This window comes from uncultured Azohydromonas sp. (genome assembly GCF_937926365.1).
Classification (GTDB): domain Bacteria; phylum Pseudomonadota; class Gammaproteobacteria; order Burkholderiales; family Burkholderiaceae_C; genus Azohydromonas.
In genome coordinates this window covers 56,203-112,204 of sequence record NZ_CALAOH010000255.1, presented here as the reverse complement: position 1 = coordinate 112,204, position 56,002 = coordinate 56,203, and the positions used below count along the sequence as shown (strand labels likewise).

Below are 56,002 nucleotides of genomic sequence, written 5' to 3'. Positions count from 1 at the left end.
GCGTGTTCGAGAACGTGCTGCGGCAGACCCGCAGCGATGCCGAGTCCATCTCGCAGTACCACCCGCTCGTGGCGTTTGTCCGACGCCGGCTCGATGCAGAAGAGAGACATCGCAGTGCCGTGGTTGCCGCGATGCGGATGCATGCGCTGGCCACTGGCAGCGCTGCGACAGGTCCCCATGTCTTTGCGGTATGTCGCTGGACCGTCACCGGAGAGCAGGAGTCCGAGCGTCTCGCCTTCGAGGTCCGGAGACTCGGCAGTGACGAGGTGATGCCGGCCGAGGATGCCGAACGCCTCGTGACAACGGCTGCCATGCAGGGTCATCCCTGGCCCGGAGCGGCGGGAGCGCTTGACGGCAATGCCGTGGGTGACTGCTTTGACGCGGTCATGGACGCCCTCGACCGTCGTTACGAGGCGTTTGCTGCCAATGCTGCCCGCGAGAACCGTGACCGGATCGCCTTCCAGCTCGATCAGGTGGACCGTCTGGAACAGCGGGAGACGAGGCGTCTGCAGGAGCTCATCGCACGGCTGAGGCTCCACAACCGGACGCGGACCATCAAGGCCAACGAGGGCCGGATCGCGAAGGTCCGGGATCGCGCGAACGAGCGCCGTGCGCGTCTGCTGGGCCGGCGGGAGCTGAGACACGAATCGTCGCTGGTGTGTGCCGGGGTCGTGCTGCTGGAGTGACCAGAAAGCGGAGAGGAGGACGCAATGAAGAAGTTGGGGAGCCAGCTCAGGGACGCGATGGAGGCCGCCGGCCTGGGCAGCTCGCGCCAGGCCGGGAGCGCCAAGCCATCGGCGGGGACCGGCGCTACCGGTCCGGTCAGGCAGACTGACCGGGACTGGGTGCCGCAGGCATGGCTGCGCGACGGCAGGAAGCCCATGCGCGCTGCGGCGCCGTCCCCGGGACACGCCACCACCATACCGACAGCCCGCAAACAGAACCAACCGACAAGGCCGCTGGCGGGGCAGCAGGTGTCCACGACCCTGTCCCGGACATCCGCCACTCCGGCAGTCAGGGCACCGGAAACGCCACGATCGCGGCTGGTCGAGGTGGGACCGTTCCATCCCCACACGCTGTTCGCGGATGGTGCGGACGAGTGTGAGGAGCTGCCCGCGTTGGCCAGCAGTGGCATCGAGCGCCAGCTCACCACGTCGCCGCGGAACGCGACAGACCTGATACTCGGACTCGATTTCGGGACGTCCGCCACGAAGGTCGTCATCCGGGACGCGTATGCTGCCACCAGCGTGTTTCCAGTCAGGCTCCGGGGCCACAGGGCCGGCATCGACGGATACCTGCTGCCATCCAGCGTCTTCAAGAACGGCAATGTCTACTCGCTGGAACGCGGCGCGGTCTGCATCGCGGATCTGAAGCTGGCACTGCTGGCATGCCCGGCTCCAAGTCCGGTTACCGAGTTCAACCACTGCTGCGCGTTCCTTGCGCTGGTCATCCGCCGGGCCCGCGGATGGCTGTTCACGGAGCATGCGGACGTCTACGGTCATCACGAGCTCAACTGGCGGCTCAACCTCGGTCTCGCTGCCCGGTCCTACGAGGACAGCAGCCGGGTGGACCTGTTCCGGAGGCTTGCATGGGCCGCCGCGAACCTTGCGGCCGACGCCAGTGCGCAGGAGATCACCGGGGAGGCAGTGGATGCCTGGCGCGTCCGATCCCTGACAGCGGCTGCCCACACCAGGGCGGAGCAGGACTGCCCCGTAGAGTTCGCCTTTGAGGACGTGGACACGGTACCCGAGGTCAGTGCACAGCTGCAGGGCTTCATGGCCTCGGCGCGTTGGGACTGGCAGACCCGCCCAGTCATGATGCTGGTCGACATCGGCGCGGGTACGGTGGACTCCGCCCTGTTCCATGTCAGGATTCCGCAGGGTGGATCCGGCGTGCTTACCTTCTATTCGAGCCGGGTGGAGCCCAACGGTGCGATGAATCTCCACAGGGAACGCGTCAGCTGGCTGCAGGGCCTGCTTTCCGGCGGGGAAACCACCCGGGCTGCCAGGGAGCATCTTTCGTCCATTGCACTTCCGACAGGCCGGCTCCGAGCCATTCCGGACTCGGTTGCCGACTACCTTCCGGGCTACAAGCTCGACGTGATCGGCAGCAGTGTGGACGATGAGTTCCGGACAAACCGGTACCGCAGGCAAGTCGCGGGAAGCATCCATGACGCCAAGGTAGGCAAGGGCGTTACCGTGCACCAGTTGCAGAAGGTGCCTCTGCTGCTGTGCGGTGGGGGCTCAAGGATGCATTTCTATGCTGGCATCGCAGAAACCATCAACAGGACGCCGAACTGGCACGTGAGCGTGGAAGCGATGCACCTGCCCGTGCCAAGGGACCTCACCGATTCGGGATGGCATGCAGAGGACTTTGACCGGCTCTCCGTCGCGTACGGTCTCAGTCTCGCTGGCGGTGAGGGCACGACCCTGGGCCGCATAGTCCGGGCCATGGAGGTGCCTTCAGTCGCAACGGCTTCCGCAGCATCCAGGAACGAGTCTGGTTTCGTCTCCAAGGACCAGATGTGACTTGGTTTCCGTCTTCAGAATTCAGTCACTCCTGGTCCGGCGGAGCACAAGACGCCTGAGGCGTAGTCCTGTCTGGCGCTGTCCCGCACGCGGTTCTGAAGCAGTGTCTGGGTGGCAAGAAAAGATAAACAAAAGTTACCTAGTCAACTTATTGCAGCAAGGAGAAAACAATGATGATCCACGAGGGAACCTGTTCAGCATGCCGCAAAGAGCTCGTTTACGAGGCTGGAGAGGCTCCTCCAACGCTGCGCTGCACCACTTGCAAGTTCAACTTCAGGTTCTGCAGAACTTGCCATACCGGCAACTGTCCGGAATGCAGCCGCCCGCTCCCCGACATAAAAAAGACGTTTCCCACCAATCTCTTCATCGCGATTCGGAGGGTGATATTGACGAGGTCAGGCGCCTGTTCCGGGAAGGCCATGGCGACTGGAACGAGGTCTACAACGATGCCGGAGAGACGCCACTTGCATGCGCAGCTATCGACGGAAACGAGGAGCTCTGCCGTTTTCTGATCGAGGATTGCGGACTGTGGACCCATGCAAGGAACAAGGGCGGACGGACTGCGCTGATCGAGATGGTGAGAACCCGCAGCGGCAGGTGGCCCCACAGGCTCGCGGAGCTATTCGCAGACACGGTCAACGAACAGGACGGCAGCGGCAGGACTGCACTGATGTTTGCATCCGGAGGAGCGGGACTCTTCGGCTCACGAAGGGGCAATGTGCGCTTAGTCAGGCAACTGCTGGACATGGGCGCGGATCCGACCTTGCAGGACAGGCGAGGGCGGACCGCGCTTGGCATTGCCATGGAGGACAACCGCAAAAGCGAAAACTCGTCCAACCAGGATGTCGTCGAGCTGCTTGAGGCTGAAACTCTCAAGTTTGTTGCGCTCCAGAACTTCAAGAATTCTTTCAGGCACACTTTTTCAGCAGAAGGCGTGCTGTTGACTGAAAAACGAGGCAGTTGATGGCTCATCAGAACACCAGCGATCCGAGCATCGAAGATCTGGTCCACCTCATCATCAAGGCAAACAGCAGTGATGCCGAGGCACTGCGTCAGCTGCGACTCCATGCATTGGTACCGCGCCGCTTTGCCTCGCTGGAGATCTGCCACAGGGCCGTGCTTGGAGCGTTTGCGAAGGGGACGGTCTGTTCGTTGCAGGACTTGATAGGTCAGGTTGTCCAACAGCCTGAGCAGACATCGATGCTGGCAAGTCCGCCGATCGCGTGTCCATCTCCGCCGAACTATTCGCCACCTGCCCAGGACCGGCCCCGCTACATCAGGCCACGCTGTTCAGTGTGCGATTCCTTTGCAATTCCCGGGGACAATGTCTGTTTCACGCACAGCAATTGACGGCTGCAGCCATATGCGATTTAGATTGATATCAATTTCCCAGAGCAGAATTGCCGCATGACCCATTTCAGCAGGCCTTTTGCTTTCGCGCAGCACAGAGGGCGAAAAGTGAATAGAACGCCCGACCGGGGGGATGGTTTCCGTTGCAAATCTCGGCCACCAGCATCGGCCCAAGCAGCAATGGAATAAGTTCAGGTAAACGCTGGGCACATGTAGGTTTTTCGCTTTGTCCATCCTCCTGAAAGGATGTGGTTCGGAAGTGACACCGGCTCCTGGCTTTCTCGGCACTGAGCAGAGCAGTCGGTCATTGGAGCGCCCGCGAGTCCCGGTCTGGCCAGTTCGCCGTAACGGCCCGGGCGCCAGAAGCAGGTCTCCAAGCCGGACAGCATTGGAAGAATCTGCGCGGGAGGCTCACGCCATGAGCCTCCTGGACGCTACCCTGGCTTCGTCCCTGGACGGCACGTCTGCTCTGTCTACCGCACTATCAGCTTCATAATTCTCGTCGTGATCCGCAACGCCGCATCTGTCTCTCCCGGCACCAGGAATTACCAGGCCGCTCTCCCTTGGCCGGTGACTGGGCGGCTTGTTAGCTGTGCCACAACCCGAGATGGCCACCAGAAAAGCCGCCATTGGGTTACTCGGTCCGCTCGCGTGGCGAGCTTGCGCGGTGACGTTTACCTTGTCTCGTTTCCGGCAGACGGCGCATTCGTCTTGCGCTGGCTCACGACCCTCCCGCCAAGCACTTGGCAGGGCGTGCCGCCCCGGCATGCCCTGTTTCGTCGCGCCGAGCCGCGTGGCGTTAAACAGACACGGTCTGATCCCGGACCGGCTTCGGCGCAGGGTCGTGAGCTGCGAGAATGGACCCTTTGCCGGTCGTACCGGCAAGGCACCGTCCGCCACGGTGCGCGACAGAACTAGAGGGATCATCCGATGGCAGTACAACTGGCAATCCGCCGAAAGATCGCACGGCTGAAGTCCGGTCAACCGCCCCGCTTCATGGACCTGTTCTCAGGATGCGGCGGCATATCCCTGGGATTCGCCACGGCCGGATTCGAGTCCGTTGCCTCAGTCGAGTTCGACGACAAGGCCGCCGAGTCCCATGGCGCCAACTTCGAGTCGATCAGCCACGGGAAGAACCGTCAGGCCCACTTCAAGGCTCGCGACATCACGAAGGAGTCTCCGGGCTCCATCTTCCAGGACCTCGGCATCGCGGGGGCGGTCGACGAGCAGGTGGATGTTCTCGTCGGCGGACCGCCGTGCCAAGCGTTCGCGCGGGTCGGGCGCGCCAAGCTGCGCCACGAGGCCCATCGCCGCGAGGAGACGACTGCCGAGACCGCCTTTCTGGTGGACGGGCGCGTGAACCTTTGGAAGTCCTACCTCGACTATGTCCGCGAGACGAAGCCTCTGGCACTCCTGATGGAGAACGTGCCGGACATCCTCAATCACGGAGGAGAGAACGTGGCCGAGCTCGTGGCCAAGGAACTCCGGGAAGAGGGCTACGACGTTCGCTACACCCTGCTCAACGCCTCGTGGTTCGGGGTTCCGCAGACACGGGAACGCATGTTCCTCATCGGCGTCCACAGGGACCTCGACACAGAGATCAGGTTTCCGGCACCGACCCACTTCACGGTGCTCCCGTCCGGCTACGAGGGCACGCGCGCGACGGCCCGCAAGCTCGTTCCGGAGCAGGGGTCGCTTCAGCTGGACATCGAGCACGGACATCACTGGATCGACGATCCGTCCCCGACGGCCGGTCTTCCCTCCACGACCACGGCCCGCGAGGCCCTGGCCGACCTCCCGCCCATCCATGCCCTTGACCTGCTCGCCAGCGGCGGGATCAGGCGAGGACGCAAGGACCCTGCGGAACCGGTCAGCTACACCGCGGCTGTCCCGACCACCGACTGGTCCCGGCTGATGCGGCAGTGGCCCGGCTTCGGCACCACCGACCACAGCACGGGACACGTCATCCGCTACCTGCCGCGCGACTACAAAATCTTCAACCTCATGGAAGAGGGCTGGCAGTACCCGGAAGTATGGCAATTCGTCGAGACGAAGCGCCAGCAGCTCCTTGACGGGCTGTGGCGCTCGGGCCGCAAGAAAACGGCGGACAGCGCCCGTATCGAGCAGATTACCAAGGACTGGACACTGCCCTACGACCCGAAGAAGTTCCCGAACAAGTGGTGGATGCTGTACGAGAACAAGCCGGTGCGCACGCTGATGGCGCACCTGGGCAAGGACTCCTACAGCCACATCCATTTCGACAGGAAGCAGGCAAGGCCCATTTCGGTCAGGGAGGCCGCACGGCTGCAGTCCTTCCCCGACGGATTCGTCTTCCGCGGGAGCATGAATGCCGCGTTCAAGCAGATCGGCAATGCCGTGCCGCCGCTTGTCTCCTACGCGATCGCCATGGAAATACGCTCGATGATCGGCTGCCAGCCGATGGGCGACATGCGCCAGGAGCTGCTGGGACTGGACCTGCAGCCGGCTGCCACCACAGGAGAGGACAAGAAGAAATGCGTTTCCTGATTCTGCGGCTTCTCACCCACAGCGAACTCGGGATGTTCCACGAGTATCGCCGCCAGGGGAAGGAGGGCTCCAAGCAGCGTGCCGTGAATTTCGACTGGGACGTGGTGGACCGGGTGTTCCCGGCAGCCAAGGACACCGACCGGATCGAGATGGATGTCCTGTACGACAAGGACAACGGTCCGGCGATGGCCCGGCAGTGGCTCAAGCGCCAGGAGAAGAACTGGCGGCTGGAGGGCAACTGTCCCAAGGACACCTGCTACGCCTTCGTCGATCCCGGGTGCCTGTTCGCCATGGAGGTCGATGCGGGAACCAGCCCCGCCACCGGGGCATGGGCCGTCTTTCCGGCAGACCACGAGGTGACGAGGGCGATCCTTGCCGATGGGGAGAGCAGCATGCTCGCCAAGTCGGCCATGATCGCGCTGCATGACGAGGAGGGCGAGCGCACCTGGAAGGCCCTCGCCGAGGCCCGGCCGGAGCTGTTCACCGCACCTGCGGCAGGCAGCGCCACCGTGCCCCCCGCGGCCGCCAAGGCCGGACCCAACGGCGTGGAGCTCCCCCCGCATCCCTCGCGCCTGGTGAAGATGCTGGCCGCGGTGGGCCACACGATGCCGTCGGCCGTTGCCGACCTGGTGGACAACGCCATCAACGCCGAGGCCACGGAGATCGCCATCACGTTCGGACGGCCGGACGGCGGCCACGGCCGGTGGCTGGGCATCGCCGACAACGGCCACGGCATGGACCAGGCCAAGCTGGCCGAGGCCATGCGCATCGGCGGCCTGTCCGACTACTCGGGCAACAGTCTCGGGAAGTACGGCTTCGGCCTGAAGGGCGCGTCCTGGTCCCAGGCCAAGGTCTTCACCGTCGTCACCCGGCGCGAGGGAGGACCGGTCCACCACCTGACCTGGGACGTCGACGACATGGACGGCTGGGTCGCGAAGTCGGACCCGCTGGAGCCGTGGGAACGGGATGTCACGGCCCCTGGAAGTCACGGGACGGTGGTGCTGTGGAGGAACATGCGCCCGCCCCAGGCCATGCCGACGTCACGGGGCGTCGATCCGCACACCGCGGAGGTCATGCTCCTGGAGCGCCACCTCGCGCTGGTGTTCCACCGCTTCATCGAGGGCAAGGCCGCGGGCCGCAAGCCGGTGAGGATCACCATCAACGGCAACCCGGTCCAGGCGAACAATCCCTTCGGCCATCCGCTGGCCGTTCCCTACGACGCCAAACCCGTGCGGATACCGACCGAGAAGGAGGACGGTCGCGTCATGGTGCAGGCGTACCTGCTGCCCAGCGAGGACGAGATCGGCGAGTACCACAAGGCGGAAGGGCCCGAGGCGGTCCGCCGCGCGCTGGACCTGATCGGCCTGCACGGCAAGCGCAACGAGACCCAGGGCGTCTTCATCTACCGCCACGACCGGCTCATCAAGTGGGGAGGCTGGCACCAGATGTGGGAAACCAACGACGAGAAGACCAAGCTGGCCCGGGTCATCGTCGATTTCGACCAGGTGCTCGACGACGCCTTCAGCATCAACATCAGCAAGCAGATCGTGCAGCTGCCCCAGCAGCTCCAGGCGGAGATCAAGAAGCTCGCGGACATCGCGCGCAAGGACAGCCAGAGAAAGTACCGCAAGGAGGCACGGCCGGCACCGCCCGCACCGTCCCCGGCCCCTGCCCCCGGACCGTTGCCTGCAGCGCGTGGGGGGACGGCAGGAGCAGCCGCACCGGCCGGAAGCGGCAGTCCGTCCCCGGCGCCCGCCACCGCCGGAGGAAACGGGCACGCTCCGGCAGCGCCTGCGCCGAGGATCGCCGTCAAGGACGTGAAGACGGACAAGTTCGTGTGGAAGGTGTCCAGGGGACTTGCCGGCACGGTCGATGTCCAGGTCAGCGAGGTCGATCCGGGCCTGTCCGCGCTGGTCAAGCAGATCCGCTCCGATCCGCAGGCTGTCGCGCACCTGGCGACCTTCCTGGCCAGCCTGGACAAGGTGGAGGCGCAGAAGCAGCTGATGGCCCGGAAGGACGCCTGATGGAACTGCTGCGGGTGGTCAGCGCCGTGCCGGCGCACCGCGGCTGGACCGACCGCCTCGATGCCGGCGCCTGGCGCCACTGGGCCCGCCTGGAGGCGCTGCTGCTCGGCGACCTCGGCTGGGAGAAGCGGCAGGTGGAGTCGGTCGCCGCGGAGTCCCTCAGGGTGCTGCGCCACCTGCCCGACCCGCTGGCCGACGCCCCGTTCCAGGGCCGCGGGCTCGTGGTCGGGTATGTCCAGAGCGGCAAGACGGCGAACTACACCGCCGTTGCCGCACGGGCGGTCGATGCGGGCTACCGCATCGTCGTCATCCTCTCCGGCATCCACGACTCGCTGCGCAACCAGACGCAGTGCCGCCTGGAGCGGGAGCTGATCGGCGGGCAGACGACTGCGCCCGGGCGGGAGCAGTCTGCCCGGCAGTGGATCACGCTGACGACACCCGCGGAGGACTTCAGGGAGCAGGACATGGCCATCCTTGCGTCCCCGGCCCTGTTCCTCGCGGTGGTGAAGAAGAACGTACCGGTCCTGCAGAAGCTGGACCGGTGGCTGGCATCCGCCGAACGCCATCTCCGGGACATGCCGGTCCTGGTCATCGACGACGAGGCCGATCAGGCGTCCATCAACACGAGGGGCAACAGGCCGCCGGACCCGTCCGTCAGCGACGAGGAGGACAGTGACGAGGGCGATGCGCCCTCCCGCACCAACGCCCTCATCCGGTCGATACTTTCACGGGCGCGGAAGGCGGCCTATGTCGCCTACACGGCCACGCCGTTCGCCAACATCCTGATCAATCCGGACGCGGTGGACCGCCACGTCGGCACCGACCTCTTCCCCAGGGACTTCGTGATCCAGCTGCCCCGGCCCAACGGCTACACCGGGACGGAAGAACTGTTCGGCGTCGGCGCGCAGGGACGCGACGTGCTCCGCGCCGTGCCCGACAGCGACGTGAAGGCGCTGCGGACATCTCGCAGGCGCAGCAGGGCCGAGATCGTGCTGGGCCGGGACAGCGGCGATGTCCTGCCCGGTTCGCTGGCCGACGCGCTCGTCTCGTTCTGCCTAGCCGGTGGCGTGCGGCTCCTGCGGGGTTTCGCGGGCAAGGCTCACACGATGCTCGTGCACGTGAGCCAGCGCACCGCCGACCAGGAGCGCATCGCCGACGCCATCTGCACCCAGCTGGACGTGTGGCGCGAGGCGTGGCGCCAGGGCCAGCGGCTGGAGGCCGTGTTCCGCCCCGCGTGGGAGGACATGAAGCCGGGCGTCGAAGTGCCCGGCGACGACGAGGCCGTTCTGGAGGCGGCCATCACGGTGCTGCGCGAGATCGTGGTCCTGAGGCTCAACAGCGTCACCGGCGAGGACCTGGAATACGACACGAAGCCGGGTCGCCACATCGTGGCGGTCGGCGGCAACCGGCTGTCGCGGGGCCTCACCCTGGAAGGGCTGACGGTCTCGTACTTCCTGCGCACGGCATCCATGTGCGACACGCTGCTGCAGATGGCCCGGTGGTACGGATTCCGCCGCGGCTACGAGGACCTGATCCGCATCTGGACAACCGACGGCATTGCCCGCTGGTTCTCCGAGCTTGCCCTCGTGGAGCAGTCGCTGCGTGACTCCATCGTCGCCCTCGCCCGTGCAGGGCGCAGGCCGGACCAGATGGCCATCCGGCTGCGCGCGCACAGCGATCTGCTGCTCACGGCCCGCAACAAGGCCGCTACCGCGATGTCGCAGCAGGATTCCTGGTCGGGCGAGCACCCGCAGACGGTGCTGCTGCCCCTGTCCGATCCCGGCAGGCTGCAGGAGAACCTGCAGCTTGCCGACCGGTTCATTGCGGGGATGTCGCCGTCCGTCCGGCGGCATGGCGGCTGGCTGGCGCGGGACGTCGCTCCGGAGGACATCGCGGCATTCCTGCGCGAGTACCGCGTCCACGACGACATCGTCGTGTTCCGCAGCGGACCCCTGGCCGACTGGATCATGGGTCGTGCGGCCGCAGGCGAGCTCACGGACTGGTCCGTCTTCGTGGCGTCGCCGGAGGGCGGGCGACCGGCCGCGCTCGGCGGCGTGGACATCGGGCTGGTTCGCCGCAGGCGCGTCAGCAGCGAGAGCATCGGCATCCTGACCGACCCGGCTCACGAGGGCGTGGATCTGCCCGGCGGTCCCGATGCCTACAGGCGGGACAACGGCGCGCATGACGCCGAGGCCATGCGCGCGGCCAGACCGGCGACGCAGGGCCTCCTGATCATCTACCCGCTCGATCCCGAGTATCTCGGCATCGGGTATCCGGGTGCCGTCATCGCCCTGTCCCTGAGCCTGCCCAGGACCTCGGATGCGGGCACCACCTGGATCACGAACCGCATGGTGTCCAATGGCTGACGGACCGACCGCGCAGCAGTGGGCCCGGCTGCGGGCCATGCGCCCCTCGGGCGATCAGGTGCTGGCCACCGAGCCTGTCGAGGTCGGCGGCGTCGCGAGCCTCCTGCTTGCAGGCATGGACGAGGCGGGCCATCTTCACCTGCTGATTCCGGTCGCCGCCGGCCCTGCGGGTGCCAGGTCGCCCGACCTTAACGGACTGAAGGTGAGGCACCTGCGTCTGGAGACAGGCGACGTGCTCGATCTTTCGGCACCGCCCTCGCACGAGCCGGTCTTCACGCCCTTCTGCAGGGAGATCGTGGAAGCGGTCGCGGCACAGGGGCGCAACCCCTGGAAGGCGGTGGACGCGACCGTCCGCGCGTGGCAATCGGCCTGGAAACCGGTCCGCCAGGAGATGGACAAGACCACGCAGGTCGGCCTGTTCGGCGAGCTCCTCGTGCTCAGGGAGCTGATGATCCCGCAACTGGGACCTGCAGCCGTGGGCCAGTGGAGCGGGCCGGATTCCGAGCGGCACGACTTCGTGGGCGAGCGGCTGCGCATCGAGGTGAAGACCACCCGCAAGAGCCGGGCCGAGCACGAGATCTCGCGCCTGGACCAGCTGCGGGCACCTCCCGGCTGCCGGCTGCTGTTCGTCTCGATCCAGCTGGAGCAGAGCGTCGGCGGCGAGGAAACGCTGGCCACGCAGGTGGACGCCATCGTCGATCTGCTGCGCGGCGATGCCGCGGCACTGGACGACTTCATGACGAAGATGGCGAGCATGGACTGGTCCGAGGAGATGCGCAGCTCCGGCGCGCTGCTGCGTTTTTCGGTAAGGAGCGCAGACGTCTATGCCGTGGACGACGACTTTCCGAGGCTGCCAGACGACTTCCGCCCCCCGTCCGGTGTCGTGGCGGTGAAGTACATGATCGATCTGGCGAACCTGCCTTCGCTGGGCATGGACGAGGCGATCGACATCGTCAGAGAAGCCAACCAGTGCGGCGTGTGCTGAATGACGGGGTGCGGCAGCGCGGTCCCGGAGAGGCGCCGACATTGCCGCGTGCTGCTGTCTCGCCCATCCCCCCTGGGGACCGCGCCTCGCCGAAGTGGTCGGTGCGTGCGGGAGCATCGCGCCGGCAATTGGTCCGGACGAGTCCCCGCCGGCGCCGCTCCGCATGAAGACCATCCCGGTCATCGACCTCTTTGCCGGATGCGGCGGTCTTGGCGAAGGGTTCGCAAGCGTGAGCGGTAGCACCGGCACGCCCTCGTTCCGCGTTGCCCTGTCCCTGGAGAAGGATCCGGCCTCGACCCGCACGCTGCGGCTGCGCGTGGCAAGGCGGCTCCTGGGCGAGGCTGGACAGCTACCACGGCTTCCTTCGTGGCGAGCTGTCAAGGGAGGAGTTCGAGAGCCTGCCTCCGGTCGCCGAAGCGCTCGGGCAGGCAGATGCGGTCGTGCTGAACGGCATGCCCGGAGAAATACCGCCCGACCTGCTGGATGCCAGGATCCGTTGCGCGCTGGGCGATGCCACGGCCTGGGTCCTTGCCGGCAGTCCGCCCTGCATGCCCGTTGTGGAAACCGCACGATCTAGGCTTCGGGAAGCGGCGGGGCCGTCATCCGACCACAGGCACTTCCTGTACCGGGAATACCTGCGCATCATCGCTGCCCATGCGCCACCGGTCATCGTGATGGATGACGTGCCCGGATTTTGTCAGCAGATCATGGGGGCAACCGGGACCGTGTTCGAGCATGTCAGGCGAGACCTCGCTGCCATTCCCGGAGGCCTGTCGTACGAGTTGAGATCCTTGGTCAGGAACGTCGCTCTGCACGAAGCCGGACCGGATGACCACGTCATCGAATGCGAACGATACGGGATTCCGCAGGCGCGCCACCGGACCGTCGTGCTGGCGATCCGCTCGGACTTGGCACGCATGCGTCGAAACGGCCTGCTCGTCCCGTCCGACGCGAAGGCCACGGTCACGCACGTCCTGCGCGGAATGCCGAGAATCCGGGGCCGGCTGATCCATGACGAATCCGGAAGCGGGTGGCGAGAGGCTGTGCGTGCGGCGCCCGGTGCCGTAAGGGGATGGGGCGCGCTTGGCGAAGGGAGGGTGCTGTCGGAGATGGCCGAGGCCATCGGTTCCATTTCTAGGTTGGGTTGCCCCGGCAACGGGTTCACTCCCTGGACCACGACGTTCGAGGATGGTGCCGCCGATGTCGCCGGGTGGCTGGACGTGCCGGAGCTCGGGGGCGTGATCCAGCACGAGGCCCGCGCCGTGTTGCCGGCCGACGTGGCGCGCTACATGTTCGCGGCTGCCTATGCGTGGTGCTTCCGCGAGTCGCCTGCCCTCGAGGTCTTCCCGCGAAGCCTGTTCGGGGACCGGGGCACCGGTCTCGACAGCGGCGTCACGCTTGCGCCGGGATTCGGCAGATACCGTGTCCAGTGCGCGCACAGACCCTCGACGCCCGTGCTTGCCCATATCTCGAAGGAAGGCCACGGATTCATCCATCCCGATCCCGGACAGGCAAGAAGCCTGACGGTACGCGAGGCCGCGAGACTGCAGACCTTTCCCGACGACTACTTCTTCGAGGGAAACCGCACGGCGCAGTACACCCAGGTCGCGCGCTCGATTCCTCCATGGATCGCCAAGCAGGTGGCCGGGATAGTGCACGGCATACTGGGCGTGCCTTGATCCTGCATGCGAGATGGCACATGCAGGAGATAATCCGGCATGCCGCCGCATGCTCTCCGAAGGCCTGCAGCAGGTCCTGTCTTCAGCAGGGCACATCCCAAACGGAAAGCGCGCCGTCACTGACTAAAACACGGGCTTGCCGGAAATAGCTGCCAGCAAAGGATCCTCCACGCCAATCGTGTGCGGCATCAGGCTGAACTCGAAGAAGGAAGGGTCGAACGACAGGGACTCGACGCTTGCTCCGGTGGGGAGGTGGACCAGCGCATCGAGTATTTCAGCGAGCTTCGGCCCCACGTCTCTGGCAATCCTGAAGACGGCCGCGTCTTCTGTCACATGGAAAAGGCGATAGATGTCGTACGGTATTCCGCTGTGCACGGCATGCCGGATCTCTGCGACTGACATGTAGATCGGCCTCTCGAAAGGTCCTGACGTGCTCTTTGCATCGATATGACGCTCGGCATGGGTGCCATGCGAGAACCTGAAATCGAAGGGCGATATCGCGTTCGCTCTGGAAACCCACTCGTATTCTCCGGAACCCGGGAAACGGTAGAGCGACTCGAAATACCCGTTCAACAGCTCCTCGCCCCAGCGTCCCGTCCGTTCCGCCGAGGCCTTGGCAGCCATGAAGGCCTCCGGATCCATTCCTCTTCCGGAACGACGCGCGTTTATCTCTTCAGCGACCCTTGCATTCCCCTGGCCAACCTCTTCGAGCAGGCCGTCCTCCAGCCAGTCAAGGATCGGATGATCCTTCGGAAGCACGCATTCGAGAATCGCGTCCTCGATTTCCCGAAGCGACAGTGATCGCATCGAGTCGGCCACGTCGGGCATCAGCTTGTCGAATACCTTGTAAAGACACTGGTCCAGTTCATGGGACCTTGCGATCAGCACCACATTGACGGCGACTGGCAAGGGGCATCCAATGAATTCCATGACAGCCAGATCATTCGGGGCCAGCACGTCATACCGTTCGGGATCGTCAACCGGGGCGTCAACGCACTCTCCGTTCAGCCTTATGTTCTTGGCGTCCCGCTTGACCTTGCGCGCCAACGAATGAGGTTCGGCCCCGCCCGGCCCGACCAGGGTAAGGTCAACGTGCGCCGCATGCTTGGGCAGTGACTCCAGCAAGGCGCGCAGATCAGGAAAGAATTTCCCCTCCATGATCTTGACATCCAGGTTGAACCCCTTCTGATTGGTTCCCGGATGGTCAAGAAAATAAGTCTTGAAAAGAGAAAGATCAGAGGCCCTCAGCCTCTTCAACGAAAACATTCTCGGCATTCCCCCTCCTTGAGAAATTTTCTATTTGCCGACCGCCTTTTCGAAACCCCAGATGCAGTTTCGAAGATTCACGCAGAATCCTAGCCCATCAGTTCGCAAGCCATCCGCAAGTTGATGGGACAAGGCTGTTTCACAACGATGAAAAATGATATTGACGTATTGTTACACGACACTGGTGCTGTGGATACCGACATCTGAGCAGGCACTCTCTCTATTCATCGGCCTGCCTGCCAGCTGGCGGCGCATCGGAGACGCCGTCAAGCAAATGCAAGATGTTCGTGGAACGGTTCAACGGCTTCTTTCGCAAGCCGACTGCAGGCACGGGTCGGCCGGAGATGCGCTACTTCCCGGACGTCGGGCCGGACGCAGCCTCGAGCGAGATGCGCGCCTTGCCGGGATTCGAGGCCGACGACGGGGGACTGTACTGGCGGCGACGCGGCTGACGAGCCGCGGGCTGCTTGGGCCGCGTTCGCCCGGCTACCGGAACGTGTCTCACCGCCTGCGCCAAGCGCTCCAAGAACTGGGACGACCGCGTCTCGCACTCCCAGACGGTGATCACTGTCCATCCTGCCGCTTCAAGCGCGTCAGCCGTCCTCCGGTCTCGCCCGACGTTGGCCGCGAACTTCTTTTCCCAGAACTCACGGCGCGTGGCCGGCGTCGTCGCATACCGGCAACCGGGATGGCGATGCCAGAAGCAGCCATGCACGAACACGGCGAGACGTCGTCCGGGAAACACCAAGTCGGGCTTCCCAGGAAGCGTGCAGTCATGCAGGACATATCGGAGTCCCGCGGAATGCAGATAGCGCCGCACCACCATCTCCGGCTTGGTGTCCTTGCCGCGGATCGCGGCCATCATCCGGCTGCGTGTTACCGGATCGACTATGTCTGTCATGCCCGTCTCTTGTAGGCCCATGCCTGTCCAGCACAAGCAACCGCCCCTAGCGGCACCACTGTGGCGAACGACGTGCCCCCCCCCCGTTTACCGGGGCAGCAACGTCGGTTCGAACGGATGCTGGGTTGCCGGCTCGCAAAAGCGCCAGGAACTGCAGGGCTTGCGGCTGCTGGCTGTCTACGGCGTGTGGCAGGGTCAAGGCAAAGTGCACCACCTCATCGCCCGGCGGCTGCACCACCTCACGCCACTGCTGAGGCGTCTGGCGAATAGGAGCCGAGATTTCAAACGGCATGGAGCAGAACTGGCTGCCGCATGGCGTGACAAATTCACGCTGCCATCACAGGGGCTCTTACTGAAATGCCGGTGCTTCGTCACAAGGAGCTACTCCGGTGTGAATGGGCCACGTCGCAAGAGAGGTCGGCGCCAACTGCACGTAGCGAACCTCTATCCTTCGTTCTGAAACTGCACTTCTTTGAAAGACTAGGTAGATTCCTCAGATTGCGGGCGCCTCAATTCGCAACGAAAAGCCAAGCTCGACACTACCTATTTCAGCGGCCCATGCATTAAAGCGCGCACCACTCGTGTCAAGTTATCAAGATGCATCTTACCCAGTTCGGCCTTATGTGTTCTGCAGGAACACAGTGCCACAATGCGCCCTGGGAAACCACAAAGCCTTTCCGTTCAGCTCTCTCAGCACTTGATAAAATATCACCGTACCAGACGGCACCGAGACGGTTCCCAGATAAACAAAACAAGCCGCATAGCGGTAAATTATTTCCCCAAGAATCCTTTACCTTGATCGGATTTTATGAGATATATTCATCGGATCTCTGCATCACTGCTGGCGCCGACGCATACGAGGCAGGCTCCGATTTAGCGCTCAGGCGGTTTCTCCAGTTCCCATCTGACGACAGTGGTCACCACCTGATAAGTATTGTAAATAAATGACTTCAATAAAAGCACGACGTACACCGACCATGCAGTGATGAAAGTTAGCAAGACCGATGCGACGAGTGCCCGGACGTTGCTTTTCGAATAGAACCATTCCTCTGCAATCCTCTCTAGCAAGTAGGCCGCAAGTCCTCCGGGCTGACCAAAAAGTTGGATGCAAAGGCAAAAAAATAGAAACGCGATGTAGTGAACAAATGTCAGCACGAAGGCGTTTAAATTGTATTTCAAATAGCTTTCGCCAGTATTTTCATACTCCTGCTTTGCCATTTCAACAAAAATGTCGACCTTGGTGATAGTGACAAACACCGTGAAACCAGCGACCAGAAATCCAAGAATCGATGTTGCGAAGGCAAAATCTGCATCCACCACCTTTCGGAAGTGGGAGAATATTTTCCCAGGATCACTTCTAGTATGCCAACACCAGAAAGCCGCACACAACAATGCAACAAGCGTCAGCACACGGTTGAACCAGCTCCCAGGGAACTTAAACGAAAGAACGTACAGCGAGAGAAGTGTTTTCTCTCTCGTAAGATCCTTAGGCTCAATCTTCATTGTTTGTGACCATTTGACGAACTACCGCTAGGCGCGCTTCTTGGCGATCCGCTGCGGCAGGCTCGCCTGCAATCAAACCAGATTTCCGCGCACTCATAAATTCTTGGAAAAGCCTCCTTGCGGCAGCCACTGGTTTTGAAGGAAGATCTTGAACAAATCGCACAACGCGGAAATCGTCGTTACTCCCGCTCAATTGCTGTCCGTCCTTGTCCTTTCCCGAAAACTTTAGCTCTGCATTGCCGTCGGCGGCCGCCTCAGCATGGCTTGCAGCAGTCGCCTTGCTAAGGCCATCTGAATTTTTATAGGTAAGCGCAGATGTAGACGCGCCCAGCTTTTCTGAGTTACCCCGCATCGCCTTGAAGAAACCTTCATTATTAATCTCATTGTTTGGCTTAATGAGCCGAATTGTCATTGACTGCAGTGTTTTAAATCTCTTTATAAACTCTTCAATGGACTCTTGGCTCGCTAACGGCACGATCTCAAGCGTTGGCCGAGGGAAATCGGCCAGTAGCGCCACCTTCGTTACGCGCTCCCTTTTCTCGAAGGAAGAAGCTTGTGCATCCGCCTTACACTCCTCGTACACGGCATGGATGTAGGTTGAGTGTGTTCGACCAATGAACTGCTGCAACGTTGACCGCAATGTCTCAAGGCTCGGCGCTCCTTTGTACTCCGAACAGTAAATTAACTTATGTTGTTCAAGAAGTAGCACGAAGAAGGCAGACGGCGAGGATTTGATTTTCTGATTGTTTGCGACAAGCTCGCCCTGGTCGAATATCTGCTGACTGTGCAGCACAGTGTCCTTTACAAAACGTCCGCAGACCGCTAGGACGCCATTACGCATCTCAGGCGCAAGGTCTATCACTCGGACATCATGCAGGAAATATGAATTGTCACCCCATTTTCTACTGAGTGGACTCATGAATGCCGGCAAGATAACAGTATCTACAAAATCCAACAGCTCTAGCGAGCCTGCACGGCAGACAAAATTTGCGAACTCAACGGGCCTGTGTTCGGCCATCATCACCCTCCTAAAGCTTGTTTAGCCAATTGTGAGGCATGGCGATGCCGAGCCCTGACGCAAGGCCCGCCCGTTCAGCATGACGGCTGCCGTCTGAGGCTGTGTAAAAACGCGGCTACCAAAGCGCCTCGCAGAACGACGACCCGCTAGAACGCTCCAGGTGCGATTTTTTGGAGGTCGCCAAGGGTCGAAGGACCCCTGAAAACGGCCGCCGATCGACTTTTCACACAGCCTCGGCTCCAAGCAGTCGCTAGGTCCTGCGGGTCGTCCTCCCCGGTGCCCGAGTACCGCTTGCCGCAGGTTCATGGAGTCTTCCCTGTGACCGTATCTATGACAGGTAGAAGGCGAGATGCGCCACCTCAACGCCCAGTGCCTGCAGGACGTCATGCAGCTACTAAGGCGACTGGTGATCGCCAAGCAGGATTTCAGAGATATGGCGCAAGACGTGAACATTTCACGTCTTGCGGCGCACACTAGGGCTAACCCAACATTCAGCTACCATGGAAAAATAGACTGAGTCAACCCACATGTGAAAAGCTAGGCTGAAGGATCTGTCGGTCTTACGCGGAGCGGCAATTTTTCAGCGGGCTCCTAAGCCGCTGCAGGATATACTAGTGGGAGATAGCCATAGCATGGCGAAACACCTGACAGTGCGTCCGCCGTCCATTGACCGCGTTTGGTCGTCACTGACAATGCCGCCTTAGACAAATATGACTGACGTGCGTATTACAGCAGTGCCGCGGGATTGGACGCCGACTTCGCTAACTGGGTTGTGAACAGAAGTCGTTAACGGCTTACCAAGCCGTGCCTCTCGCTCCCTTCGGAGTTGCAGGAGGCACAGAGAGCGAGGGCTTTCCCAGGCGAGGCGTGTATCGCTCAGCTCTGAGTTGGCTAAATTTATAATTTTTGGAGAATGATATGGATGTCCAATTCTTAGGAGCTGCACTCAAGGCCATCGCGGATGAAAACTGGACGAAGAGGCGGCAGCCGGTCTTCCTAAGCGCCCTACCGGGACTGTTGACGGCGCGCGGACTAGACAACTACAAGGAAGCCCTAACAACAGGCCAAACCCTCAAACTGTTTATCAGAGACAGTGGGCCGACGTATGGCTGCAGGTTGGTTGAACATCCCACCATGAGAGCCAAGCTAGCGCTCGTTCCACTAGACGTTCCGTTTGAATTCGATACTGAACCCCGAAAAGCAACCGAACAGGCAGATATCACGGCATCCGACGTTGAAACGTTTTTCAAAGTTCTTGCGTTTGTAGCCAATGATGGCTCAAATTTCATGCTGCCGGCCTCAGTCATCGCAAAACTGATTGCTATCAAGTGAAATGAAAATCCTTGTCGTCTTGGCGACCGATAAGAGACTGGCGAGCGAACTGTTCCTGGGCCGAGCTGATCAGATTTTGAATGGCCAGTTCCTTCCAAAGGAACTCAGGGACAAAACAACTTTTGTTCCCACAGTTTTTAATCCTAAGAAAGAAGCGCTAGATCTTGCGAACTTCTTGCTGGAGCAGAGCGCTAGCATGGACGCTGTTGCGCTGTTACTTGACAAGCGGTTGGCGCATGCGGCCCAGAATCTACACTCGTCGATATTTATTGGACACGTTGATTTTACTACTCACATACCTAGCGTCCAAAACTTTCTATCGGGTCAGGCAGCGCGACTCCTGAGAAACCTTGGATTCCTTTTGCTTGAGCTTGAGGAGGCGGTCTCATTTCAGGCCGCGATTTTACCCATTCGAAACTTCGATGCCGACGAATTACAGGAACTGGCTCGATTATGCCACGAAAGCACTGGCGAAGGCGATTTCATTGCTCGATCCACTGGTTTAATTCGGCAGATCGTCAAAAGACGGGGACCGCGTCTCCGTTCAAAGTACCCAGATCGCTATTTCAAGGACGATGCAGGTCGCCATTTCTGTTATGGATTTGAAGAGCATTCGCGTTTCGAGACGGGAGGTGAACACGATATTACGTGCCACCTCAATGGACTCTTCCGTTTTGGGAAACGCCTTGAAGATCAGCGGCACTTCAATGTGACCGCGGGCGACAACGATGGCGAGCGGATTTCCGTGACCTTTCAGAACTGCCACAGCCGACAAGTGGATATCACGAAGAGAACACACGTCAACATGTTCAGCAACGACTTCCACAAATGAAAAGCGGGAACCGACATTGTCGTTCCCGCTATTTCCTTTGCGCTTCGCTCAATTCCCACCCGCTGCGGCAATATATGGGAGTGACCACTCGGTTTTGCCCGGGGTATTTCCCGTATACCATCCATCACTTGCGCCCGTCCAAGCGTCCAAAATCTCTTGGAGCGTTGTCGAGACGGCCCGGTACGAAGGCTTGCGCACAGTTTAACACACTGAAGGCTACCATGCAGCGGCTGGGCAGCAGAAGGCGTTGGTAGCTGTCAGGAAGCCCATGTTTTCCGCAGTGATGCCGCACTTCTCAAATGCCCTTGGCAATGGCTTAGCGGTACATGCCAGCCGGACTCGGTGCATAGGCAGCGATCTGTTGCAACATATGGCGCCAAGGGTACTGGCACAGAACCTCGGCGACCAAGCCGCGGTGCTGAGCGTCATCGTGGCGTTTTGAGTCTGCGCCAATGTCTCGACGCCGCAGCAGGCCGCCGCGCATGCGGACTACGCCGCGCTGCTCGCCAGGGTCACCGCCACGGTGTCCGACCATCCGCTGCGCTACCTGCAGAACTTCGGCGGCATTACCGACTCCTTCCTCTACGAGCGCCCGGGACCGGGCCGGGTGCGGTTGCACCCCGGCGTGGCGTACTGCCTGTGCCGCTTCTACCCCCTGGTGCAGCAGCTTGCCGGCGCACACCGGATCACGCATATCAGGGCCAACCGGCGCAACCATGCCATCCTGGGCGACGCTAGGCGACCTGGAGGACTTCCTGTTCGCCACGTCCCGGCAGTCGCTGCAGCGCATGGGCGAAGGCCTACGCAGGCTCAACGGCGAGCGCTGCTTCTACTGCGGGCTCCCCCTGGGAGCGAGCGCCGACGTGGACCACTACGTCCCCTTCTCGCTGTACCCGCGCGACTTGGCGCACCGAGCCGCACACCGCGGGCACCTGCGACACCTTCTCGCTGTACCCGCGCGACCTGGCGCACAGTTTCGTGCTGGCGCACCCCGCGTGCAACCAAGTTGGACTTGCTCGCCGGGCGTGCGCATCTGCATCGCTGGCTTGAGCGGCTGGTGAAGCAGGCGGACGCCTTGTCGCAGGTCGGGCTGGATGCTGGCATGGCAGTGAACGCGGCCACGAGCCGGCAGGTGGCAGCGTGGGGCTGCGCCAGTGGCGCGGCCGGCGGCAGACATGCGTGGCTGGCGCGCTCGACGTACGAAGCGATCGGCCAGTCGTATTTGAATCTCCTGATGGTGCCGGCAACCAGCGCGAGCGCTGCGGCGTTGATGATGACTTTCCGGCCGCCGCGGGCCGCCCTTGCAAGTTACCCCCTGCCGCTGTGGACAACCCTGTGGCGTACCCGCCCGCGGCGCAGCCAAGTCGTTGATCCAGCAGGCACCACGCCGCTCTGCCTAAAAAACAGGCAGCAATGCCCTCGCCTTCCCGAAAGGGAATGGGTCGGAAGCACCAGGCCCCATGGGCGGGGCTGCTGCACCGCCGCCATGCGGCCCCGGCTCAGGGCAGCGGCCGGGCGGTGGCCAAGGCCACCACCAGCGCCACGTGCTCCTCGCCTGCAACGCCCATGGCTGTCAGCCAGACAGCCGACACGATGGCCAGCGCCAGCGTCACTGCAGCAACCGCACCGTGCTTGCCCTTGCTCAATTGCAGCCTCCTTGCACGTCGTCGTCTCGGGTACCGGCGCAAGCCCAGCTGGTTGCGCTGGCACCGTTGTACTGCTCAACGCAGTGCGCAGTAGGCGCGTTGACGCCGCTTGCGCCGGTCCCGCTTCAGCATTGCTGGCGCGGCATGCACAAGGCTACCGGCCGCCCGTCCGTGAACCGCTCGCGCAGGGCGCGGATTTCGCGTCGCAGCTGCGCCAGCGTCAGCTGCCCGCGCGAAGCCAGCCGCTCCAGCTCTGCAAACGCTGTCGCGTACTCGGGAGGGGCGAGATCGAAGCGCACGTGGGCGGTGCAGAGGTTGTCCATCGTTGTAGCGGTCGATGAGGTTGGCCCGGAGCTGCGCCCGGCGGAATGGGCCTGTGCGGCACAAGGCGGTGTGCGCGCGCCGCGGTGCTGCTTGTGCGGGCGGCGGTGACAGCGAGCTCGAGAGCATCGTAGGCAGGCCGGCCGCGCCCTGTCGTGCTGATTTGCCCTGTCGGGATTGCCCCTGCTGGGGCCACTCCCAAGCCCATGGCAAGGAGGTTGCACACACGCACGTGTCAGGGCTCGGTCGGTGTCTGTCCCAGGCGCTGTATCCGTGGCCGCAGTGCAAGGCGACAGTGCACGACAAAAGGCGTTGGCATCCAGCTCCCGGTCCTGGCTCGGGCCCGGCTGCGCTGGCACGGGTCATCGGGAAAGCCCAGCCTCCACACCGGGAACCGCGGCCATAGGATGGCATTGGGCGGCCAGGGCGGGCTTTTGATCCTTCCTGCGCGGTGTAGTACCCGTTGCTGGCCGCCCTTTGTCCATGCCGCTGCTGCCTTGCGCTGCAACCCCGAGCAGGTCGAATCTGGTTGCACCCGCACTCAAAGCCACGGCCGGTGAGACGGACCAGTCAACCCTTGGAGCCGGCAAGCTGCGCGTGCTCCCGCGCGATACCCGCGGCCTGCTCCATCAGCAGCGGCACCAGCTGCTGCGCACGGCGCCGCGGCAGCCGCTGCGCCATGGCGTTGATGCTCAGCGCGGCCACGGGCCGCTCGTCCTGGCCGAAGACCGGCACGGCCAGCACGTGCGTGCCCGGGATCACGCCGGTTTCCGTGAAAGCGTAGCGGCGCTCGCGCACTTCGCGCACGCGCTCCAGCAGCGCCGCGGCTGTGAGCCGGTAGCGTGCCAGCCGCCCCTCGTTGCGCTGCAGCAGCTGAGCGATCTCGGCGTCGGGCAGGAACGCCAGGATGGTGAGGCCCCCGACGCCCACGCCCAGCGGCAGCCGCGCGCCCACGGCCACCGCCATGACCTGGATCGGGTAGCTGCCCGTGCGCCGGTCCACGCAGATGGAGTCGGGCCCGCTGCGCAGCGTGAGCACGGTCGAGTCGCCAGTGGCCTCGCACACCCGGCGCAGGAACGGCTCGGCCACGGCGCGGATCGGAAACGGCGAGGCGCGCGCCATGCCCAGCAGCGTGGCGTCGCGCCCGATGAGGTAGCGCGTGCCGCGCGGCGAGCGCTCGGCCAGCCCTTCCTCCACCAGCACCTGCAGCATCCGGTGCGCCGTGGGCCGCGTCAGGCCGCACTGGGCCGCGATGTCGGCCAGGCTCGCGCCCCTGTCCTGGGCCGCGGCCAGCGCACGCAGCACGGCCACCGCGCGGCGCAGGCTCTGCGCCCCCTGCGTGGCCTTAACCGCTTCCGCTGCATCGCTCGACATGTCCATATTGTGGAATGAATCGGCGGTTTCACGCCCGCGTCCGCGCCCGCAGTCCTAGCCTGGGGCGCAGGTCGATTCAGGAGCCAGACCGTGAGACTTCGACAGGGCTACGATGTGGTCGTGGTGGGCGGCGGCACCGCGGGCGCCATCGCGGGAATCGCCGCGGCGCGCACCGGCGCGCGCACGCTGCTGGTGGAGCAGTACGGCAGCCTGGGCGGCGTGCTGGCGCTGGGCATGTCGATGAAGGGCGTCCACGACGGCGCGGGCCGCGCGGCGCTCGGCGGCATCGGGCAGGAGCTCATCGAGCGCGCGCGCGCCATGGAAGGTGCCACCGCCGTGTCCGCGCATCCGCGCCACGGCTCCGTCATGGGCCAGGACCCGGAAGCGCTAAAGCTGTGCCTGATGGAGATGGTGCGCACCTCGGGGCTGCAGGTGCTGCTGCACAGCTTCCTGGTGGACGCGCTGGCGGACACAGGCCATGTCCAGGCCGTGCGGCTGGCCAACAAGGCGGGGCTGGAGATCGTGCCGGCGCGCTGCTTCGTGGACTGCACGGGCGACGCCGACCTGGCCGCCACGGCCGGCGCGCGTTTCGTCTTCGGACGCGAGGGCGACGCCAAGGTGCAGCCGGTGTCGGCGATCTTTCGCGTCGGCGGCGTGGAGCTGGAGCGCACCTGGGCCTACCTGGAGGCGCATCCGGAAGACTTCGAGACGCCCCCGGGCTACATCGGCGACGAGTACAGCGTGGCGGCCTTCCGCAGCAAGCCGGGCGTGGGCGTGGCAGGCTTTCGCGGCCTCATCCGCAAGGCGCGCGCCGCGGGCGACTACACCATCCCGCGCGAGGACATGGGCTTCAACCCGCTGCCCGGGCGCCGCGAGGTCACCATCAACATCACGCGGGTGCACGGCATCGACGCCACCGATCCCGACGAGCTCACGCGCGCGGAGATCGAGGGCCAGCGGCAGATCCTGGAGGGCGTGCGCTTCCTGCGCCAGTACGTGCCGGGCTTCGAGCACTGCTACGTTGTCTCCAGCCCGTTCCAGATCGGCGTGCGCGAGACCCGCCGCATCCAGGGCGCCTACGTGCTCACGCGCGAGGACGTGCTGGCCGGGCGCGACTTCCCGGACCAGGTGGCGCGAGGCGCCTACCCGCTGGACATCCACGACGTCGGCCAGGGTGGCGCGGCGGCCGCGGGCCAGGTCGCGGGAGGCGGAACGGACCTCTCGCGCCTGGAGCGCTCCTACGGCATCCCGGCACGCTGCCTGGTCGCGCAGGGCGTGGACAACCTGCTGGCCGCGGGCCGGGCGCTGTCGGCCACGCACGAGGCGGCCGGATCCGCGCGCGGGCAGCCAGTGTGCATGGCCACGGGCCATGCAGCGGGCGTCATGGCGGCGCTGGCGGCCCTCCACAGCGTCGCGCCGGCGCGGCTGGATGTCGCGGCACTGCAGGCCGAGCTGCGCCGCCAGGGCGCCGTGCTCGAGAGGAACTGAAAGGCAAGCCCCAACGAAAGGAGACCCGCCATGCAGCGCAGAACCGCTCTCTTCCTGCTGGCCGCCGCGGTGCAGGCCCTCGGCGCGGCCCCCGCGGCCCAGGCCGCCGACTATCCCGCCAAGCCCATCCACATCGTCGTGCCCTACCCGCCGGGCGGCTCGGCGGACCTGATCGGCCGCATGGTGGGCGAGCGGCTGGCGCAGTCACTGGGCCAGCCGGTGGTGGTGGACAACAAGGCCGGCGCCAGCGGCTCCATCGGCAGCGATGCCGTCGCCCGCGCGACGCCCGACGGCTACACGCTGCTGGTGGCCATCTCGGACACTCATGCCATCAACCCGGCGGTGATGCCGCGCCTGCCCTACGACCCGCAGAAGGACTTCGTGCCGGTGGCCCTGATGGCCACGCAGCCAATGCTCCTGGCCGTCGGACGCAACATGCCCGCGCGCGCGCTCGGCGAGCTCGTGGAGCTCGCGCGCCAGAAGCCCGGAAGCCTGACCTACGCGTCCAACGGCAAGGGCGGGCTGCAGCACCTGGCCATGGAGCTGTTCAGCCGCGCGGCCAAGACCAGGCTGCTGCACGTGCCATACAAGGGGGCCGGGCCGGCGCTGTCGGACGTGATCGGCGGCCAGGTCGATGCGCTGTTCATCAGCCTGCAGGGCGCGGGCAGCAACGTCGCCGCGGGCAACCTGCGGCCGCTGGCGGTAGCCGCCGAGCGCCGCCTGACGGCGCTGCCGGACGTGCCCACGCTGGCCGAGGCCGGCTATCCGGGCCTGGCCATCACGCAGTGGTACGGCCTGATGGCGCCGGCCGGCACCCCGGCGGCCATCGTCGAGCGCCTCAACCGTGAGGTCAACGCCGTGCTCGCCTCGCCCGAGGTCGCGGAAAAGCTGAAGGCCGCCGGCACCGAGCCCGCCGGTGGCAACCCGGAGCAGTTCCGCGGCTTCCTCGCCGGCGAGGCCCGCAGGTGGGCTGAGGTCGCCGCGTCGGTCGGGGCCCGGCTGGAGTAAGGCAGCCCGGCCGGGTCTTGCCGCTGCGGCCCATGGGTCCCCTCCGAAGGAGGGCAGCCTATTCGTTGGGAGCCAGCCCGGGCAGGAACTCGATGCCGGTGCGGCGTACCAGTTCCGGGTAGCTGATCGGCTTGCCCGCCCTCGCCTCGTTCTCGTTTTCCAGCCAGTGCGCCCAAGCCCGGTTCGAGCCGGCGTCGTAGACCAGCTTGTAGAGCTGCTTGGGCACCCACACCCGGCCCTTGCCGATGACCTGCGCGCCCGCGCTGGAGTACACCGGCCCGGTGAAGACAAACACCGGGCCCTTGGCCCGCCGGACGTACTGCCGCGTGGCGTTTTCGAGATCGGCCCAGGGTCCACGGTTGTTTTGCGGCGACTGGGGGACCATGTTCGCCAGCGAGAACGATTGCGCCATGGCCGTGGGGGTGGGCATGTCGGCCGCGGGCGCCATGTGACCGCGGTCGTAGCCTGAGCCCTTGTAGTCCTCCAGCGTGGCGCGCTCGCCCTGTGGCAGCCGGGCGTCGGCGAAGAACTTGTTGGTCCGCTCCTCGTCGGCGGCGTCGGCCAGCTGCGCCGCGGTGAGCTTTTCCACCACGAACACCGGCGTCTTGGTGCGGCCCGAGTGCAGCACGGCGAAGGCGTCGTAGCAGAGGTCGCGGGGCATCCTGGCCTGCAGGTCCGGCACGCGCGGCAGCTCGCCCGGGAAGAACTTCCGGCACTCCTTGAAGCCGGTGACGGGCTCGGCCTTGGGCGCCGCAGCGACGGGAGGTGCGGATGCCGGGCCCGGCGTCTTGGGCTGGGTGGTGCGGGTGTCGCAGGCGGAAAGCGCGACAGCAGCGAGCAGGGCCGCCGCGAGCAGGTTCGTTTTCATGGCTCGCCATTAGACATGCCGCCCCACGAGTCAGTGACGCTCCATGCCCGGCTGATGATGGCCCCACACCGCTGCTGGGACGGTTGGCAACCAAGAGCCGCGATTTCAGGTAATTGGGTGTCACGCTGACTACCCGGACTCGGCCAGTTTCGGTACTTCGAAGCCATGGGTTGAGCGCCGCCTTTAGGCTGGTTGCAGACATTCAGTCGTAAGTACCGTCCGGCCCACCTATGCCAATTGTAATCAGCGACTTTTATTGTTGCGCCGGGGAAGCGATTGCATTATTCTGCAGGCGCCTGTACTGTCACAAAATTAGCAAGCCATAGAATATTATTAGGTCGGCAATATGAGGAATTGCATGCTGCCGTTTGGGTGTTTGTAGACATCAAACGCAGCAACGCCTTGCCCTGTGCAATATGAATAGCTTTGGCTGCCGCATCAATACCTTCCAGCATGATTCTTATTGATTGAGGCATTAATTCTCTGCTTCTGCGCGTCGCTAAGCCCTTCGATGGCACCGAATACTCTCTCAGTATTATGCGTAAGCGCCTTTAAAATAGGTAAGGGAACTTGATATTTGCCGGGACCCAAAACACCATTTTGAAGCGCCACTCGACTGCTGCGGTAATTTCCCTCCAAGGGCGTAAGGCCAAATATTAGCAATCGACCCAATTTTGCATATACAAAAGGTTGTCGGTGATCGCTTATAACATCCACATCAACAGCGCGCTGCAGAAAACGCTGAAAATTATCAGACGTTAGTCCTACGACGTTACCGACCCCAAGTATTAGGTTCTTTGAGAGAATCACTGTGTGGCACGATGCAGCTCCCGGCTTTCTTTCTTTGCCCAATAAAAAAGCTCGCCATTCGCGCTCTATATTTTCTACGTTTCCTTTAAACTGCGGAGCGACGGAAATAAAAGCATTGAATCGCCATACAAGAACTCGCCATAGCACAGAGATAGCAAAACGGGAGTACTCTTGGCCGTATCGAATGACAGATTGTAGGCCGGTAGTTATAGGCAGATAAACTTGCCGCGACACGCTGCTCTCCCATGTGCTGAATAGCTGTTCGCATGCATCACATAGAAGTTCCTGTTTAAATCCATCTTGGATTCGTCTTGCAGGATTATCCAAGCTGCGCAAATACCCGGTAAGCGAGCCAGTCTTCATACTCGAGAAGACAAAGTGTGGAACAATATGACTTATGCGCAGAGGTTGGCTGCTATTGCACAATGCGCACGTTTTTATCGTTGCCGCAGTCATGTCAAGCGATCCAATATGTGGGCTTCGATGTTGGACGAGCGTCCTCAAGAGTTAATCATTGCCATTAGAATTTCTGCATCGTTCTCGGCAAGGTCATCAAATGGAAATGGTGTACCCATAACTTCGTTGTGCACAATATTCACAAAATTCTGCAGGACCTCGAAATATTTAATGTCCTCCCCTGGATTAAATTCCCCAAGCGGGTTTCCGCTAAGTATTGCAGCCAAATCATTGTGCGAAAGAAGCTGATTTCGAGGCGCACGCAGTTGTTTGGAAAAAGAGCTTAACTGCCCTGCAAGTCTTTCCAACTCTAAGGATATAGCGGGACTCCACCCGCCAAACTTAACGATATAGTCGATGCCTAACGTTATGTTTCCTGAAACAACTGCACCATCATGGAGCTTTGCTATTTGGAGGATCGTGTACTCATGGCTTATTTTTCTTAATCTTTCAAAAGCGTGTGCGCCTTTTGATTGCAGAAGCTCTGGTGTGCGATGATTGTCATCAAAAAGCTCTCTATGATTGATCCATACTTGGTAGGACCAGTCGCAAAGCTTGCAGAACTCTTCAACGATGCGAGCCGAAAGTGCTGACATTTTATGTTCCCCTGTGCAAAAGCGATGTTGGGCCGCAATAGTATTTATAAATATCAGTTTTTCGCGGCAACAAAATAACGAAGGTTCGAGGCAGGTTCCTTTGTATGCTTGCACTACAGAAAAAATCTAACCGAATGTCACTTTACAAGCCTGATCGTCCAGACTTGAACGACCAGACTGCGCTTCAGAAAGGGAGCCGCTATCAGCATTAGCGCATCAGGCCTGTATTGAAGATTTTTATGTATTTTCGACACTCCAACCGCCAGCGGCCTCCATATTCTCGCGGAACCTGTGTAGCACTTGAACAACAATGTCAGTTATGGCGCTGTTTTGCCTTTTTTCTGATTTGTTGTCGCTCTTTTGACTGTCGCGCCAATTATCACTAAGCCGGCAGCCATCGTAATGTATGCGGAAGGCTCAGGCACAGGAGTTACCGGACTTAAAATCATTGATACACGTGCCCCTCTTTCGTTGAAACCAAATGCAGTTATTAGGCCTGAATCATTTATGCCGGTGGCATGAGTTATAGTCCATCCTTCAGGCTTTATTGATATATTGTTTAAGTTATACATACCTCGAAAATAAACAAAAGCTTTATTGCTCGACTCTCCTACCACTACACCTTTTTCGTTAATGTCGCGTGCCCTTGTCTCCGGGCCGCCAAAAACATCGAGATTGTCATTGCGGATTGCAAACCCCTGATTTGTTATGCCTTGGGAAAACTGTCCCCAACCAACAATATCTCCGTGATTATTTATTTCTGCGGCGACGCTGCTTCCAGAAAGATTCGGAAAAATGTCAACCATTGCTCCATTTGAGTACAGGAACGCTTTCGATGTAAAGGCTGCGCCATTTGAGGAAGTGCCAACGACCTCATTTTTTGAGTTGATTCCATATGCAATGCTAAAGTCTCCCCCAAGCGTGCCAAGATCAGACCTTTCCCCATTGCTATAGAGAAAAGCTCTCGCGATGCTGCTCGTGTTATAATAGTATCCTGCAACTGCTCCTTTGTTGTTTATATCCTCGGGGATTGTTAGCATTCCAGGATAGCCAATATTTTCTATGGCGCCTGAGAAGTACTTGTAAGCACTCCCGCTTTTGGAGACTACTATTTCAGATTTGTCATTGATGCCATAGCCTATGCCGGCATCTAAATCACCTCCAGTGACTCCCGAGTTGGTGCGGAAATTATATAAGAATGCGCTGTATTTTGTTGGATCCGTGTAGGCGTATCCGGTAACCTGTCCTCGATTGTTTATTGCGTATGCTTCAACTGCGGTCATCCCGTTTAGGACTATTGGATGAGCCTCATATAGCGGCTTGGCCATTGCGGGCTCATGACCAATTGCCATCGCGCTCAATGCACTCATTGCGACCAAAGAGATTCTGCCACAATACTTTTTGTTGAGAGTCATAATGGCTGCTCCGTTCTCCGGTGAAAGTAAACACCCGACCCTGAATTGTGTTATTTCTCAGCGCCTCTTGAATAGAGGTAGCTTAGATGGATACGGCAACCACTATAGAGAGCGTGAGTTTGTCAATGATATAGGATTGAAGGTTTTTATGTACCCCGTGTCTAGGGCAGTTGATTTATTGACCGCGTGCGCCTCCCGGCGTGCAAGCGCCCAATTATTTTTATAAATTAGTTGCGCGTATTGATATCCATCTTTGAGATAAATTGATCATTTTGACGCAATACCAAGCAACTAAAATTACACTAATGCAAGACAGATCTAGAGAAATTGGTTCGGCCAACAGGTGTCTTGCAGTCGACCTATTGAACTCTGCTTTTCTAATGTGATCCGCATTCATATATCAATGCGGTAGCTAGAACAAGTCAACAACTAAACGTTGCTATCGGTGGATTCAATGAGTGTCGGAATATAATTAGTTGCGCGGTTTGTAAATCCTGGACGGACGGCAGCTTCCGCTGCGAAGCCGCTATTCGTGATGGCGAGTTAGAAGCCGGCACCGGGCACGAAGCGGGATTTTGGCGCGGTCCCCAGTCCACCTCCGCACGATCCTTCCTGTCTGCCGACCTTGTTGTTCTCGCCGCTGGCACGGCTGAGTCTTTTTCAATTTGACGACGGCTGATTCTGGCTTGGCGTGTCTGCCGGCGCAGCGGCCACCGCCGCCAAGAGATCCAGCGCCCGCTGTCCCATGTCCCGAGGCACGAAGAGGTGGTCATGGTGATAGGCCGCCACGGCGTGGCACGGGATGCCGGCCTTGGCCAGTACTGCGGAAACCGCCGCCAGGAACCCCACGGCGTCCAGCGACGAATGAATCGTGAGCGTGATCAGGGCCGATTCGAACTGGTAAGGCACGCCAGCACGCTCAGCCTCGTCCAGCGCCACGATGGCGCTGAGCCCTTCGGCTTCACGGAATGTGGCAATGGGCGCAAGGCCGGCGGGCAAGTAGTTGCCCGCGAAGCTGCAGAACACGAACGTGCCGGGCTGCAGTTGCGGCGTCATGTGCCGCAGCAGCGTCCGCAGGTCGCGCTCGCCGACCACGCCGTACTCGCCTTAGTTCCAGGGCTGCTCGGATGCCGGCCAGCCGTCCGCGTCGGTTTCGATTGCAGGCGCCGGCGCGCGGTAGTCGCCCGGCCGAGCCGGCGCATCGGGTTTCCGCGGCGGCTGCTCTGCGCCGGCCACCGCTTCGCGCTTGCGCTTGACCTGGTACGCCGTAAGTACCCGGCTTGCCACCAGGTCGAGCGCCGGCCGTGGTTGGCCTTCGCGGTCGGTCCAAACCTTGGGCGTCAAGGTTCCCGCCAGCGACACTGCATCGCCGTCCGACAGCGCCAGCAGCGCCGCCTGAGCGATGGCATCGAAAGCCAGGACGTTCACAAACAGCGTCTCGCCGCCGCTGGTGGCGGCACGGACCTTGGCCGTCACAAAAGGCTTGCCACTGTTGTTGCCCACGCGCTGCTCAGGCCGGCCATACACCTTGCCCGAGATGAGTGCTTCGATCATTGGTGCGCCCCTCCAGATCGTTACTGCAGCCACAAGGTAGCGCACTTCACAGCGTCGGAGTCGTCTCGACCGCCCTATTTCGGGATATCACGCCGGTGAAATAAACGCCTGCGCCAGCCTGCTCAACGGCATGACACAAGCTCGGCCACAGGAAATCGGCCGCGGCGGGAAATTGACCTCGGCTCGCTGCACGGGCCGCGGATGATTTGCTTGGACGGCACGGGCGCCGTCTCTGATCCTTTCCAACGCGTTCAGGTCTGGTTGGGGCCAACCTCGTAGACCGGCGTGCTCAGGTCGTTGCGGTTGCACCCCCAATGCAGCTGTACGCGACGGCATCGGCAACGGGGTGCCTCGCACACAGGGCAAGCAGCTGGGTTGTGTCAGCAGCGCTGGAATGCCAGATGAACGGTGGCCGCTCGCCGCGGTCCAGCGCCAGCTGCAGCCGTCGCAGTCCACCACCGAAGCGACTCGGCCTGCCGCCCATTGTTAGATCTCTGGTCGGCACGTTGCCTGCTGAAAGCCCTTGCCTGAAACCACCATGTTGCTTTTCACGCTGCTGCACCTGCTCGTCTTCCTGGCCGGAGTCGCGGCCATGGAAGTCATGACTTGGGCGATGCACCGCTGGGTGATGCATGGCCCGCTGTGGTGGTGGCACCGCTCGCACCACGATCCGGGCCGCGGCGCCTCCTTCGAGCCCAACGACCTGTTTGCCCTGGTCTACGTGGCGCTGGCCATGGCCCTGTTCTGGATCGGGCTCGACGTGCAGTGGCGGGTGCTGTGGTGGATGGCGCTGGGCGTCACGGCTTACGGGCTGCTCTACGTGCTGGTGCACGAGGGGCTGCTGCACCGGCGCACTCCCCTGCCCCTGAAGGTCCGCCACGGCTACCTGCTGCGCCTCGTGCAGGCCCACCTGCTGCACCACCGCACCCACGAGCGCGATGGCGCGGTGGCCTTCGGCTTCCTGTGGACCCCGCCCGAGCGGGAACGACCACAAGGCCGGCGGCGTGGACAGCGCCATGGCATACCGGAGCGCAGCACCAGCGCCTTTTCCTGGCGGCCACCTCGCTAACACACGGAGCGCATTTCGGCGCGGCGGTGCCAAGACCACGGACCGTGCTACAACGCCCGCAGTGAAACCGTGGCCGAGAAGCCCAGCTTCCGGCAGGCATGGAAAGCGCGGCGCTTCTGCTTGATCCCGGTCCAGGCCATCTTCGAGCCCAACTACGAATCGGGGCACGCGGTGCGCTGGCGCATCGCCCGCCAGGACGGCTGCCCTTCTTCCTCGCCGGCATCTGGGAGGAGGCGCAACGCCAGGAGCAGCCGCTGTGGTCGTGCTCCATGCTCACCATAAACGCCGATGAGCACCCGCTTATGCGGCGCTTTCACAAGCCCGGCGACGAGAAGCGCTCGGTGGTCGTGGTGCCACCCGAGCGCTGGCAGGACTGGCTCTACGCCGACGAGCAGCAGGCCCGGGCACTGCTGCAGCCGTTCGACCCCGAGCAGTTCACCGCGGAGACGGCGCCACGGCCGGCGGCCAAGGCGGCCAAGGATCAAGTGGTAAAGGACGACCCGGCCACATGAAGGACGGCTCGGTAAGGGGCGGAACTGGCGATGTTGGAATGCCGACCGCTTGTTACGGACTCCTCATTTCTTAGAGGCAATCGCCCAGAGAACATCCATCGCGTGATCGCGCTGGCTGTGCGGCACGAATAAATGATCATGATGAAAAGCTGACACAACGTTGCAAGGTATATTTTGCCTCGCCAATTCATTACTGATAACGGCGATAAATCCAACGGCATTCAAGGCGGAATGCACAGTAAGTGCAATCATCGCGCACTCATATTGATACTCCAAGCCCATTGCGCTGGCTGCCTCGCTCTCCAGTATTACCGTTACCCCCTCTGACTCTTTGAAAGTACAGAGCGGCTCAATCGGCAGCGGAAATTTCTCATGAGGGACGCAACAGTACACAAACGTGCCTGGATGCAGCGTCGGCGCCATTGTCTCGCAAAGCACAGCTAGATTCATTTCTCCAAGCATTTTTGTTCCGAAGTTTGTTGACCAAGTACTGCAAGGCTCGGCATTGTCTTTGTTGAAGCCATGCAAACGTGTCATGTGCGTCACCTGTTTAGCGAAGCTAACCCACACTAAGGTTTGCTAAACAAGCAACCAATGCCAGCTCCGCTCAGGTACACCATCAACTCCCGCTCCACGAGCAACTATCAATCTGTTTGCAAGCAGATAGGAGTAAAAGATGGTGACAGCTAATGCCGTTCTTAACGATCTTACGGCATTTCGCTCTGAGCTGCAAAAACAACAAATACCGTACCAGCATCTCTTGAAACTGGCTTGGTGGCGTCCCTTATGTGATGTAGCAGTGGATTTGCTCGTTGTTGCATTGGCCGTTGCTGCAGTCGTTTATGGGAGCTGGTGGCTGGCTCCTCTGGCGCTCGTTGTGATTGCTAACCGGCAAAGAGCGCTTGGGAATATCCTTCACGACGCCGCACATCGCAACTTGCACCGGAAGCGGCTGGTTAACGACGGCATTACAAACGCGTTGATTGCGCCGCTGGTATTCGCTGACCTGACGGCCTACCGCGACACCCACTTCGAGCATCACTTGCAGCTCGGCCATCCAAGCAGAGATCCAGACTACCTCGCCCGCCTTCCTGGTTGCCAGGTGTCTCCGTTGAGAAATTACGCCAGGCTCGCATTTTCCCTACGGCAATGGCGGGGATCGATAGCAGGGCACCTTGAAAATAGCAAGGTGCCGTTGAGCCGGAGGCTCTACATCGTTGGCTGGTGGATCGTTTTCGCTGGACTTATCCATGCGGCAGTGGGTCCTAAGTGCCTGGCCGCCTTTCTGATGCTGTGGATATTGGCCCGCGCCACTGCATTCCATCTCATCACGATGTTCAGAGAAATGTGTGATCACTTCGGTTTTACAGGGACTGGCGTGTTGTCGTTCACTCGTGACATCGTCCACGGCAACGCCTGGTATTTGCTGATCCACCCTCGGAACAACGGCTACCACTTGACCCACCATCTTCTTCCTGCCGTCCCCTACTACAACTTACCGGCTGCACAAAAGCTCTTCGCTGAAGTTCCCCTGTACAGGCAAAAAGGAAACGTCTTCAAGTCTTATTTACTCGGCCCCACTCCTGTTGCGAGTGGATGGCAAACGCATGGGTGAATCATGGAACGTGCATTGAATGCTCTTCAGGTTGCGGCGCTGCTGGTATCCGCTAGCTACGGCATCGGCTTCCTTTTTGGTTCGGGTGAACTCGCGGTATCACATGGCATGGCGGGCAGCATTTACGGCTTGAGCACTGCATTTGGAATGTTGCTGCTCGCTGTCTTTGCCGCCCGGCTGTGGCATGGCGGCTTGCCCATCTGGGATCTTTTCGGTCGTGCATACGGCGGCGGCATGAAGAACAGCGTTGCGCTTCTGTCGCTTGTCTGGATGGCCGGTGTACTGGCAGCTCAAATCCATGGTGGCGTAGCCATCATGAGACTCCTAGGCTTGACGGACTGGGTTTCTTACGGCGTGGTATTAGCCGGCATCTTTATAGCGTCCAGGCTCAACCTCCGTCTTGCATCGACCATCTTTTCTCTCTTTCTCCTAGCCAGCGGGTTGGTTCTCGTATATGCCGTGGTCTCCGGCCATGCTGGACAGATTTACATGGAAAGCCCTTCACGGCTTGTGACCGACCTTGGCACATTTCAGCCTTGGACAGCCATGTCCATTTTCATTGCCGTTGTCGCCCTGGTGTGTACCGGGGCTGACTATCACCAATTCCTCCTTGCTGCGCGCAAATCCTCAGCAGCAGTGTGGGGCTGCCTGCTTGCTGGCATCTGTCTTTGCGCCGTCAGTTTCCTTCCGGCGTCGGTGGTCATCGGTCTTCAATCCGAAGGTGGCTTGGCCGGGCTTCAAGACAGCAAGCAAGTGATACCCTTTGCGTTGTCGCGCGTAGCGTCGCAAGCCGGCTCCATTGCAGCCGGGAATATTCTGCTCCTGGGTCTATCCGCAGCAGCGCTGGGCTCAGGCGCCGCGATCGTTAGAGCAATGACCAGCGCATTGGCTGCCGCAACGAAAGTAGAACGGACCGATGAAACTCCATGGATGACGCTTATCTCACTCGGCATTGGTGCTGCCCTGGCGTCGCGTGGACAGGGCATCGTCGCGACCATGGTTTCAGTGAACGTGATCTACATCGCAAGCATCGCTTGGCCATTCATATGCTTGCTGGCGGGCCGCACGCTTACCCCGTCCCAAGCGTTGGCAGTGGTTGCGACCGGTTTCGTATCGGCGTCCGTGGTCTACGCCGCAAGCTGGCTTGGAAAACCATTCAACGACAGCGATTTCGTTTCACTCGTTGTCGGTTTGATGGCTTCAGGATTCCTGATTGCAGGTTTTTGGCTACGCGGGACCGTGCGCCGAATCCCCACATGATTGAGACGCCAACCCTGGAGTCAACGTCCTGGCCGCCTCAGCAACCACCAGCGCCGTAATTACCTGTGACAGGGGCGGCTCTACCGCCCAATGGTGCCAATGCAACGACACGCACACAGGGTGGTACGGCGCCAGATCAACCAATTCCGTGGCGTAACGCCCTTGGACCTGCACCGTTGGCACCAGGCCGTATCCGACACCTGAAGCGATGCCCTCTAGCAGAGTACTGGGTGCCGGCAAATAGTGCTTGGTGTAGTTCTCGACTTTCACACCAAAAACGTTCTGCAGGAACTCGTCATGGAGCGAGTCCTTTCTGTTGAAGAGCACTGCTGGCGCACGCAGTGCTGCCTGGAGCGTGAACCCCTTCGCAAAATGCTCATCGGCAAAGGAACGTGTGGCGAAGCACCGGTACTCCATTGCACCTAACGGTTCCGCGATGAATCCGGTTGCTGGTCTGGCTTCAGTAGATATGCATCCAATTACCTCGCCGCGGGCGAGGCGTCGCAATGTGTGGTCCTGATCGTCAGTAATAACCTCCAGCGCGATCCGATGCTGCTTCATCAGCGGCCAGAGCACCGTTGGTATCCAGGTTGCCAGCGAATCCGCGTTGACAGCGATGGCCAGTGGAACAGGTGCAAGCTCTGGCTCCGGCTTGATTTTCGCCAGCGTGTCACTTTCCAGTAGGCGCAACGCTTGGACGTGACGCCAAAGCACTTCACCTTGTGCGGTCGGGACCACAGGCTTTTCCCGTACCAGAAGCACTGAAGATAGTGCCTCTTCCAATGCCTTGATGCGTTGGGAAACTGCACCCCGGGTGATGCTCAAGGCTGTCGCAGCCTTCTCGAAACTTCGCTGCTCAACTACTGCGGCGAACGTCGCCAGTTGATCTCGGTCCAGCATCATCGGTCTCCGATTTAGTAGTGCTTACCTGCATTCATAAGCGATAAATCGCAACAACTAAAGGGACCAGATCGCTAGCATGTACTCAATGGGCACGGAAAACCTTTTTACAGGGGTACTGACATGCCGGATGAGTACCACATTACCAGCAAGCCGGTTCCAGAAAATCCAACAAAAGACAGCAATCGGCACGCCTGCGCTGAACCCGTGCAAATGGCATTTTAGTTAGCCACTAAAAAGCCAATTTCTCTTAATTTGGCCGGGATGATGTCCATGATGAGCGATTGCTACGAGGCTATTGACCCGAACACTGGAGAGCCGATGGTCTTCGAGCCCTACATTCCCAAACACCACCTGATGCAGCGGCTCGCCGACAATCTCATGTGGGAAACCCCAGACGGGCTGTTTTACCGTAGCAGCGACGGCAGCCTGGGATACGTTCCCCATGCCTCACCGCCGCTGCAACCGTCCGACGAACGGCGCGCTATGGGGCCGACCTATTGAGCGAGTGTCCGCGTGTACCCGCCGTTTGGTGCCAACGCAAATGCGAGTGCCGGCGCAACTTGATGCTGGCGGTCCCAGCTTGGATCAACGCGCGGTCCACGTGATGGTGGTGAAGTGTGCATCGAGCCAGTCGGCCCACTTCACGGCCTTGCGCGTGATGTATCCCCGGTAGATCGCATTGAAGTGCGGCGTGCGCGAGTGGTAGTTGGCGGCCTTCGTCCACAAGTCGCCCTTGTCGTAGCGGATATGGCGAGCCAGCCGCCAAGCAGCGAGCGTGTACGGGTAGCAGCCGCGGGCCGCGACATCCTCGGGCGTGATGCCGTAGCGCTCCAACTCGCGCAGGTAGCCGGTGCTGAACTGCATCGGCCCGACATCCACAGCGCCGTTGGCATGCCGCACCCACTGCCCAGGGCGGCCGTTCTCCTGCTCGGCCACGGCCAGCATCAAGTTGACCGGGAGCTGGTAACGCACCGCGGCAGCGATGGAGCACACCACGCGCTCCTGCTGATGGGTCGGCAGGTCGGCAACCGCGGCCAGCATCAGCGCCACCACCAGCCGTTGCGCGCCAGCTCGGCATCCTCGGCCGCGATCCGCGCGTTGTACTCGGCCAGCACCCGGTCGTAGTCGGCTGGATCAGCCCACAGGCCCCCACGGTCCGGCACGCCCACATACCGCGGCAGAAGCTGGTCCCTGGGGTACGCCGTGTTGGGGTGCGTGTAGATCGCCGTGCAGTGGGCCGGCATGACGTTGCTGATCATCAACACCTCCACGCCGGTGATCGGGCTGATGCCCAGGTAGCCCAGCGTATTGAGGTTGGCCGCGTCGCACTGGCCGGCGCCCGCCGCCAGCGCGGACACCAGCGTGCGCATGCCGTCGCTCTTCTGTGCGTCGGGGCACTGGTTGAGGAAGTCGTGCCGCGCGCGGATCGTGTCGCGCAGCTTGCGCTTGCGAATGGAGAAGTACCTCTCCAGTGAGGGCTGGCACGCGGACTCGTTGGACCCCTGCGAGGACGACAGGCACATGATTGCCTCGCAGGCCAGCCGCGTGTCGCCGGTAAACAGTGTCTGGGCCTGCGCCGGCCCGACCAAGCAGATCCCGGCCAGGGCAGCAGTCAACGCGCGCTTCATGGCTGGTCCCTTCCGTCATCGAACTGCTCTTCGCCGTCAAACGTGTTTGGGTCACGGGCGGCGAAGGCCGCAATCTCGTCTTCCGGGGTGACAGGCCTGCTGCTACCGGAGAGGGCGTCATCCTCGAAGTCCGGTGTGTCGTCGCTGCCCGCCTGCCGCTGCGGATTCAGCGCTGCGGCCAGCTTCGCGCCGGGCGTCTCGGCCACGCGCTCCTTCCAGGCTGCCTTCGTTTCGTCCAGCTTGGACTTCGCCATTTCGCCGACGCGCGCCGCGAGAAGGTCGCCTGCGGCCGACATGCGGCGCGTGAACGACGGCGCCCCGCCGTCAAACCCAGCAGCTTGCGCAAAAGGTGTGCTGCCCGTACCCGAGCCACCGGAGCTCGACCCGCTGTTCCCTACGCCACCTCCACCTTCCGTTCCCATATCCCCGCCGCCGTCGCTCCAGCGATCCCCAGACGAGCCTCCAGCGCTCCCGCCGTCGCTACCCCCTTCGCCACCATCGCCAGCCGCCTTGAGGGCCGCCATGAGTGCCTGCGCGCCGCCTGCGGCCTGGGCAGCACCGGCCATAGCCATCGCCAAGCCCATGCCGCCGGCGGCCATCGCCATGCTGGCCGCGCCAACCAGGGCACCACCGCCCATGTTGCCGATGCCCGAAGTACTGGTGTGGCCGCTTGCCGGGCCGGCAAGCATGGCCGGCAGCTTGTTGGTCAGCACAAACAGGATCACGGCCACGAAGAGCATCACGCCGACTTCCTTGATCGTCTGCCCGGCGCTCATGCGGCGGTAGTAGTCGTCCAAGAAAGTCTTGCCGATGCCTACTATCAGCACCATGGCGAAGAGCTGCATGCCCACGCCCACGATCATCCAGTAGTAGCTGATCGCCTTGTCCGAGGTCCAGCGTCCACCGCCGAAGCCCAGATAGAACATGCCGCCATAGGCCAGAACCCAGGCCGACGCGAGCAGCAGGATCATGTTCACGGTGATCAGTCCGAGCACGATCAACACGCCCAGCGCTGCGATGATGCCAACCGATGAATCCACCGGCTTCATGACCGATGAGTTGTCCACGGCCTTGTAGAAGATGGCAAAGCCAATGTCCACGATGCCCGAGGGCGCCAAAACCCCGTTACCCAGCCCGGCGGCCTCGGCCGCCACCCTGCGCAGCCCGGTGATGATCGCCGTGGAGAAGACGGGCGCGTTGATGAGCAGCCACCAGAAGAAGCCGGTGGCCATCAGGAAGCGGATCAGCTCCGCGAACAGCTCGCCGAAGTCGGCCCGGCGCAGCAGCATGAAGGCCATGGTGAAGGCCAGCGATATGGAGGCCAGCACCCAAAAGAGCCAGGTTGCATGCCGCAGGATCACGCCGCCCCAACTGGCCGCGCCGGTCCTGAACCGCTCCAGCAGGTCGTCTGAAATCCCCGAGCTGTTGAGCTCCTGCGCTTGGGCCAAAAGGGTCAGTGCCAGCAGCAGCAGCCCAAAGGCAACGCGCCCTGGGTTGGTGAATCTCATGGCGCGGTCACCAGATCTTGTGCGGGCTGGGCTTGAAGGCCCCCCGACGGAGACACCTGCCAGCGAGGTCCTCGCGCGGCTCCTTCGGCAGCGTGCGCAGGAACTCCAGGCGGCAGTTCGCATCGTTGACTTCCAGCTGTGTCTCCGGCTTGGGCTCGGGTTGAGGCGAGCAGGCGCACAACACGGCCGCCAGTGCGAAGGCCGCTGCCAGAGCAGGACGGCGTGCCGCGCCCATCACCACTCCCGGCGAGGGCTCGCCACGAAGGTACCGGCGCGGAAAGCCTCCCCGGCTACGTCCTCGCGGGCTTCACGGTCAGCCAGTGCCTGCTGCCGTGTCACGAGGGCCGCTTGCTGCGCCACGAGGATGCCCCGTATCTGCAGCAGTTGGTTGGACTGCTGGGCAGCCAGCATGTTGGCCGCGCCGATGGCCTCCATCTGCCCCTGTGCGCCCTGCGCGGTCGCCTGCAACTGCTGAAGGCGCCGCGCGTCGGCAGCCATGGCGTTTTGCTGTTGATCCAACGTGCGGATAGAGGACTCGTTGGTCAGCCGTTGCGCCTCGGAAAGCCTTGCCTCAGCCTCCCGCAACAGCGCAAGTTGATCTGCACTGCATCCCTTGCCGTTGAAACACGGCAATCCCCTGTATTGCCCCATGTCCTTGATGGTGCGCAGGTAGGTATCCAGGCTTGAGTACCTTCGCTTGTAGTAGTCGAGCATGAACATCGCGTCGCGCAGTTGGTCCATGGTTCTCGTGGCCTGGTCCCACACGTAAGCCGCAGGAGCTACGGCGTTCTTGATCTGCAGGTAATACTGCTCAAGCTGGGTCCTGTATTCCTGAATCTGCTTGATCGTCTGCGCGACGCTCTCGTTGGCCGTGATCGTGTTCTGAATCGCGTTGAGGATGTCCGTGGTCGGAATCTGTGCGCGCGCGTTGGTGCTGGCCACGAAGACCATGGCGACGGCGATCTTGGCGAGGCGGCCTTTCATTTCTGCTCCTTGCGGGGGTCGTTTTCGAGCCACTGCAGGGTCGGTGGTGGAGCAAAATTTGGCGCTGTGCAGGTCGCATTTGTCGTGCCCCCTCGTTGCGCGATGGCAAGCTGCATTTCCATGCACTGCCGGTACACCGTCACAGCATCCTGTATTACCTTGAACTGAAGCTGAATCATTTGGTTGTAGCGATCAACGGCTTCCTTGCCATAGAAGCTTCCCGGCGCGGGCGCGTTGGCGTCAGTTGCCGCAACGGCAGCTTGGACGGCGACGCTGGCGGCAGCGAGAAGCGCCGTCGTGATCTTGGCGAGGCGAACTTTCATCAGCGGTTCCTTTGGTAGTCGAAGGGTTGGTAGGGACCGGGAAACTTCAGGTCCTTCGTGACAACGACGTTGAAGCGGAACCCGGGGCGGATCTCCAGCGTGGGAGACAGGTTGAGGTTCTTGGCGATCATCTGTGCCGTGACCTGGCCGAGCTGCTGGCCCAGGGCCTCGCTCAGGGCGCTGCTGGCCGTGGGCGCGAACTGGTTGTGCCCGCGGTTCTGGCTGTAGGTGATGCCGCCCACGATGCCGCTCATGAGGAAGGCCGAGGCGAAGGTGCGCACGAGATGCCGGTTCACCTTGTCCGACAGGCCCGAGTAGCCGGCCGGATCGGCGCCGGGCATCGCGCCCAGGTCCAGCGTCTTGCCATCCGGAAAGACCAACCGCTGCCACGCCACCACCACGCGCGACTGACCGTAGCCCACGTCACTGGAGTAGGCGCCGACGAGCTGCGTGCCCTGCGGAATCAGCAGGTGCTCTCCCGTGGCCGTGTCGAACACGTTGCGCGACACCTGTCCCCTGATCTGCCCCGGGAGCTCGGAATTGATCCCGTCCTGGAGAAGCGCCGGGATCACGCCGCCGGCCAGCAGCGTGTAGGGCGACTCTGGTGGGAGTACCTGCGCGTCGTGCGCCCAACGGTTGGGCTGGCCGTCGAACTGGGCCATGCCGGTGCGAGACGGGGCCGCGGCGGGCATCGAGCCGCCAGCACCGCCGTGCGCGGCGCGGAGCTGCGCCAGGCGCTGCTGGTAGGCCGCATTCACTTCCTGGCCCGCGTTGCCGGCGCCGGCGGCCTGCTGCTGCACCTGGGACAGGCGGGCAAGCATTTCCTCGCGCGAAGCCGGGGCGCCGCCACCACCGCCGCCCGTGTGCTGCAGCGCGAACTTCACCGTCGTCGGGGCCTGCAACGCCTGCTCGGCCATCTGCAGCCGGCGCTGCCTGATCTGGTCGGCGACGGGGTCCGTCACCGGAGCTGGAGCGCCACCGCCACCGGGCGGCATCGGCGGCATGCCGGCCGCGCTCCGCCCAGGCGGGGGCGGCGGCGTGTCGAGGTCATCCCCGGGCGGGCGCGCGACCATGACAGCGCTGGCCGCGGGTGCCGGCGCGGGCGGCGTGGGCGGGGCCGCCGCTGGGACCACGGCTCCCTGGTACTGGCCGGTGATGGCCTTGGCCGCCGACAGCGAGCTGGTGCCCGCGGTGGTCGGCTGCGCCGCCTGCGCTTCCATCTGCTGCCGGGCCGCACGCTGCCAAGCCACCGACGCCATCACGGCCACGAAGAGGGACAGGCCGCCCGTTGCCAGGTAGATCGGCACCCGGTTGACGCGGCGCACGCCGGCACTGCCGGGCGACGCATCGGGCGACAAGAGGTCCTGCTGGGCCATGCTCACTCCTTGCGAGCCCAGGCGCCGGCCGGCACCAGCGCGTTGCCCTGCGGCACATAGGCCCGGGCCAGGGATTGGCTGCCCACGGCCACCATGACGCGAAACACGGGGCCCGCCTGATCGGCCACGTAGCGCAGCGGCAGCGTGTCTTCAGGGGCCTTGCCGCCCTCCTGCACGGCGTAGCCGCTGGCGCGCAGGCCTTGCAGCAGCGCGGCCCCGAAGGCGTCCTTGGCCGGCTGCTCCAGGACCAGGCGCGTCCTGGCGGGCGGATAGACGGCGACGAGCTGGCGCACGGCGTCGGCTGCGAGCCGGGGCTGGTCGATGCCGGCCGGCAGGTAGTTGCCCTGCGGCGCCTCGGTCCTACTGGTGGCGCAGCCGGCCAGGACCAGCGCGAACACGGCCGCGGTGAGGATGTTGTTCATCACTTGGTCCTGCGGGTGATCGTCACGCGCTGCTGGTCTCTGCCCGCACCTGCGATCAGGATGGCCTTGTCGAAAACGGCGTCCACGATGTACCGGCCGTTTTGGTAGCGGGTGGCGATGCGATCGGGCTCGTCGTCCGAGAAGATCCCGCCTGCCCTGCGCAGCAGCACCAGCGAGAGCAGCTCGCCGTTGGCCGTCCCGGGTGGCATCTCCACCACCGTCTTGCGGCCGTCGTTGTAGACGCGCACCGGGCGTAGGTCTTTCGGGCCGTCGAGGTCGTAGTCGAAGCTCAGGTCGCCCAGGTACTCGCCGGTGGCAGGGATGGTGCGTTCCTGGCGCTCCTGCTGCTGCAGGCGTCGCACCTGGGCCACCTTGGCGTTGGCGTCCTCGGGGTACTCGAAGCCCACCGTGGTCATGTTCTCGGTGAGGTGCGAGCGCAGCTTGAAGGTGTAGCGGCGCCGGTCGGTGAACACGAACAGCGTGGTTTGCAGGCCCACGTCCTTGGGCTTGATAACCAGGTGCAGCGTCTCGTGGGCTCCGCTGCCCTCGATGGCGGGCTCCACGGTCCAGCGGGCCGCGTCGCCCAGGTGAACCCCGCCCTCGTTGATGTTCTCGCCCGGCTGCAGGGCCAGGTCGCAGCCGTGCAGCACCGCGCACACCAGCGTGGCCTGCTGCGCGCCGTAGACGAAGCGGACCTGCCCATTGGGACCAGGCACGGGCGCCATGCCGGAAGCCGAGGACTCCCAGCGGCTGGTGACGCTCAGGGCCTGGCGCTGCTGCTTCGTGAGCTTCGGGCCGCCATTCCCCGAGAGAAGCTGCTGCGCAGCCGGGTCGGCCGCCATGGCGGGCGCAGCCAGCAGGGCTGCGCACACCGCGATCAGGTGCTTCTTCATCGCTACCCTTACTTGATCTGCGTCCAGGAGAAGTCGCTGACGAAGATGCGCGCGGGGTTCAGGGCCAGCTCGGCATCGGGCGTGTTGATCGGCGTGCTGGTGGCCACAGTAAACGTCACCAGGGCGCGCATGCGCACAGCCCCAAGCTGCGAGCCCTGCCGGTCGTGCGTCACCTCTTCCCAGTCCACCTGCATCGTGGTGGGGCTTTGCAGGAGCACCGTGGCCTTGTCGACGCTGACCACCACCTTGGCCGCACGCTTGAACGGCGGATCGGACGCGAACCAGTCATCCATCCTGGTGCGGGCAGCCGTGTTGGGCGGCAACTTCGCGTAGACCCGCTCCACGGCCTTGGTCTGCACGAAAACGTCCGGTGTGACCAAACGGGCGTCCGCGATGAAGTCGCGCACGGCAGCGTTGATTACCAGCTGGCTGGCTGGTGCCACAGGCACGGCTGGCCCCAGCGGCTGCGTTTCGCCGTTGAGGCGCTCGACGTAGACATAGGGCACAAACTTGGACTGGCTGCCGATGTAGATCATCCCGCCCACGGCGGCCAGCGCAATCACCATGCCGAAGCCGCCCACCATGGTCCCGATGAAACCGCGGTTGATGGCTGAGCCGACGGCCAGATTCCACGTGCGCCGGGCGTTGAGATAGGGGTTCTCGGTGGCCGTGTCGGGGTCCTTGCGCAACAGGAGCCTGATGCGGCCACCCAGGGCCGAGAGCGTGGGGTTCATGCCGTCTTATATGGACGCCTCCCGTGTGGCAAGCGAGTTCTTGAAGTTCTGACTCGGCGGAATTGACTGCGGTCTTATATCCGGCCTACTGGTGCAGTCCGGGTACAAGCCCGCTGCTGGCCTTGATGGTCATTCGCTGGGTCGGTGCTCATCTCCATTGGGAGAACTTCGCCGTAAGGCTCGTTCCAGACAGCATGCAGCTTTACCCGACCCGCGGTCCGACCGCGTTGCCATCACTTCATCGACTCGACTCGCGCACTCTTTGCGGCATCCACTCCTTGGGTTAGGTTTGTTTACGTTGCAACCGCTTGTGCGGCGCAGCCCTTGGGCGGGGTGCTCTTCCACTCCCGCTGGTACTCACGCCCATGGGCCACCAAGGCCCAAGCCGTGCGTGCCATCTTGTTGGCCAGTGCCACGGCCACCACGTTCAGTGGCCGGCGCGCCAGCATCTGCTCCAGCCACCGAGGCTTGTGCTTGGCGTTCTCGATGACCGAGCGCGCGCCGTGAATGAGCAGCGTGCGCACGTACGGGTCACCGCGCTTGGAGATGTGCCCGATGTGCGTCTTGCCTCCCGTGCCGCTGTGCGCGGGCACCAGCCCCAAGCTGGCAGAGAACTCCCGGCCCGAGTGCCAGGCACTCCCGTCGCCCAGCGTGGCCGCCAGCGCCGTGGCTCCCAGCAGTCCGATGCCTGGCACCTCGCGCAGCGTGCGGGCGCTGTCGATTTGCTGCTGCAGTGATGCGAGCTGGTGCTCCAGCTCGTCGATGCGCTCCTCGAGCTGGGCCAGCGTCTGTAGCTGCCCATCCACCAAGGTGTGCATCACTGCTGGCAACTGCGCATCGATCTCGGCGCGCTGCTGTGCCAGCGCCCTCAACCCTGCTTGGCGTCCGCCGCGCAGTACGACACCGAACTCATAGAGCAGCCCACGCAGCGCGTTGACGGTGGCCGTGCGCACGCTCACCCAGTGCGAGCGCGTGCGGTGCAGCGCCAGTACCGCCTGCTGCTCAACACTCTTGACGCTCACACGGCGGATATCGGATTGCTGGGCCGCAAGCCAAATGGCTCGTGCATCGGCCGCATCGTCCTTGTTGCTGCGCACGAAGGGCTTGACCTGCTGCGTCGGCAGCAACTCCACCTGGTGGCCCAGCCCGCCCAGAACGCGTGCCCAGTGGTGCGCGCTGCCACAGGCCTCCATCGCAATGCGCACCGGCTGCAGCTGCGCAAAGTACGGCGCGAGCTTCGCGCGCGGCAGCTTCTTGCGTCCGATCTCGCCGGTTCGGGCATCGACCCAGTGCAGTTGCATCACGTTCTTCGCCAAGTCCAAGCCGTAGGTCGTACGATTCATCTGGGGCCTCCGTCTTCAGGAGTTGTTCAGCGCAACTCCACTCTGGCACTTCGATGCCGTCCGACGCGAGGCCCCACTCTTCACCTCTGGTCAGCGGTATTCCCACCGCCCGGCAAGTCGGGATGTCGGTTCAACAGGGGGGAGGCGTCCATACCATCTCCAGGTAGTCGTCGAGCTTCAGGCCGCGCATGGCGAGCCACTCGTGAATCCAGGCCTCGCCGTGCGTCTCTTCGAGCCGCCTGACGGTTGCCAGGGACACCGGGTCGGTGGCGCCGACGAAGGCCTGCGCCAGAGGGCCGAGGGCCAGCTCGTACAGGCGGCATCCCGGCTCGGACATGAGGTAGTACTGCTGCTTGGGCAGGGCCTTCGCCACGATCTGGATCTGCCGGTCGTTGAGACCGATGCGCCGGTACAGCGCGGTCATTTCCTCGGACACGGCATCCGGGTTGGGCAGCAGGATCTTCGTGGCCGTGGAGTCCACGATCACGTCGAAGATGCTGGACTTGGCCGCGTCGGTGAGGTTCTGCGTGGACAGCACGACGGCGCAGTTGAGCTTCGCCAGCGTCTTGAGCCACTTCCTGATCCACTGCTCGAAGATCGGGTGCAGCAGCATCAGCCAGGCCTCGTCCAGGTAGATCACGGCCGGCTGGCCCTTGAGGCTGCGCACCACGCGGCGGAACAGGTAGAGCAGCGCGGGGACCGCGTACTTGTCACCCAGCTCCATCAGCTCGCCCACCTCAAAGGTGTTGAACCGGCTGAAGCCCAGGGCATCCTCGGCCGCGTCCAGCAGGTGGCCCATGGCACCGTTGACGGTGTACTGCATCAGGGCCTCGCGCACGGCGTCGTCCTGGCAGGCATTGAAGAAGTCCGAGAGGGTCCTGCCGCCGTTCTGGTGCATGCTCAGGATGGCCGTGGCAATGGCGGTGCGCTGCTCGGGCGTGGTCTTGAAGTCGTTGAGCGCCAGCACCTTGTCGATCCAGTCCATGGCCCACGCGCGATCATTGCGGGTGTCCAGGAACTGCAGCGGCGCGAGCTGGGGCCGCTCATCGGCCGCGACGTTGAAGTGCCGGCCACGCACTGCCTTCGTGAGCGGGTACGCGCTCATGCCCGCCTCGAAGATGAAGACGGTCATGTGCTCGTAGCGCAGCGACTGCGCGGCCATCATCCCCAGGTGCGTGGACTTGCCCTTGCGGGTTGGGCCGATCATCAGCGTGTGGGCCAGGTCGCGCACGTGCAGGTTGAGGTGGAACGGCGTGCGGCCATGCGTCACGCACTGCATGAGCGCGGGAGAGCCCTTCGGGTAGTGCGGGCACGGTGCAGTCCGGCTGCCGCTCCACATGCTCGATAGCGGCAGGAAGTGCGCGAGGTTCATGGTGTTGACCAGCGGGCGGCGCACGTTCTGCACGCCGTGGCCCGGTAGGCTGCCAATGAAGGCGTCCAGCGTGTTGATGGTCTCGATGCGCGCGTTGAATCCCAGCCGCTGGATGACCTTCTGCGCCTCCTGGGCCGAGGCCACAGCCCGGTCCCGGCTCTCGTCCATGATCACGACGACGCTGGTGTAGTAGCCATCGGCCACCAGGTTGGAGCTCACCTCGGCCTTGGCGGCTTCCGCGTCCGCGACCATGTTGATGGCGTCGAGGTTGGCGCCGCCGACGTTGGTGTTGAAGACCTGGTCGAAGAAGCTGCGGGTCTTCTGCTTCCACTTCTTGCGGAACCTCTCCAGGTGGCTCAGGGCCTCGTGCTGGTCCATGAAAATGAACCGCGAGCTCCAGCGATATTCGCTGGGCAGCTCTGCCAGCGCCTGCAACATGCCAGACCAACTTTCATGCGGGAACCCGTCGATGGCGACGATCTGGATGAACTTGCGGCCGAGCAGCGGAATCGTGCCGGGGGTCAGCTCCTGGCCGCCGATGAGCAGGTCCAGGTAAGCCGGGTTGTCGGGCAACGCGATCGGGTGGTGCATCCCGGTGATGCAGCTCTGCAAGAAGGACAACTGGTCGTCCAGCGTGCGCCGGGTGCCCTCCTCGTCCGTTACCTGCTGGGCGCGCAGCCGCGTCATCTTCACCACGGACGACAGGCGGTTCTCGATGGCCGTGAGCTGCTGCTTGAACTGGTCGATGAGGCTGTGCGTGCGGCTGGTGTCGTCCGACTGCACGGCGTCGTCGTCAAACATGAGCTCCACCAGCTTGCGCTCGGCCAGCTTCGGGGGCAGCCACGTCAGCGTGATGACGAAGTAGCTCTCGAAGAGCGCGCCGGGCCTGGTGAACTGGCGGCGGCGCTCTTCGTCAATGGCGGCCGACACGGGGTCGGGGAAGCGGCAGAGGTGGCGTTCAGGGTAGGTGGACGCCGGGCGCCGGCCTGCATCGACGTTGAGCATCCAGCCGTTGCCCAGCGGCGCCAGGGCCTTGTTGAGCATCGCAGTGATGGCGTCGCGCTGCTTGTCCGTGCTGTTGGCCTGATCCTCGCCGCGGTAGAGATAGGAGGCCTGGAAGCCGGCGTCCTTGCCAACCACGATCCCGTCCTCGACGACGGCCGCGTAGTTCAGCAGGTCGGCCACGCCTGCATCCTTCGAGCGGTGGCGCTTGAGCCGCAGGGCAGCGTCCACACCCTTGAGTCGGAAGGCGAGCCCCGCCAAGGTCGCCGCGCCCGCCGCCGCAACGGCGAGGGTGGTGGGTACGATCATTTGTACTGCTTCCCCTGGGTGGCCGTGTTGACGCGGAACGGCGTCGAGCGCGGCGGGTAGTACCGCTGCCGGTAGCAGCGCAGGGAGCGCATGTAGACCTGGCGCATGAGCGGGTCCGACTTCGCCATGAGCCGCCAGCCGTACAGCGAGGCGAACCAGCCGGCCACTCCGTAGAGGATGGCCTGCCATTCCATGGCCGAGAAGATCAGGGCCGCGGCCAGCAGGCCACAGACCATGACGAGCTCACGGTCCCCGCCCATGAACAGGTTGGGACGGTTGGCCGAAGCTCGCACAGGGACCTTGTGCAGCGCCATGACTCAGGCCTCCTGGCTGTGGTGCGCCGCCGCGGCGATCGAGGCGCCGCGACCGAAGGTGCCGGCCAGCCAGTTCTGCGCCGCGATCAGGATGGAGATGATCATGACGATCAGCACCATGGTCCTGAAGAAGGCGTTGAGGTCAGAGCCAAAGATGAGAATCGAGCCGGCCACCACGATGCCGATCAGCGACACGACGAAGGCTACCGGTCCAGTGACGGAAGCGCGGAGCTGGTCCAGCGGCCCCTCCCAAGGCATGCCGCCGCCTGCGCCCGCCGCGGCATGTGCCAGGTTGGGCATCAGCGCCAGCACGGCCACCGCCAGCAGGGAGCCGAGCACGAGGCTGGCAGGTTTCAAAAGGCGAGCTTGGGCCCTGGAGTGCATGGAATGCTCCTGGTTGCTGAGGTAACGGTCAGAGGAACGTGGTGACGAAGGCGCCGTCCCTGAATCCATCCACGCCCAGGATTCCCTGGACACGGCGAGAGCCATCCGGTAACCGGGCGATATGGACGATGGCGTGGACCGCCTCGGCGATCAGCGGCTCCATCGGCCTCGGGGACTCCGGGTGCATGCTCACGAGCATCTGCAGCCGGCTCAGTGCAGCGCGCGGGTTGTTGGCGTGAACCGTGGCGAGGCCGCCCTCATGGCCCGTGTTCCAGGCCGAGAGCAGGTCCATGGCATCGGGGCCGCGGGTTTCGCCGACGATGATCCTGTCCGGCCGGGCGCGCAGCGCGTGCTTGATCAGGTCGCGCATGCTCACGTCGGTGGTGGTGTGCCACTGCGCGTAGTTCGCGGCCCGGCACTGAATCTCGCCCGTGTCCTCGATGAGGATCAGCCGGTCATCCGGAAAGGCATCCGTGATCTCGCCGATGAGGGCGTTGGCAAGCGTGGTCTTGCCCGAGCCCGTGCCGCCCGAGACGATGACGTTGCGGCGCTCGCGCACGGCCTTGACGATGGCCGTGAACTGGGCATCGGTCATGATTCCCCGGGCCACGTAGTCGTCCAGCGTGAAGACCTTGATGGCCTTCTTGCGGATCTGGAAGGACGCCGCTGGAACGATGGGCGGCAGCTGCGCGGCGAAGCGGCTGCCGTCGATGGGCAGTTCGCACTCCAGCAGCGGGGACGTGCGCCTGACTTCCTTGCGGTGGAAGCCGGCAACGTTTTCGAGGATGGACTGCGCCTTCGCGGCGCTCATCGTGCCGATCCTGCACATCGGCTCGCCCAGGCACTCGACCCACAGCGAGCCGTCCGGATTGAGGATCAGCTCGATGGTCCTGGGGTCGTGCAGGACAGCCAGCAGCTCGGGACCGAAGGCGCGCTCAATGGCCTGCTTGGCCCGGTCCTCGGTCGTAGCGACTTGCGGAGCATTCTGCGACATGCCCCGCAAGATATAGTGAACGCCCGGCTCACACAAGTGTCCGGAATAGAGATAGGTTCTTTGCTGTCTACTTGTCCATCATCTTGCGCGCGTCCTGTGCCCACTTCTTTGCAACGAAGGCCTGATAGTCCGTGAGCACCAGAGAGACGCGCTGGAAACCCTTGGGCAGACTTTGGGATGGCTTATGGCCCGCAAGCAACTCCAGCCCTTCAGGTGGAAGGTCGCAGCGTTCCAACAGAAGAGGAAGCGGCATTTCGAGCGCGGTTGCGATCTTCGCCATGACCTTGAGCGACGGATTGCCGCGCCCTGTGGTGAGATCCGATATGAACGAGACCGACACCCCTGAATCGCGAGAGAGGTCATGTTTGGACTTGCCTTGCTCCTCAAGGCACTGCAGCACGTTGGTCAGGAAGATCATGTACTCGAGCAATGTGCCCTCCCTTGTTCTTTAGCCGCTGAAGGATTTCTTGCGGGAGTCGTCGATAGCCAGTGTGGCAAGATGCGTTGGCGCCACGCCTCGGAAGCAGATTCTTACAGACGCCTGGTTCACCGGACGAGCATGCTGCCCAGCGTACGTTTTCGGCTTGGGGAACTCATGGCCAATACTCCTCGCAAGACCGACCCGCTGGATTTCCTGCTCATGGCGGTAGTTCTTCTGTGGCCACTGCTGCGCTGGGGAATCGCCCTGCTGGTGGTCGTGTTCTTCGTGATCGGCCATTGGTTCACCGCCCTGGGCTGCTTCGTTCTGCTCAGCTTCTTGAGTTGGTGGGTGGCCTACGGCAAGCTGCCAGACTAACTAATAGAAATTCGCAGGATCAGAAAAATAAACCATGGTAATGAGAACCCGGAAAGAGCGGAGCTGGGCCAGGCGCCCCTCAGCGCGGATGGAGACAGCCAGATGGCTGTGAAGACGCCGACGAAGCTAACTGCGACGGATGGGCCCCGGAAATCGGGAAGGCCGGCCAGTCCGCTGAGCACCGCCGCGCCTGCAGTAATGAGCGGCGCCCCGCTGGAGTTGCCGCTGGACGCGGTATCCCCCGACCCCAATCAACCCCGCCGCGCCAAGAACCCGGGCTATGCCGCGGAGAAGCTGGGCGAGCTTGCAAATTCGATCAAGGCTCGTGGGCAGAAGCAGGCCATATCGGTCCGCGTCAACCCGGGCGAGCCGGGGCGCTACTTCATCAACCACGGGGAGCGACGCTGGCGGGCGTGCGCCATGGCCGGCCTTTCCACGGTGAAGGCCTTCATCGACAACGACTTCGAGCGCGTGGATCAGGTCATCGAGAACCTGCAGCGCGAAGGCCTGACCCCCCGGGAGATTGCTGATTTCATCGGCCAGGAGCTGGCACGCGGGAAGCGCAAGGCCGATATCGCGCGCGAGCTCGGGAAGTCGGCCGCCTTCGTCACGCAGCACGTCACCCTGCTGGACCTGCCAGACCCCATTGCCGAGGCCTTCGAAGCTGGCCGTGTCAACGACGTCACGGTGGTGAACGAGTTGGTGGTCGCGCTCAGGAAGAACCCCATGGAGGTGGCTGCCTGGATCAAGAACAAGGAACAGGAAATCACCCGTGGCACCGTCAGAGGGCTGCGCGAGTACCTCGAAGAGATAGGGAGACTGGCTGCGCCGAGCCCTGCCCCAGCGGTCGATGAGGCGGCGGCCACAGAAGCGTCAACGCGGCGCCTGCCCTCCCCACCTTCCGACAAGACCAGCGAGCGCATGCATCGCCTGTGGATCGAGGTCGGCGTGGACGGCCGCGCCGCGCGTCTGCTCACGACGCGGCGCCCGACTGCTTCCGGCCGGGCCTGGGTCCGCTTTCTCGCCGATGGGCAGGAGGTGGACGTGGACCTTGCCTCGGTCAGCCTGGTGACCTTCCATGAAGGTTGAGCAGCCCCCCAAGCGCCGCCTCGTGGTCATGAACGGCCACCGGGTTCTCCAGGTCCTGGCCGATGACGACTGGGACATCGAGAAGGTGGAGAAGGCCCACGGGATACGCCCCGGGGTCTACGAACTGTTCAAGGCGAGCGAGGCGGATCGATCCAAGCCAGCCACAGGCGTCGTCGTCCACGTGGACGAGCTGCAGACGTACCTGCAGACGAATGCCGGCCTCTTCAGGCACGACCTGGCTGCTTTTGACCATGCGCCTCCGGTCGGGGGCCGGGTCACCGTTTCCTACGACAGCCAAGGCCGCGCCAGCTTCGACGCGTAGCCTGCCAAGGCCGGCGCCCGCTGATCCTGGGTCAGGTCCTTCCGCGGGGCCTGACCACCTCCTGCATTACCTTCGCCAGTTCATCCTGCTGCGCCGCGATCCGCTCCAGCAGTACCTGCACCGTGGCCGGCGTGAAGCACGCCGTGCGGCCGTCTCCGGCCAGCCACAGCTTCAGCAGCCCGCCCAGCCGCCCGAGGTCTCCGTTGATGCGCGCCAGTTCGCGCACCGCATCCAGGTCCACGGCGCTGTGCAGCTTGTACCCCTGGCCAACCTCGCGCAAGTAGCGCGCCACGGGCCGACGCGCTTGCTTTGCCAGGGCTTCGATCGCTGCCTTCTCTTCCGGCAGCACCGGCACGCGCAAGTGCTGATAGCGGGGCTTCCTCCGTCCTTCTGTCATCACGATCCGTCCTCAAGGTGATCGGCGGAAGTCGCCCGGGCCTCGCCAGATGCCGTCGAGCGCAGCGAGTAAGGAGAAGTGGAGGTGGACAACCGGCGTGCCGGTTGGCCAACTCCACCTATCTTGCCCGCGCTTTGTCGTTCGGAAACACCACGGTAGCTCAGCAGGTATCGTTCGGTTTTTCCGCTGAACTTGTGCTGAACTGCCGCTGTTCGCATTAGGATATGGCGAACGGCCCCCTAAAGCATGGAAATGCGGCTTCTTCAGCGACATCCCAGCGCAGCTACAGCGTCGATACAGCGGTGCTTCCGTGCTGTTACAGGGTTGATACAGCGGTACTTCAGCGATCCGCGCAGCGGAGATGCAGCGATGCGGGAGCGCTCGCACGGTGCGCAGAGGCGGCAGCTGTGCTGAAGCCGCGCACCGCTTACGTGGAAGAGCTGGCTGCCTGGGTCCAGGACCAGCCGCCGAAGAGGCGCGGGCAGGACACGAACGCGGTGGCTTTCCTGGCCGTGCGCGAGGACGTGGAAGCAGCCATTGCGGCCGGCTTCCCTCTCACAACGATCTGGCGCCACTTGCACGAGACGCGCCGGCTGGGCTTCCGCTACGACACGTTCCTGAAGTACGTGCGCAAGCACGTGAGGCGCGATGCACCAGCAGCGCCTGCGCAGTCCGTTGCGGCTTCCCCGCCCTGCCCTGCGCCTGTTTCCTCTCCAGTTCCCCCACCCGAGCCGCGACGCACCGGCACGACCGTGCCGGGCTTCCGCTTCACGGCGGCCACTGACCCGAAGGAGCTTTTCTGATGAGCAAGATCAACTTCGTCCTGCAGGGCAAGGGTGGCGTGGGCAAGTCGATGGTGGCGGCCATGCTGGCCCAGTACAAGCAGGCCAAGGGGCACAGCCCGCTGTGCATCGACACCGACCCGGTTAACGCGACCTTCGCCGGCTACAAGACGCTGGACGTCAGGCGGGTGGAGCTGCTGGCCGGCGATGAGATCGACACGCGCCGCTTCGACTCGATGGTGGAGCTGCTCGCTACTGCGCAGGCCGACGTGATCGTGGACAACGGCGCCAGCTCCTTCGTGCCGCTGTCGCACTACCTCATTTCCAACGAGGTGCCGGCGCTGCTCAAGGACTTGGGCCATGAGCTGGTGGTCCACACGGTGGTCACGGGTGGCCAGGCCCTGGTGGACACGGTGTCGGGGTTCGCGCAGCTCGCCACGCAGTTTCCGGTCGATTGCTTGTTCATCGTGTGGCTGAACCCGTATTTCGGGCCGGTGACGACCGAGGACGGCAAGCCCTTCGAGGCGATGAAGGCGTACACCTCGAACAAGGCGCGGGTGTCGGCGCTGGTGCAGCTTCCGGCCCTCAAGGGGGAGACCTACGGGCGCGACCTCAGCGACATGCTGCAGGCGCGCAGGACGTTCGAGGAAACGCTGGGCACGGCCGCGGTGCCGCTGATGACGCGGCAGCGGCTGAAGATCGTGCGCGACCAGCTCTTTCGGCAGCTCGACGGCGCGGCGGTGCTGTGATGGCCACGGGCGACCGCATCGAGCACGTGATCCGGGAGATCGCCGCCCGGCACGGCGTCGGGCTCACCCGCGACGACCCGGTCCTCATGCTGCTGACGATCAACGAGCACCTGCTGGCCGCCGGCGAGGAGCAGCAGCGCCAGCTGCTCGACGCCTTCAAGTCCGAGCTGGAAGCCATCGCCCGGCGCAGCGGCGAGAGCGCGCGCGTCCAGGCCGAGAAGGCGCTGCAGGCGGCGCTGGAAACGAGCCGGGAGGCGATGGCGGCGGCAGCCCAGCAATGCGCAGCGGCGACGTCCACCGGTCTCCAGGCCCTGGTCCGGACGCACGCCCACCAGACAGCCGCCCACCTCAGGCACGTGCGGCAGGTGGCCCTGATCAACCTGGGCGGTGGCCTCATGACGCTGGTGGCCGCGCTGGTGCTGGCCTGGGTGGCGATCTAGGGACGCTGCCGGACCGATCCTTCAGCGGCTGAAGACCCGTGATCGCCAAGCACGTCCCGATGCGCGTGCTGCGCAAGAGCAGCATGGCTGGGCTGGTGGGGTACCTCACCGACCAGCAAGGCTTGACCGAGCGCGTCGGGGACATCCGCATCACCCACTGCGAGGCCGCGACGCTGGGCGCGGCCGTGAGCGAGATGCTGGCCGTGCAGCAGCTCAACACCCGGGCGCAGTCGGATCTCACCTACCACCTGCTGGTGAGCTTCCCGGCTGGGGAGAACCCCTCGCCCGAAACGCTGGCGGCGATCGAAGAGCGGCTGTGCAAGGCGCTGGGCTTCGAAGGACACCAGCGGATCAGTGTCGTCCACCACGACACCGACCACCTGCACATGCACATCGGCATCAACAAGGTCCACCCGCAGCGGCTGACCCTGAAGGAGCCCTACCTCGCCTACAAGACGCTGGCCGTGATGTGCGATCGGCTGGAGCGCGAGTACGGGCTGCAGGCGGTGAACCACACGCCGCGGCGGAGCGTGGGCGAGGGCAAGGCGGCCGATATGGAGCAGCACGCCGCCGTCGAGAGCCTCGTGAGCTGGGTGCGGCGCGAGTGCCTGGACCACGTGCACGCGGCCACCACCT

The 56,002-nt window shown here is 63.1% G+C and carries 56 protein-coding genes and 1 pseudogene (2 of these 57 running past the window's edge); 25 read left to right on the top strand and 32 right to left on the bottom strand.

Annotated elements, in window-relative coordinates; genetic code table 11:
- From Q0741_RS28640 to Q0741_RS28600, 9 genes are all read left to right on the top strand, one after another.
- Window positions 1–686, top strand: partial view of an SNF2-related protein gene (locus tag Q0741_RS28640; protein ID WP_298236595.1) — the final stretch only. It extends 2,446 nt beyond the left edge of the window; the window shows 686 of its 3,132 coding nt (coding positions 2,447–3,132); its start codon lies off the left edge, out of view; the stop codon is at window positions 684–686.
- Window positions 687–710: 24 nt separating this feature from the next.
- Window positions 711–2,528, top strand: coding sequence for a hypothetical protein (locus Q0741_RS28635; RefSeq protein ID WP_298236594.1), 1,818 nt, complete (start codon window positions 711–713; stop codon window positions 2,526–2,528).
- A 259-nt stretch (window positions 2,529–2,787) separates the two neighbouring features.
- Complete coding sequence (locus Q0741_RS28630) at window positions 2,788–3,492, top strand: ankyrin repeat domain-containing protein (RefSeq protein WP_298236593.1); 705 nt, start codon at window positions 2,788–2,790, stop codon at window positions 3,490–3,492.
- Window positions 3,492–3,878 carry a hypothetical protein gene (locus tag Q0741_RS28625; RefSeq protein ID WP_298236592.1) on the top strand — a complete coding sequence of 129 codons (387 nt, stop codon included), beginning with the start codon at window positions 3,492–3,494 and terminating at the stop codon, window positions 3,876–3,878. The genes Q0741_RS28630 and Q0741_RS28625 overlap by 1 nt, the downstream gene beginning before the upstream one ends.
- 930 nt (window positions 3,879–4,808) lie before the next feature.
- Window positions 4,809–6,404 (top strand): DNA cytosine methyltransferase, encoded by a 1,596-nt coding sequence (locus tag Q0741_RS28620; RefSeq protein ID WP_298236591.1) that lies wholly within the window; start codon window positions 4,809–4,811, stop codon window positions 6,402–6,404.
- A complete protein-coding gene (locus Q0741_RS28615) occupies window positions 6,392–8,428 on the top strand; it encodes an ATP-binding protein (RefSeq protein WP_298236590.1) in 2,037 nt (678 codons plus the stop codon). The genes Q0741_RS28620 and Q0741_RS28615 overlap by 13 nt, the downstream gene beginning before the upstream one ends.
- Window positions 8,428–10,794 (top strand): Z1 domain-containing protein, encoded by a 2,367-nt coding sequence (locus tag Q0741_RS28610; protein ID WP_298236589.1) that lies wholly within the window; start codon window positions 8,428–8,430, stop codon window positions 10,792–10,794. Before Q0741_RS28615 ends, Q0741_RS28610 begins: the two co-directional genes overlap by 1 nt.
- Window positions 10,787–11,779, top strand: coding sequence for a PD-(D/E)XK motif protein (locus Q0741_RS28605; RefSeq protein WP_298236588.1), 993 nt, complete (start codon window positions 10,787–10,789; stop codon window positions 11,777–11,779). Before Q0741_RS28610 ends, Q0741_RS28605 begins: the two co-directional genes overlap by 8 nt.
- Before the next feature lie 440 nt (window positions 11,780–12,219).
- Window positions 12,220–13,458, top strand: a complete 1,239-nt coding sequence (locus tag Q0741_RS28600) for a DNA cytosine methyltransferase (protein WP_298236587.1) — start codon at window positions 12,220–12,222, stop codon at window positions 13,456–13,458.
- 123 nt (window positions 13,459–13,581) lie between these two features.
- Here the strand turns inward: Q0741_RS28600 and Q0741_RS28595 are convergent, their stop codons facing one another.
- From Q0741_RS28595 to Q0741_RS28580, 4 genes are all read right to left on the bottom strand, one after another.
- Window positions 13,582–14,724 carry a DUF3883 domain-containing protein gene (locus Q0741_RS28595; protein WP_298236586.1) on the bottom strand — a complete coding sequence of 381 codons (1,143 nt, stop codon included), beginning with the start codon at window positions 14,722–14,724 and terminating at the stop codon, window positions 13,582–13,584.
- Between the two features lie 349 nt (window positions 14,725–15,073).
- Entirely contained in the window at window positions 15,074–15,625 is a 552-nt protein-coding gene (locus Q0741_RS28590) for a very short patch repair endonuclease (protein ID WP_298236585.1), read from the bottom strand.
- 873 nt (window positions 15,626–16,498) lie between these two features.
- Window positions 16,499–17,128, bottom strand: a complete 630-nt coding sequence (locus tag Q0741_RS28585; protein ID WP_298236584.1) for a hypothetical protein — start codon at window positions 17,126–17,128, stop codon at window positions 16,499–16,501.
- A complete protein-coding gene (locus tag Q0741_RS28580) occupies window positions 17,118–18,146 on the bottom strand; it encodes a hypothetical protein (protein WP_298236583.1) in 1,029 nt (342 codons plus the stop codon). Before Q0741_RS28580 ends, Q0741_RS28585 begins: the two co-directional genes overlap by 11 nt.
- A gap of 918 nt (window positions 18,147–19,064) precedes the next feature.
- Here Q0741_RS28580 and Q0741_RS28575 point away from each other — a divergent pair.
- Entirely contained in the window at window positions 19,065–19,478 is a 414-nt protein-coding gene (locus tag Q0741_RS28575) for a hypothetical protein (protein ID WP_298236582.1), read from the top strand.
- Between the two features lies 1 nt (window position 19,479).
- Window positions 19,480–20,310 (top strand): hypothetical protein, encoded by an 831-nt coding sequence (locus Q0741_RS28570; RefSeq protein ID WP_298236581.1) that lies wholly within the window; start codon window positions 19,480–19,482, stop codon window positions 20,308–20,310.
- 1,499 nt (window positions 20,311–21,809) lie between these two features.
- Here the strand turns inward: Q0741_RS28570 and Q0741_RS28565 are convergent.
- The 3 genes from Q0741_RS28565 to Q0741_RS28555 form a co-directional block, all read right to left on the bottom strand.
- Entirely contained in the window at window positions 21,810–21,956 is a 147-nt protein-coding gene (locus Q0741_RS28565; RefSeq protein ID WP_298236580.1) for a hypothetical protein, read from the bottom strand.
- 125 nt (window positions 21,957–22,081) lie between these two features.
- On the bottom strand, window positions 22,082–22,279 hold the full coding sequence (locus Q0741_RS28560) for a hypothetical protein (RefSeq protein ID WP_298236579.1): 198 nt from the start codon (window positions 22,277–22,279) through the stop codon (window positions 22,082–22,084).
- Window positions 22,280–22,847: 568 nt separating this feature from the next.
- Entirely contained in the window at window positions 22,848–23,651 is an 804-nt protein-coding gene (locus tag Q0741_RS28555; RefSeq protein WP_298236578.1) for an IclR family transcriptional regulator, read from the bottom strand.
- A gap of 90 nt (window positions 23,652–23,741) precedes the next feature.
- Between Q0741_RS28555 and Q0741_RS28550 the strand changes: the two genes are divergently transcribed.
- Window positions 23,742–25,139, top strand: a complete 1,398-nt coding sequence (locus tag Q0741_RS28550) for an FAD-dependent oxidoreductase (protein WP_298236577.1) — start codon at window positions 23,742–23,744, stop codon at window positions 25,137–25,139.
- Window positions 25,140–25,169: 30 nt separating this feature from the next.
- On the top strand, window positions 25,170–26,147 hold the full coding sequence (locus Q0741_RS28545) for a tripartite tricarboxylate transporter substrate binding protein (RefSeq protein WP_298236576.1): 978 nt from the start codon (window positions 25,170–25,172) through the stop codon (window positions 26,145–26,147).
- A 58-nt stretch (window positions 26,148–26,205) separates the two neighbouring features.
- Here the strand turns inward: Q0741_RS28545 and Q0741_RS28540 are convergent, their stop codons facing one another.
- From Q0741_RS28540 to Q0741_RS28515, 6 genes are all read right to left on the bottom strand, one after another.
- The gene (locus tag Q0741_RS28540; protein ID WP_298236575.1) at window positions 26,206–27,015 is read right to left on the bottom strand and encodes a DNA/RNA non-specific endonuclease; all 810 of its coding nucleotides are present in this window, start codon (window positions 27,013–27,015) and stop codon (window positions 26,206–26,208) included.
- 438 nt (window positions 27,016–27,453) lie between these two features.
- Window positions 27,454–28,281, bottom strand: coding sequence for a hypothetical protein (locus tag Q0741_RS28535; RefSeq protein WP_298236574.1), 828 nt, complete (start codon window positions 28,279–28,281; stop codon window positions 27,454–27,456).
- 44 nt (window positions 28,282–28,325) lie between these two features.
- On the bottom strand, window positions 28,326–28,877 hold the full coding sequence (locus Q0741_RS28530) for a hypothetical protein (protein ID WP_298236573.1): 552 nt from the start codon (window positions 28,875–28,877) through the stop codon (window positions 28,326–28,328).
- 317 nt (window positions 28,878–29,194) lie between these two features.
- Window positions 29,195–30,292, bottom strand: a complete 1,098-nt coding sequence (locus tag Q0741_RS28525; protein WP_298236572.1) for a hypothetical protein — start codon at window positions 30,290–30,292, stop codon at window positions 29,195–29,197.
- Window positions 30,293–30,952: 660 nt separating this feature from the next.
- Window positions 30,953–31,387, bottom strand: a complete 435-nt coding sequence (locus Q0741_RS28520) for an ACT domain-containing protein (protein ID WP_298236571.1) — start codon at window positions 31,385–31,387, stop codon at window positions 30,953–30,955.
- Between the two features lie 12 nt (window positions 31,388–31,399).
- A complete protein-coding gene (locus Q0741_RS28515) occupies window positions 31,400–31,846 on the bottom strand; it encodes a single-stranded DNA-binding protein (protein ID WP_298236570.1) in 447 nt (148 codons plus the stop codon).
- 538 nt (window positions 31,847–32,384) lie between these two features.
- Here Q0741_RS28515 and Q0741_RS28510 point away from each other — a divergent pair.
- Together Q0741_RS28510 and Q0741_RS28505 are read left to right on the top strand one after the other, a co-directional pair.
- Window positions 32,385–32,915, top strand: a complete 531-nt coding sequence (locus Q0741_RS28510) for a sterol desaturase family protein (protein WP_298236569.1) — start codon at window positions 32,385–32,387, stop codon at window positions 32,913–32,915.
- Window positions 32,916–32,984: 69 nt separating this feature from the next.
- Window positions 32,985–33,427, top strand: a pseudogene (locus tag Q0741_RS28505) (SOS response-associated peptidase family protein).
- Window positions 33,428–33,490: 63 nt separating this feature from the next.
- On the opposite strand, the gene Q0741_RS28500 reads toward Q0741_RS28505, so the two are convergent.
- Window positions 33,491–33,964 (bottom strand): ACT domain-containing protein, encoded by a 474-nt coding sequence (locus Q0741_RS28500; protein ID WP_298236567.1) that lies wholly within the window; start codon window positions 33,962–33,964, stop codon window positions 33,491–33,493.
- Window positions 33,965–34,103: 139 nt separating this feature from the next.
- On the opposite strand from Q0741_RS28500, the gene Q0741_RS28495 reads away from it, so the two are divergent.
- Window positions 34,104–35,042: a fatty acid desaturase gene (locus Q0741_RS28495; protein WP_298236566.1), complete on the top strand. Its 939-nt coding sequence runs from the start codon at window positions 34,104–34,106 to the stop codon at window positions 35,040–35,042.
- 3 nt (window positions 35,043–35,045) lie between these two features.
- Window positions 35,046–36,302, top strand: a complete 1,257-nt coding sequence (locus Q0741_RS28490) for a hypothetical protein (protein ID WP_298236565.1) — start codon at window positions 35,046–35,048, stop codon at window positions 36,300–36,302.
- Here the strand turns inward: Q0741_RS28490 and Q0741_RS28485 are convergent.
- Window positions 36,270–37,202 carry an HTH-type transcriptional regulator ArgP gene (locus Q0741_RS28485; protein ID WP_298236564.1) on the bottom strand — a complete coding sequence of 311 codons (933 nt, stop codon included), beginning with the start codon at window positions 37,200–37,202 and terminating at the stop codon, window positions 36,270–36,272. The genes Q0741_RS28490 and Q0741_RS28485 overlap by 33 nt on opposite strands.
- A 276-nt stretch (window positions 37,203–37,478) precedes the next feature.
- Here Q0741_RS28485 and Q0741_RS28480 point away from each other — a divergent pair, with 276 nt between their 5' ends.
- Entirely contained in the window at window positions 37,479–37,706 is a 228-nt protein-coding gene (locus tag Q0741_RS28480) for a hypothetical protein (RefSeq protein WP_298236563.1), read from the top strand.
- A gap of 84 nt (window positions 37,707–37,790) precedes the next feature.
- Here the strand turns inward: Q0741_RS28480 and Q0741_RS28475 are convergent, their stop codons facing one another.
- From Q0741_RS28475 to Q0741_RS28405, 16 genes are all read right to left on the bottom strand, one after another.
- The gene (locus tag Q0741_RS28475; protein ID WP_298236634.1) at window positions 37,791–38,246 is read right to left on the bottom strand and encodes a conjugal transfer protein TrbN; all 456 of its coding nucleotides are present in this window, start codon (window positions 38,244–38,246) and stop codon (window positions 37,791–37,793) included.
- Entirely contained in the window at window positions 38,246–38,833 is a 588-nt protein-coding gene (locus tag Q0741_RS28470) for a TrbM/KikA/MpfK family conjugal transfer protein (protein WP_298236562.1), read from the bottom strand. Before Q0741_RS28470 ends, Q0741_RS28475 begins: the two co-directional genes overlap by 1 nt.
- Entirely contained in the window at window positions 38,830–40,341 is a 1,512-nt protein-coding gene (gene trbL, locus Q0741_RS28465) for a P-type conjugative transfer protein TrbL (RefSeq protein WP_298236561.1), read from the bottom strand. The genes Q0741_RS28470 and trbL overlap by 4 nt, the downstream gene beginning before the upstream one ends.
- Window positions 40,342–40,348: 7 nt before the next feature.
- Window positions 40,349–40,576, bottom strand: coding sequence for an entry exclusion lipoprotein TrbK (gene trbK / locus Q0741_RS28955; protein WP_367184198.1), 228 nt, complete (start codon window positions 40,574–40,576; stop codon window positions 40,349–40,351).
- Window positions 40,576–41,325 (bottom strand): P-type conjugative transfer protein TrbJ, encoded by a 750-nt coding sequence (trbJ, locus tag Q0741_RS28460; RefSeq protein ID WP_298236560.1) that lies wholly within the window; start codon window positions 41,323–41,325, stop codon window positions 40,576–40,578. Before trbJ ends, trbK begins: the two co-directional genes overlap by 1 nt.
- Complete coding sequence (locus Q0741_RS28455) at window positions 41,322–41,648, bottom strand: hypothetical protein (RefSeq protein WP_298236559.1); 327 nt, start codon at window positions 41,646–41,648, stop codon at window positions 41,322–41,324. Before Q0741_RS28455 ends, trbJ begins: the two co-directional genes overlap by 4 nt.
- A complete protein-coding gene (locus Q0741_RS28450) occupies window positions 41,648–43,024 on the bottom strand; it encodes a TrbI/VirB10 family protein (protein ID WP_298236558.1) in 1,377 nt (458 codons plus the stop codon). The genes Q0741_RS28455 and Q0741_RS28450 overlap by 1 nt, the downstream gene beginning before the upstream one ends.
- Window positions 43,025–43,026: 2 nt before the next feature.
- Window positions 43,027–43,446: a conjugal transfer protein TrbH gene (locus Q0741_RS28445; RefSeq protein ID WP_298236557.1), complete on the bottom strand. Its 420-nt coding sequence runs from the start codon at window positions 43,444–43,446 to the stop codon at window positions 43,027–43,029.
- A complete protein-coding gene (trbG, locus tag Q0741_RS28440) occupies window positions 43,446–44,339 on the bottom strand; it encodes a P-type conjugative transfer protein TrbG (protein ID WP_298236556.1) in 894 nt (297 codons plus the stop codon). Before trbG ends, Q0741_RS28445 begins: the two co-directional genes overlap by 1 nt.
- An 8-nt stretch (window positions 44,340–44,347) precedes the next feature.
- Window positions 44,348–45,073: a VirB8/TrbF family protein gene (locus tag Q0741_RS28435; protein ID WP_298236555.1), complete on the bottom strand. Its 726-nt coding sequence runs from the start codon at window positions 45,071–45,073 to the stop codon at window positions 44,348–44,350.
- A 293-nt stretch (window positions 45,074–45,366) separates the two neighbouring features.
- Entirely contained in the window at window positions 45,367–46,416 is a 1,050-nt protein-coding gene (locus tag Q0741_RS28430) for an IS110 family transposase (protein ID WP_298236554.1), read from the bottom strand.
- 130 nt (window positions 46,417–46,546) lie between these two features.
- On the bottom strand, window positions 46,547–49,099 hold the full coding sequence (locus tag Q0741_RS28425) for a conjugal transfer protein TrbE (protein ID WP_298236553.1): 2,553 nt from the start codon (window positions 49,097–49,099) through the stop codon (window positions 46,547–46,549).
- The gene (locus Q0741_RS28420) at window positions 49,096–49,413 is read right to left on the bottom strand and encodes a conjugal transfer protein TrbD (RefSeq protein WP_029002161.1); all 318 of its coding nucleotides are present in this window, start codon (window positions 49,411–49,413) and stop codon (window positions 49,096–49,098) included. Before Q0741_RS28420 ends, Q0741_RS28425 begins: the two co-directional genes overlap by 4 nt.
- A gap of 3 nt (window positions 49,414–49,416) precedes the next feature.
- Entirely contained in the window at window positions 49,417–49,797 is a 381-nt protein-coding gene (locus tag Q0741_RS28415) for a TrbC/VirB2 family protein (protein WP_298236552.1), read from the bottom strand.
- A gap of 28 nt (window positions 49,798–49,825) precedes the next feature.
- Window positions 49,826–50,791 (bottom strand): P-type conjugative transfer ATPase TrbB, encoded by a 966-nt coding sequence (gene trbB, locus Q0741_RS28410; protein WP_298236551.1) that lies wholly within the window; start codon window positions 50,789–50,791, stop codon window positions 49,826–49,828.
- Between the two features lie 67 nt (window positions 50,792–50,858).
- A complete protein-coding gene (locus tag Q0741_RS28405) occupies window positions 50,859–51,209 on the bottom strand; it encodes a helix-turn-helix domain-containing protein (RefSeq protein ID WP_298236550.1) in 351 nt (116 codons plus the stop codon).
- 177 nt (window positions 51,210–51,386) lie between these two features.
- On the opposite strand from Q0741_RS28405, the gene Q0741_RS28400 reads away from it, so the two are divergent.
- The 3 genes from Q0741_RS28400 (at window position 51,387) to Q0741_RS28390 (ending at window position 52,998) form a co-directional block, all read left to right on the top strand.
- The gene (locus tag Q0741_RS28400; RefSeq protein WP_298236549.1) at window positions 51,387–51,587 is read left to right on the top strand and encodes a hypothetical protein; all 201 of its coding nucleotides are present in this window, start codon (window positions 51,387–51,389) and stop codon (window positions 51,585–51,587) included.
- 102 nt (window positions 51,588–51,689) lie between these two features.
- Window positions 51,690–52,676, top strand: a complete 987-nt coding sequence (locus tag Q0741_RS28395) for a ParB/RepB/Spo0J family partition protein (protein WP_298236548.1) — start codon at window positions 51,690–51,692, stop codon at window positions 52,674–52,676.
- Window positions 52,666–52,998: a KfrB domain-containing protein gene (locus Q0741_RS28390; protein WP_298236547.1), complete on the top strand. Its 333-nt coding sequence runs from the start codon at window positions 52,666–52,668 to the stop codon at window positions 52,996–52,998. Before Q0741_RS28395 ends, Q0741_RS28390 begins: the two co-directional genes overlap by 11 nt.
- Window positions 52,999–53,029: 31 nt before the next feature.
- Here Q0741_RS28390 and traJ read toward each other — a convergent pair whose 3' ends face one another.
- Window positions 53,030–53,395 (bottom strand): conjugal transfer transcriptional regulator TraJ, encoded by a 366-nt coding sequence (gene traJ / locus Q0741_RS28385; protein WP_298236546.1) that lies wholly within the window; start codon window positions 53,393–53,395, stop codon window positions 53,030–53,032.
- Between the two features lie 407 nt (window positions 53,396–53,802).
- Here traJ and Q0741_RS28380 point away from each other — a divergent pair, with 407 nt between their 5' ends.
- The 4 genes in view from Q0741_RS28380 to traI are tightly spaced (at most 38 nt apart) and all read left to right on the top strand, a layout consistent with a single transcriptional unit that may run on beyond the window.
- Window positions 53,803–54,198 (top strand): TraK family protein, encoded by a 396-nt coding sequence (locus Q0741_RS28380; RefSeq protein ID WP_298236545.1) that lies wholly within the window; start codon window positions 53,803–53,805, stop codon window positions 54,196–54,198.
- Window positions 54,198–54,926: a conjugal transfer protein TraL gene (locus Q0741_RS28375; protein ID WP_298236544.1), complete on the top strand. Its 729-nt coding sequence runs from the start codon at window positions 54,198–54,200 to the stop codon at window positions 54,924–54,926. The genes Q0741_RS28380 and Q0741_RS28375 overlap by 1 nt, the downstream gene beginning before the upstream one ends.
- Window positions 54,926–55,366, top strand: coding sequence for a conjugal transfer protein TraM (locus Q0741_RS28370; RefSeq protein ID WP_298236543.1), 441 nt, complete (start codon window positions 54,926–54,928; stop codon window positions 55,364–55,366). Before Q0741_RS28375 ends, Q0741_RS28370 begins: the two co-directional genes overlap by 1 nt.
- Before the next feature lie 38 nt (window positions 55,367–55,404).
- Window positions 55,405–56,002, top strand: partial view of a TraI/MobA(P) family conjugative relaxase gene (traI, locus tag Q0741_RS28365; RefSeq protein ID WP_298236542.1) — the start only. Its footprint extends 1,721 nt past the window's final position; 598 of the gene's 2,319 nt are visible here — the first part of the coding sequence; it begins with the start codon at window positions 55,405–55,407; its stop codon lies off the right edge, out of view.

Bases quoted from the DNA above. Each gene is read 5' to 3' on its own strand.
- Q0741_RS28635 (WP_298236594.1), top strand. From the start codon at position 711: ATGAAGAAGTTGGGGAGCCAGCTCAGGGACGCGATGGAGGCCGCCGGC.
- Q0741_RS28625 (WP_298236592.1), top strand. From the start codon at position 3,492: ATGGCTCATCAGAACACCAGCGATCCGAGCATCGAAGATCTGGTCCAC.
- Q0741_RS28620 (WP_298236591.1), top strand. From the start codon at position 4,809: ATGGCAGTACAACTGGCAATCCGCCGAAAGATCGCACGGCTGAAGTCC.
- Q0741_RS28615 (WP_298236590.1), top strand. From the start codon at position 6,392: ATGCGTTTCCTGATTCTGCGGCTTCTCACCCACAGCGAACTCGGGATG.
- Q0741_RS28610 (WP_298236589.1), top strand. From the start codon at position 8,428: ATGGAACTGCTGCGGGTGGTCAGCGCCGTGCCGGCGCACCGCGGCTGG.
- Q0741_RS28605 (WP_298236588.1), top strand. From the start codon at position 10,787: ATGGCTGACGGACCGACCGCGCAGCAGTGGGCCCGGCTGCGGGCCATG.
- Q0741_RS28595 (WP_298236586.1), bottom strand. From the start codon at position 14,724: ATGTTTTCGTTGAAGAGGCTGAGGGCCTCTGATCTTTCTCTTTTCAAG.
- Q0741_RS28590 (WP_298236585.1), bottom strand. From the start codon at position 15,625: ATGACAGACATAGTCGATCCGGTAACACGCAGCCGGATGATGGCCGCG.
- Q0741_RS28585 (WP_298236584.1), bottom strand. From the start codon at position 17,128: ATGAAGATTGAGCCTAAGGATCTTACGAGAGAGAAAACACTTCTCTCG.
- Q0741_RS28580 (WP_298236583.1), bottom strand. From the start codon at position 18,146: ATGGCCGAACACAGGCCCGTTGAGTTCGCAAATTTTGTCTGCCGTGCA.
- Q0741_RS28575 (WP_298236582.1), top strand. From the start codon at position 19,065: ATGGATGTCCAATTCTTAGGAGCTGCACTCAAGGCCATCGCGGATGAA.
- Q0741_RS28570 (WP_298236581.1), top strand. From the start codon at position 19,480: ATGAAAATCCTTGTCGTCTTGGCGACCGATAAGAGACTGGCGAGCGAA.
- Q0741_RS28560 (WP_298236579.1), bottom strand. From the start codon at position 22,279: ATGGACAACCTCTGCACCGCCCACGTGCGCTTCGATCTCGCCCCTCCC.
- Q0741_RS28555 (WP_298236578.1), bottom strand. From the start codon at position 23,651: ATGTCGAGCGATGCAGCGGAAGCGGTTAAGGCCACGCAGGGGGCGCAG.
- Q0741_RS28545 (WP_298236576.1), top strand. From the start codon at position 25,170: ATGCAGCGCAGAACCGCTCTCTTCCTGCTGGCCGCCGCGGTGCAGGCC.
- Q0741_RS28540 (WP_298236575.1), bottom strand. From the start codon at position 27,015: ATGAAAACGAACCTGCTCGCGGCGGCCCTGCTCGCTGCTGTCGCGCTT.
- Q0741_RS28535 (WP_298236574.1), bottom strand. From the start codon at position 28,281: ATGACTGCGGCAACGATAAAAACGTGCGCATTGTGCAATAGCAGCCAA.
- Q0741_RS28530 (WP_298236573.1), bottom strand. From the start codon at position 28,877: ATGTCAGCACTTTCGGCTCGCATCGTTGAAGAGTTCTGCAAGCTTTGC.
- Q0741_RS28525 (WP_298236572.1), bottom strand. From the start codon at position 30,292: ATGACTCTCAACAAAAAGTATTGTGGCAGAATCTCTTTGGTCGCAATG.
- Q0741_RS28515 (WP_298236570.1), bottom strand. From the start codon at position 31,846: ATGATCGAAGCACTCATCTCGGGCAAGGTGTATGGCCGGCCTGAGCAG.
- Q0741_RS28510 (WP_298236569.1), top strand. From the start codon at position 32,385: ATGTTGCTTTTCACGCTGCTGCACCTGCTCGTCTTCCTGGCCGGAGTC.
- Q0741_RS28500 (WP_298236567.1), bottom strand. From the start codon at position 33,964: ATGACACGTTTGCATGGCTTCAACAAAGACAATGCCGAGCCTTGCAGT.
- Q0741_RS28495 (WP_298236566.1), top strand. From the start codon at position 34,104: ATGGTGACAGCTAATGCCGTTCTTAACGATCTTACGGCATTTCGCTCT.
- Q0741_RS28490 (WP_298236565.1), top strand. From the start codon at position 35,046: ATGGAACGTGCATTGAATGCTCTTCAGGTTGCGGCGCTGCTGGTATCC.
- Q0741_RS28485 (WP_298236564.1), bottom strand. From the start codon at position 37,202: ATGCTGGACCGAGATCAACTGGCGACGTTCGCCGCAGTAGTTGAGCAG.
- Q0741_RS28480 (WP_298236563.1), top strand. From the start codon at position 37,479: ATGAGCGATTGCTACGAGGCTATTGACCCGAACACTGGAGAGCCGATG.
- Q0741_RS28475 (WP_298236634.1), bottom strand. From the start codon at position 38,246: ATGCTGGCCGCGGTTGCCGACCTGCCGACCCATCAGCAGGAGCGCGTG.
- Q0741_RS28470 (WP_298236562.1), bottom strand. From the start codon at position 38,833: ATGAAGCGCGCGTTGACTGCTGCCCTGGCCGGGATCTGCTTGGTCGGG.
- trbL (WP_298236561.1), bottom strand. From the start codon at position 40,341: ATGAGATTCACCAACCCAGGGCGCGTTGCCTTTGGGCTGCTGCTGCTG.
- trbK (WP_367184198.1), bottom strand. From the start codon at position 40,576: ATGGGCGCGGCACGCCGTCCTGCTCTGGCAGCGGCCTTCGCACTGGCG.
- trbJ (WP_298236560.1), bottom strand. From the start codon at position 41,325: ATGAAAGGCCGCCTCGCCAAGATCGCCGTCGCCATGGTCTTCGTGGCC.
- Q0741_RS28455 (WP_298236559.1), bottom strand. From the start codon at position 41,648: ATGAAAGTTCGCCTCGCCAAGATCACGACGGCGCTTCTCGCTGCCGCC.
- Q0741_RS28450 (WP_298236558.1), bottom strand. From the start codon at position 43,024: ATGGCCCAGCAGGACCTCTTGTCGCCCGATGCGTCGCCCGGCAGTGCC.
- Q0741_RS28445 (WP_298236557.1), bottom strand. From the start codon at position 43,446: ATGAACAACATCCTCACCGCGGCCGTGTTCGCGCTGGTCCTGGCCGGC.
- trbG (WP_298236556.1), bottom strand. From the start codon at position 44,339: ATGAAGAAGCACCTGATCGCGGTGTGCGCAGCCCTGCTGGCTGCGCCC.
- Q0741_RS28435 (WP_298236555.1), bottom strand. From the start codon at position 45,073: ATGAACCCCACGCTCTCGGCCCTGGGTGGCCGCATCAGGCTCCTGTTG.
- Q0741_RS28430 (WP_298236554.1), bottom strand. From the start codon at position 46,416: ATGAATCGTACGACCTACGGCTTGGACTTGGCGAAGAACGTGATGCAA.
- Q0741_RS28425 (WP_298236553.1), bottom strand. From the start codon at position 49,099: ATGATCGTACCCACCACCCTCGCCGTTGCGGCGGCGGGCGCGGCGACC.
- Q0741_RS28420 (WP_029002161.1), bottom strand. From the start codon at position 49,413: ATGGCGCTGCACAAGGTCCCTGTGCGAGCTTCGGCCAACCGTCCCAAC.
- Q0741_RS28415 (WP_298236552.1), bottom strand. From the start codon at position 49,797: ATGCACTCCAGGGCCCAAGCTCGCCTTTTGAAACCTGCCAGCCTCGTG.
- trbB (WP_298236551.1), bottom strand. From the start codon at position 50,791: ATGTCGCAGAATGCTCCGCAAGTCGCTACGACCGAGGACCGGGCCAAG.
- Q0741_RS28405 (WP_298236550.1), bottom strand. From the start codon at position 51,209: ATGATCTTCCTGACCAACGTGCTGCAGTGCCTTGAGGAGCAAGGCAAG.
- Q0741_RS28400 (WP_298236549.1), top strand. From the start codon at position 51,387: ATGGCCAATACTCCTCGCAAGACCGACCCGCTGGATTTCCTGCTCATG.
- Q0741_RS28395 (WP_298236548.1), top strand. From the start codon at position 51,690: ATGGCTGTGAAGACGCCGACGAAGCTAACTGCGACGGATGGGCCCCGG.
- Q0741_RS28390 (WP_298236547.1), top strand. From the start codon at position 52,666: ATGAAGGTTGAGCAGCCCCCCAAGCGCCGCCTCGTGGTCATGAACGGC.
- traJ (WP_298236546.1), bottom strand. From the start codon at position 53,395: ATGACAGAAGGACGGAGGAAGCCCCGCTATCAGCACTTGCGCGTGCCG.
- Q0741_RS28375 (WP_298236544.1), top strand. From the start codon at position 54,198: ATGAGCAAGATCAACTTCGTCCTGCAGGGCAAGGGTGGCGTGGGCAAG.
- Q0741_RS28370 (WP_298236543.1), top strand. From the start codon at position 54,926: ATGGCCACGGGCGACCGCATCGAGCACGTGATCCGGGAGATCGCCGCC.